The sequence below is a fragment of the Bartonella sp. B39 genome (assembly GCF_053795145.1).
Genome location: NZ_CP200036.1, coordinates 1630343 through 1688013, shown reverse-complemented (window position 1 = coordinate 1688013; position 57671 = coordinate 1630343). Strand labels below are relative to the sequence as shown.

48 protein-coding genes and 10 pseudogenes (1 of these 58 cut by a window edge) are annotated in these 57671 nt (G+C 40.6%); 38 read left to right on the top strand and 20 right to left on the bottom strand.

The features are described from left to right. The 8 genes from V4P57_RS07735 to V4P57_RS07700 form a co-directional block, all read left to right on the top strand. On the top strand, window positions 1-1235 hold the 3' portion of the coding sequence (locus V4P57_RS07735; protein ID WP_455465956.1) for a primosomal protein N'. The gene continues 1003 nt to the left of window position 1, outside the view; 1235 of the gene's 2238 nt are visible here — the last part of the coding sequence; its start codon lies off the left edge, out of view; the stop codon is at window positions 1233-1235. A gap of 573 nt (window positions 1236-1808) precedes the next feature. Beyond that, window positions 1809-2393: an ATP synthase F1 subunit delta gene (atpH, locus tag V4P57_RS07730; RefSeq protein ID WP_455465955.1), complete on the top strand. Its 585-nt coding sequence runs from the start codon at window positions 1809-1811 to the stop codon at window positions 2391-2393. Next, window positions 2393-3928, top strand: a complete 1536-nt coding sequence (gene atpA, locus V4P57_RS07725) for a F0F1 ATP synthase subunit alpha (protein WP_455465954.1) — start codon at window positions 2393-2395, stop codon at window positions 3926-3928. Before atpH ends, atpA begins: the two co-directional genes overlap by 1 nt. Before the next feature lie 20 nt (window positions 3929-3948). Continuing rightward, entirely contained in the window at window positions 3949-4860 is a 912-nt protein-coding gene (locus V4P57_RS07720) for a F0F1 ATP synthase subunit gamma (protein WP_455465953.1), read from the top strand. Window positions 4861-4879: 19 nt separating this feature from the next. Beyond that, window positions 4880-6472: a F0F1 ATP synthase subunit beta gene (gene atpD / locus V4P57_RS07715; RefSeq protein ID WP_455465952.1), complete on the top strand. Its 1593-nt coding sequence runs from the start codon at window positions 4880-4882 to the stop codon at window positions 6470-6472. A gap of 72 nt (window positions 6473-6544) precedes the next feature. Beyond that, window positions 6545-6958: an ATP synthase F1 subunit epsilon gene (gene atpC, locus V4P57_RS07710; protein WP_455465951.1), complete on the top strand. Its 414-nt coding sequence runs from the start codon at window positions 6545-6547 to the stop codon at window positions 6956-6958. 23 nt (window positions 6959-6981) lie between these two features. Beyond that, entirely contained in the window at window positions 6982-8643 is a 1662-nt protein-coding gene (locus V4P57_RS07705; RefSeq protein ID WP_455465950.1) for an MFS transporter, read from the top strand. Further along, window positions 8640-9647, top strand: coding sequence for an HlyD family secretion protein (locus V4P57_RS07700; RefSeq protein ID WP_455465949.1), 1008 nt, complete (start codon window positions 8640-8642; stop codon window positions 9645-9647). Before V4P57_RS07705 ends, V4P57_RS07700 begins: the two co-directional genes overlap by 4 nt. 273 nt (window positions 9648-9920) lie before the next feature. Here V4P57_RS07700 and V4P57_RS07695 read toward each other — a convergent pair. Beyond that, window positions 9921-10157, bottom strand: a pseudogene (locus V4P57_RS07695) (hypothetical protein). Window positions 10158-10413: 256 nt separating this feature from the next. Between V4P57_RS07695 and ispG the strand changes: the two are divergent. Next, window positions 10414-11673 (top strand): flavodoxin-dependent (E)-4-hydroxy-3-methylbut-2-enyl-diphosphate synthase, encoded by a 1260-nt coding sequence (gene ispG, locus V4P57_RS07690; RefSeq protein WP_455465948.1) that lies wholly within the window; start codon window positions 10414-10416, stop codon window positions 11671-11673. A 75-nt stretch (window positions 11674-11748) separates the two neighbouring features. Here the strand turns inward: ispG and V4P57_RS07685 are convergent, their stop codons facing one another. Then, window positions 11749-12651: a polyprenyl synthetase family protein gene (locus V4P57_RS07685; RefSeq protein ID WP_455465947.1), complete on the bottom strand. Its 903-nt coding sequence runs from the start codon at window positions 12649-12651 to the stop codon at window positions 11749-11751. A 298-nt stretch (window positions 12652-12949) separates the two neighbouring features. Here V4P57_RS07685 and rpmF point away from each other — a divergent pair, with 298 nt between their 5' ends. Then, window positions 12950-13129 (top strand): 50S ribosomal protein L32, encoded by a 180-nt coding sequence (gene rpmF / locus V4P57_RS07680; RefSeq protein ID WP_011181291.1) that lies wholly within the window; start codon window positions 12950-12952, stop codon window positions 13127-13129. A gap of 474 nt (window positions 13130-13603) precedes the next feature. On the opposite strand, the gene V4P57_RS07675 is transcribed toward rpmF, so the two are convergent. The 3 genes from V4P57_RS07675 to V4P57_RS07665 all read right to left on the bottom strand — a co-directional run bounded on the left by V4P57_RS07675 (window position 13604) and on the right by V4P57_RS07665 (window position 16419). Next, the gene (locus V4P57_RS07675; RefSeq protein ID WP_455465946.1) at window positions 13604-14188 is read right to left on the bottom strand and encodes a CarD family transcriptional regulator; all 585 of its coding nucleotides are present in this window, start codon (window positions 14186-14188) and stop codon (window positions 13604-13606) included. A gap of 305 nt (window positions 14189-14493) precedes the next feature. Beyond that, window positions 14494-14832, bottom strand: a complete 339-nt coding sequence (gene fdxA, locus V4P57_RS07670; protein WP_019221118.1) for a ferredoxin FdxA — start codon at window positions 14830-14832, stop codon at window positions 14494-14496. Between the two features lie 21 nt (window positions 14833-14853). After that, the gene (locus V4P57_RS07665) at window positions 14854-16419 is read right to left on the bottom strand and encodes a hypothetical protein (RefSeq protein WP_455466986.1); all 1566 of its coding nucleotides are present in this window, start codon (window positions 16417-16419) and stop codon (window positions 14854-14856) included. 543 nt (window positions 16420-16962) lie between these two features. Here V4P57_RS07665 and V4P57_RS07660 point away from each other — a divergent pair. Next, window positions 16963-17874, top strand: coding sequence for an RNA polymerase factor sigma-32 (locus V4P57_RS07660; RefSeq protein WP_455465945.1), 912 nt, complete (start codon window positions 16963-16965; stop codon window positions 17872-17874). A 218-nt stretch (window positions 17875-18092) separates the two neighbouring features. Here the strand turns inward: V4P57_RS07660 and V4P57_RS07655 are convergent. Then, window positions 18093-19593: pseudogene (locus V4P57_RS07655) on the bottom strand (M48 family metalloprotease). A gap of 148 nt (window positions 19594-19741) precedes the next feature. On the opposite strand from V4P57_RS07655, the gene V4P57_RS07650 reads away from it, so the two are divergent. The 3 genes from V4P57_RS07650 (at window position 19742) to V4P57_RS07640 (ending at window position 22727) form a co-directional block, all read left to right on the top strand. Beyond that, window positions 19742-20401, top strand: coding sequence for a thiamine diphosphokinase (locus V4P57_RS07650; RefSeq protein ID WP_455465944.1), 660 nt, complete (start codon window positions 19742-19744; stop codon window positions 20399-20401). Between the two features lie 74 nt (window positions 20402-20475). Continuing rightward, window positions 20476-20865, top strand: a complete 390-nt coding sequence (locus V4P57_RS07645; RefSeq protein WP_455465943.1) for a hypothetical protein — start codon at window positions 20476-20478, stop codon at window positions 20863-20865. Beyond that, a complete protein-coding gene (locus V4P57_RS07640) occupies window positions 20865-22727 on the top strand; it encodes an ABC-F family ATP-binding cassette domain-containing protein (protein ID WP_455466985.1) in 1863 nt (620 codons plus the stop codon). The genes V4P57_RS07645 and V4P57_RS07640 overlap by 1 nt, the downstream gene beginning before the upstream one ends. A 248-nt stretch (window positions 22728-22975) precedes the next feature. Here V4P57_RS07640 and V4P57_RS07635 read toward each other — a convergent pair. Further along, window positions 22976-23522, bottom strand: a pseudogene (locus V4P57_RS07635) (GNAT family N-acetyltransferase). Window positions 23523-24759: 1237 nt separating this feature from the next. Then, window positions 24760-25017 (bottom strand): DUF2312 domain-containing protein, encoded by a 258-nt coding sequence (locus tag V4P57_RS07630; protein ID WP_409362171.1) that lies wholly within the window; start codon window positions 25015-25017, stop codon window positions 24760-24762. A 234-nt stretch (window positions 25018-25251) separates the two neighbouring features. On the opposite strand from V4P57_RS07630, the gene V4P57_RS07625 reads away from it, so the two are divergent. The 5 genes and pseudogenes from V4P57_RS07625 to V4P57_RS07605 form a co-directional block, all read left to right on the top strand. Then, window positions 25252-25785, top strand: coding sequence for a DUF1036 domain-containing protein (locus tag V4P57_RS07625; protein WP_455465942.1), 534 nt, complete (start codon window positions 25252-25254; stop codon window positions 25783-25785). Then, entirely contained in the window at window positions 25782-27218 is a 1437-nt protein-coding gene (pyk, locus tag V4P57_RS07620; RefSeq protein WP_455465941.1) for a pyruvate kinase, read from the top strand. Before V4P57_RS07625 ends, pyk begins: the two co-directional genes overlap by 4 nt. 40 nt (window positions 27219-27258) lie before the next feature. Beyond that, window positions 27259-27524 (top strand): annotated as a pseudogene (locus V4P57_RS07615) (pyruvate kinase alpha/beta domain-containing protein); the annotation flags it as partial. A 40-nt stretch (window positions 27525-27564) separates the two neighbouring features. Then, a pseudogene (locus tag V4P57_RS07610) lies at window positions 27565-27830 on the top strand (pyruvate kinase alpha/beta domain-containing protein); the annotation flags it as partial. 40 nt (window positions 27831-27870) lie between these two features. Then, window positions 27871-28136, top strand: a pseudogene (locus V4P57_RS07605) (pyruvate kinase alpha/beta domain-containing protein); the annotation flags it as partial. Between the two features lie 665 nt (window positions 28137-28801). Here V4P57_RS07605 and V4P57_RS07600 read toward each other — a convergent pair. Further along, window positions 28802-29179, bottom strand: coding sequence for a cell division protein ZapA (locus V4P57_RS07600; protein WP_455465940.1), 378 nt, complete (start codon window positions 29177-29179; stop codon window positions 28802-28804). Window positions 29180-29191: 12 nt separating this feature from the next. After that, complete coding sequence (locus tag V4P57_RS07595; protein ID WP_455465939.1) at window positions 29192-29467, bottom strand: DUF4164 domain-containing protein; 276 nt, start codon at window positions 29465-29467, stop codon at window positions 29192-29194. 330 nt (window positions 29468-29797) lie between these two features. Between V4P57_RS07595 and tkt the strand changes: the two genes are divergently transcribed. From tkt to V4P57_RS07575, 4 genes are all read left to right on the top strand, one after another. Continuing rightward, window positions 29798-31804: a transketolase gene (gene tkt, locus V4P57_RS07590; protein WP_455465938.1), complete on the top strand. Its 2007-nt coding sequence runs from the start codon at window positions 29798-29800 to the stop codon at window positions 31802-31804. A 381-nt stretch (window positions 31805-32185) separates the two neighbouring features. Next, window positions 32186-33193 (top strand): type I glyceraldehyde-3-phosphate dehydrogenase, encoded by a 1008-nt coding sequence (gene gap, locus V4P57_RS07585; protein WP_455465937.1) that lies wholly within the window; start codon window positions 32186-32188, stop codon window positions 33191-33193. Between the two features lie 498 nt (window positions 33194-33691). After that, window positions 33692-34897, top strand: a complete 1206-nt coding sequence (locus V4P57_RS07580) for a phosphoglycerate kinase (RefSeq protein WP_455465936.1) — start codon at window positions 33692-33694, stop codon at window positions 34895-34897. A gap of 94 nt (window positions 34898-34991) precedes the next feature. Further along, complete coding sequence (locus V4P57_RS07575) at window positions 34992-36023, top strand: class I fructose-bisphosphate aldolase (RefSeq protein WP_455465935.1); 1032 nt, start codon at window positions 34992-34994, stop codon at window positions 36021-36023. A 534-nt stretch (window positions 36024-36557) separates the two neighbouring features. On the opposite strand, the gene rpmE is transcribed toward V4P57_RS07575, so the two are convergent. Continuing rightward, complete coding sequence (gene rpmE / locus V4P57_RS07570) at window positions 36558-36803, bottom strand: 50S ribosomal protein L31 (protein ID WP_455465934.1); 246 nt, start codon at window positions 36801-36803, stop codon at window positions 36558-36560. A 187-nt stretch (window positions 36804-36990) separates the two neighbouring features. Between rpmE and V4P57_RS07565 the strand changes: the two genes are divergently transcribed. Further along, window positions 36991-38781, top strand: coding sequence for an ABC transporter transmembrane domain-containing protein (locus V4P57_RS07565; protein ID WP_455465933.1), 1791 nt, complete (start codon window positions 36991-36993; stop codon window positions 38779-38781). Between the two features lie 99 nt (window positions 38782-38880). Here the strand turns inward: V4P57_RS07565 and V4P57_RS07560 are convergent, their stop codons facing one another. The 9 genes and pseudogenes from V4P57_RS07560 to V4P57_RS07520 all read right to left on the bottom strand — a co-directional run bounded on the left by V4P57_RS07560 (window position 38881) and on the right by V4P57_RS07520 (window position 47320). Then, window positions 38881-39672, bottom strand: coding sequence for an inositol monophosphatase family protein (locus tag V4P57_RS07560; RefSeq protein WP_455465932.1), 792 nt, complete (start codon window positions 39670-39672; stop codon window positions 38881-38883). A 15-nt stretch (window positions 39673-39687) separates the two neighbouring features. Beyond that, a complete protein-coding gene (gene efp / locus V4P57_RS07555; RefSeq protein ID WP_455465931.1) occupies window positions 39688-40260 on the bottom strand; it encodes an elongation factor P in 573 nt (190 codons plus the stop codon). A 286-nt stretch (window positions 40261-40546) separates the two neighbouring features. Then, window positions 40547-41596: a tetratricopeptide repeat protein gene (locus V4P57_RS07550; protein WP_455465930.1), complete on the bottom strand. Its 1050-nt coding sequence runs from the start codon at window positions 41594-41596 to the stop codon at window positions 40547-40549. 781 nt (window positions 41597-42377) lie between these two features. Continuing rightward, a pseudogene (locus V4P57_RS07545) lies at window positions 42378-42782 on the bottom strand (hypothetical protein). Window positions 42783-43225: 443 nt separating this feature from the next. After that, window positions 43226-43348 carry a hypothetical protein gene (locus V4P57_RS07540; protein WP_455465929.1) on the bottom strand — a complete coding sequence of 41 codons (123 nt, stop codon included), beginning with the start codon at window positions 43346-43348 and terminating at the stop codon, window positions 43226-43228. 492 nt (window positions 43349-43840) lie between these two features. Continuing rightward, a pseudogene (locus tag V4P57_RS07535) lies at window positions 43841-44246 on the bottom strand (helix-turn-helix domain-containing protein). Between the two features lie 922 nt (window positions 44247-45168). Next, window positions 45169-45291 (bottom strand): antitoxin PaaA2 family protein, encoded by a 123-nt coding sequence (locus V4P57_RS07530; protein ID WP_455465928.1) that lies wholly within the window; start codon window positions 45289-45291, stop codon window positions 45169-45171. Between the two features lie 289 nt (window positions 45292-45580). Next, window positions 45581-46021 carry a TIR domain-containing protein gene (locus V4P57_RS07525; protein ID WP_455466984.1) on the bottom strand — a complete coding sequence of 147 codons (441 nt, stop codon included), beginning with the start codon at window positions 46019-46021 and terminating at the stop codon, window positions 45581-45583. 645 nt (window positions 46022-46666) lie between these two features. After that, window positions 46667-47320 carry a thiamine phosphate synthase gene (locus V4P57_RS07520; protein ID WP_455465927.1) on the bottom strand — a complete coding sequence of 218 codons (654 nt, stop codon included), beginning with the start codon at window positions 47318-47320 and terminating at the stop codon, window positions 46667-46669. Between the two features lie 117 nt (window positions 47321-47437). On the opposite strand from V4P57_RS07520, the gene V4P57_RS07515 reads away from it, so the two are divergent. From V4P57_RS07515 to tolB, 14 genes and pseudogenes are all read left to right on the top strand, one after another. Continuing rightward, window positions 47438-48535, top strand: a complete 1098-nt coding sequence (locus V4P57_RS07515) for an OpgC family protein (protein WP_455465926.1) — start codon at window positions 47438-47440, stop codon at window positions 48533-48535. A gap of 207 nt (window positions 48536-48742) precedes the next feature. Continuing rightward, window positions 48743-49261: a DUF1465 family protein gene (locus V4P57_RS07510; RefSeq protein WP_455465925.1), complete on the top strand. Its 519-nt coding sequence runs from the start codon at window positions 48743-48745 to the stop codon at window positions 49259-49261. A 165-nt stretch (window positions 49262-49426) separates the two neighbouring features. After that, window positions 49427-49936 (top strand): crossover junction endodeoxyribonuclease RuvC, encoded by a 510-nt coding sequence (gene ruvC / locus V4P57_RS07505; RefSeq protein WP_455465924.1) that lies wholly within the window; start codon window positions 49427-49429, stop codon window positions 49934-49936. Further along, window positions 49933-50100, top strand: coding sequence for a hypothetical protein (locus tag V4P57_RS07500; protein ID WP_455465923.1), 168 nt, complete (start codon window positions 49933-49935; stop codon window positions 50098-50100). Before ruvC ends, V4P57_RS07500 begins: the two co-directional genes overlap by 4 nt. Before the next feature lie 35 nt (window positions 50101-50135). After that, window positions 50136-50264: pseudogene (locus V4P57_RS07495) on the top strand (crossover junction endodeoxyribonuclease RuvC); the annotation flags it as partial. 35 nt (window positions 50265-50299) lie between these two features. After that, a pseudogene (locus tag V4P57_RS07490) lies at window positions 50300-50428 on the top strand (crossover junction endodeoxyribonuclease RuvC); the annotation flags it as partial. Beyond that, window positions 50425-50598 (top strand): hypothetical protein, encoded by a 174-nt coding sequence (locus V4P57_RS07485; protein WP_455465922.1) that lies wholly within the window; start codon window positions 50425-50427, stop codon window positions 50596-50598. The pseudogene V4P57_RS07490 and the gene V4P57_RS07485, both read left to right, overlap by 4 nt. A 12-nt stretch (window positions 50599-50610) precedes the next feature. Next, window positions 50611-51228 carry a Holliday junction branch migration protein RuvA gene (gene ruvA / locus V4P57_RS07480; RefSeq protein WP_455465921.1) on the top strand — a complete coding sequence of 206 codons (618 nt, stop codon included), beginning with the start codon at window positions 50611-50613 and terminating at the stop codon, window positions 51226-51228. A gap of 13 nt (window positions 51229-51241) precedes the next feature. Continuing rightward, window positions 51242-52336, top strand: a complete 1095-nt coding sequence (ruvB, locus tag V4P57_RS07475) for a Holliday junction branch migration DNA helicase RuvB (protein WP_455465920.1) — start codon at window positions 51242-51244, stop codon at window positions 52334-52336. Window positions 52337-52548: 212 nt separating this feature from the next. Next, window positions 52549-52989 (top strand): tol-pal system-associated acyl-CoA thioesterase, encoded by a 441-nt coding sequence (gene ybgC / locus V4P57_RS07470; RefSeq protein ID WP_455465919.1) that lies wholly within the window; start codon window positions 52549-52551, stop codon window positions 52987-52989. A gap of 144 nt (window positions 52990-53133) precedes the next feature. After that, complete coding sequence (tolQ, locus tag V4P57_RS07465) at window positions 53134-53847, top strand: protein TolQ (RefSeq protein ID WP_455465918.1); 714 nt, start codon at window positions 53134-53136, stop codon at window positions 53845-53847. A 12-nt stretch (window positions 53848-53859) separates the two neighbouring features. Continuing rightward, entirely contained in the window at window positions 53860-54312 is a 453-nt protein-coding gene (gene tolR, locus V4P57_RS07460) for a protein TolR (RefSeq protein WP_455465917.1), read from the top strand. 92 nt (window positions 54313-54404) lie between these two features. After that, the gene (locus V4P57_RS07455; protein ID WP_455465916.1) at window positions 54405-56018 is read left to right on the top strand and encodes a cell envelope biogenesis protein TolA; all 1614 of its coding nucleotides are present in this window, start codon (window positions 54405-54407) and stop codon (window positions 56016-56018) included. A gap of 43 nt (window positions 56019-56061) precedes the next feature. Beyond that, a complete protein-coding gene (gene tolB / locus V4P57_RS07450; RefSeq protein WP_455466983.1) occupies window positions 56062-57384 on the top strand; it encodes a Tol-Pal system beta propeller repeat protein TolB in 1323 nt (440 codons plus the stop codon). Window positions 57385-57671 lie beyond the last annotated feature (287 nt).

Here is a 57671-nt window from a genome sequence, read left to right as displayed (position 1 = left end):
ATGAAGAACATGATGGTGCTTATAAACAGGAGGAGCGCATTTTTTATCATGCACGTGATATGGCGGTTGCACGAGGCTCTTTTGAGCATTTTCCCGTTATTTTATCTTCAGCAACACCGTCGATTGAAAGTCAGGCAAATGTCTTGGCAGGGCGTTATCAGCGGGTAAATTTGCCATCGCGTTTTAAAGCAGCAGCACTTCCGCAGTTGCAGGTGGTTGATATGCGTCAGGGCGGTGTGCAAAAGGGGCGTTTTATTTCTTCTGCTCTTGAGCATGCTTTGACACAAACTCTCGAGAAGGGTGAGCAAGCACTGCTTTTTCTCAATCGGCGTGGTTATGCACCTTTAACATTGTGCCGCGTTTGTGGACATCGTTTTCATTGTACGGACTGCTCAAGTTGGCTGGTGGAGCATCGTTCGCAAGGACAGCTCAAATGCCATCATTGCGGTTATCATCAGCCGCTTCCAGAAGCGTGCCCTGAATGTGGCACTTTAGATCATCTTGTGGCTTGCGGACCAGGCGTGGAAAGAATCGCCGAAGAAACACAGGGACTTTTTCCACAGGCGCAGTTGTTGATTTTGTCAACCGATCTCAAAGGTGGGATTGGCCAGTTACGACGTGAATTAGAAGCTGTTGCAAATGGTGATGTTGACATTATTATTGGGACGCAGCTTGTCGCTAAGGGGCACCATTTTCCTGGTCTTTCCCTGGTTGGAGTAATCGATGCTGATCTTGGTCTTGCTAATGGTGATTTACGTGCGGCTGAGCGCACCTTTCAACTTTTGTCTCAAGTGACAGGGCGGGCAGGGCGTATAGGGTTGGAAAGTTTAGGGTTATTGCAAACCTATCAACCTGATCATCCAGTGATACAAGCTTTGCTTTCGCAACAATGTGAGGACTTTTATACACACGAAATTGCTATGCGGAAGCAGCATCATTTGCCGCCTTATGGGCGGCTTGCTGCTTTGATTGTGTCTGCAGAAAAACGCCAAATTGCGGAACAGTATGCGCGTGCATTACGCCAAACGGCACCAAGAGAGAAAAATGTCTCAGTCATGGGACCGGCAGAAGCCCCACTGGCTCTTGTGCGGGGGCGTTATCGTTTTCGGCTTTTGCTCCAGGGACAACGTTCTTTTGATATGCAAGGGTTTATTCGTACCATGCTTGCAAATGCACCAAAAATGCCTTCTACGGTTCGGGTCCAAATTGATATTGATCCGCAAAGTTTTCTCTGAAGACAAAGAAGTATAATATGGAGGTTCATTTGCCCAAAAAATGCTCTTAAAAAGAGTCTTTTAAAAAGAATCTGTGGGGATATTCTCTTGCTTGGCGATGCCCTCTTAAAAGAGAGGTAATTTTAAGCAAAAAGATTGGTTGCTTATTTTTTAAGGGAACTCCGTTTTATTGCTTGTTTATCATCTTGAAATGATACATTTTTTCGGTGGAAAGGCATTTTAGGGAAAATGTTCCATTTCCAGATCGAAGAAGATCGTTTTGCTTCTGGTTTCATACCGTTTATGGAACGATAAGAAAAGAGACTTGAAAAAACTGTCAGAGGATGCCAAAAAGAGATATAGAAAAACGGATGACTCTTTGAAAAATCGTTTTCAAAATTATTTTGAATATTTTATTTAAAAATTTTAAGAAAGCGTCGATTTGGAGTGTTGCGAGTCGGTTATCTCTATGCTAGAAATCAAGAAGATTTTTATTTTGGGTTTTAAGAAAGAGATTCTTAAAATTTAGAATGTCTGTTTCATTATCATCTGATAATTATCAGAGAGTCGCTCAAGGGAAAGAGGCGGTATTTCGTGTCAGATTCATTTTCTCTTATACCGCTGCCATTGGTGGATCAACGTTATGCGCAGGCGCTTTTTGATTTCGTTCAAGAAGCAGAGGCTGTTGAAAAAGTTGAGAAGGCAGTGGCATCTTTTTTGCTTGTATTGGATCAAAATGAAGACTTAAAACGCTTTGTGGAGAGTCCATTCTTTTCAGTAAAAGAACAAGTTGAAGTTATGCATTCTGTTTGTAAGAGCATCAAATTTGCTGATGAGCGCGCTGGTAAGATTGTTGGTAATTTTTTACGCGTTATTGCGCTAAACCGTCGGCTTGGTGCTTTGTCTGGTATTTTGCATGCTTTTCAACGTCGTGTTGCTCTTTTTCGTAGAGAAATTTCGGTGCAGATTGTTTCTGCTTATCCATTGAGTTCTCAACAAGAACAAGAGTTGCGTGTGGCTTTGGAAGGTGTCGTTAGGGGAAAAATTTTGCTACATATCTTTGTTGATCCAACAATCCTTGGTGGATTGATCATTCGTGTGGGGTCGTCTCAGATTGATACGTCTCTTGTAACAAAATTATCTTCGCTTAAGCTTGTGTTGAAAAAAGAGGTCAGTTGATGGATATTAGACCATCTGAAATTTCAAAAATTCTCAAAGAACAAATCAGGAACTTTGACCAAAAGGCTGAAGTTTCAGAAATTGGTTGGGTTCTCTCTGTGGGTGATGGTATCGCCCGTGTGTATGGTTTGGATAATGTCCAAGCAGGAGAAATGGTTTCCTTTTCAAATGGTGTACGTGGTATGGCTTTGAATTTGGAAGTCGATAATGTTGGGGTCGTGATCTTCGGATCAGATCGTGATATTCGTGAAGGTGATTGTGTCAAGCGGTTAGGCGCTATCGTCGATGTTCCTGTTGGAACAGCTTTGCTCGGGCGTGTCGTTGATGCACTCGGAAACCCTATAGATGGTAAGGGGGCTATTAAAGCAACAGAGCGTCGTCGTGTCGATGTTAAAGCTCCTGGGATTATTCCGCGTCAGTCAGTGCATGAGCCAATGTCGACTGGATTGAAAGCCATTGATGCACTCATCCCTATTGGACGTGGACAGCGTGAATTGGTAATTGGAGACCGTCAAACGGGAAAAACAGCGATTTTGCTCGATACATTTTTAAATCAAAAGCCTTTTCATGAAAAAAATGCTGGAAAAGACCAAGAAAAAGTGTATTGTATCTATGTTGCCATTGGTCAAAAACGTTCAACAGTTGCACAATTCGTTAAGGTTTTAGAAGAGCGCGGGGCCCTTGAGTATTCCATTATTATAGCGGCTACAGCTTCTGATCCTGCTCCGTTGCAATTTATTGCACCTCTTGCTGGTTGCGCAATGGGGGAATATTTTCGTGATAATGGTCAACATGCTTTGATCGGTTATGATGATCTTTCAAAACAGGCTGTTGCTTATCGCCAAATGTCTCTTTTGCTTCGTCGCCCTCCTGGTCGTGAAGCTTACCCTGGTGATGTGTTCTATCTCCACTCGCGTCTTTTAGAGCGTGCTGCAAAATTAAATGCTGAGAATGGTTCCGGGTCTTTGACGGCTTTACCAGTGATTGAAACGCAGGCAAATGATGTTTCTGCTTACATTCCGACAAACGTGATTTCTATCACCGATGGGCAGATTTTTCTTGAAACAAATTTGTTTTATCAGGGAATTCGTCCTGCTGTAAATGTTGGTCTTTCTGTATCGCGTGTTGGTTCTGCCGCGCAAATTAAGGCAATGAAGCAAGTTGCAGGTTCGATCAAGGGTGAATTAGCACAATATCGGGAAATGGCAGCTTTTGCACAGTTTGGTTCAGATTTGGATGCATCAACGCAGCGTCTTTTGAACCGTGGTGCGCGTTTGACAGAATTGTTGAAGCAGCCGCAATTTTCTCCACTTAAAACCGAAGAACAGGTGGTTGTTATATTTGCTGGTGTGAATGGTTATCTTGATTCCTTGGCTGTTTCTGATGTTAGTCGATTTGAGCAGGGTCTTTTGACTCTCTTCCGTAGTGATCATCAAGATATTTTGAAGGCAATTGCTGATCAAAAACAAATAACCGATGAACTTAAGGATAGATTGATTACTGTTCTTAATACTTACGCGAAGAATTTTTCGTGATGAATTGATGGAATGCTCGAATGGCGTCACTAAAGGATCTTAGAGACCGTATCGCCTCGGTTAAGGCAACACAAAAAATTACCAAAGCTATGCAAATGGTTGCGGCGGCAAGATTGCATCGTGCGCAAGAAATGGCTCAGTCCGCGCGTCCTTATGCTCAGAGGATGGCTGCTATTTTAGCCAATGTTGCTGCTGATGTTGATGTGCTTGATGCGCCACCTCTCATGCGTGGCACAGGTCGAGATGATGTGCATCTTTTGGTGGTGTGTACCGCAGAGCGTGGATTGTGTGGTGCTTTTAATGTGCAGATTGCGCGTCGTGCACGCGAACAGATTAAGGCACTGCTTTCTGCCGGTAAAATCGTTAAAATTTTAACCGTGGGCAAAAAGGGAGCAGATATTTTATCGCGCGATTACAAAGCTTTGATGATTGATCACATCGATTTGCATTCTGTTAAGCGGATTGGTTTTGCAGAGGCGGCAATGATTAGTCAGCGGGTTGTTGATTTGTTCAATAAGGGCGCTTTTGATGTGTGTACGCTGTTTTATTCTGAATTTGTTTCAGTAATTAATCAACGTCCAACGGCTTTTGGCTTAATTCCAATGGTTTCTCCAAAAGGGGATGTTGAGGCAATAGACGTTGTTGAAAAAACGAATAAAAGCGCAGAGCTACAATCGATTGTTTATGATTATGAGCCCGATGCGGCATCCCTTTTGGATGCGCTTGTGCCACGCAATCTTTCAGTGCAAATCTTTCAGGCTTTGCTTGAAAATGTCGCTGGTGAAATGGGAGCAAAGATGACTGCTATGGATAATGCATCGCGCAATGCCGGTGAAATGATTAATAAATTGACGGTGGCTTATAATCGTCAGCGTCAGGCACAAATCACGACAGAGTTAATCGAAATTATTGCGGGCGCTGAGGCGCTTTAAATTGAAAAGGTAAGGATTGATGGTAAAAGCAGTGACGTCAAGCAAGGAAGCCGCAAAAGTTGAGAAAAAGAAATCAGCTGCTCGTTCAGGGGTGAAAAAATCCGCCTCGAAGTCTCAAACTGGCATAAAGAGTTCTTCTGATCCTGTGCGCGCTTCTCTTAAAGATACGCGTGAAAAAAGGGCAGTCGGTGAGATCAAACAAGTGATTGGCGCTGTCGTTGATGTGCAGTTTGAGGGTGCGTTGCCAAATATTCTTAATGCATTGGAAACAGAGAATTTAGGCAGTCGACTGGTTTTAGAAGTTGCTCAACATTTGGGTGAAAATACGGTGCGCACAATTGCCATGGATACAACAGATGGTCTTGTCCGTGGTCAGAAGGTTGTTGATACAGGAACACAGATCAGCGTGCCTGTTGGAGAAGCAACTCTTGGTCGTATTATGAATGTGATTGGAGAGCCAGTAGATAATGTTGGACCAATTGCAACGACAAAAACGCGCTCTATTCATCAGGACGCTCCTGAATATGTGGAGCAGTCAACAGTGTCAGAAATTCTTGTCACTGGTATTAAGGTTGTTGATTTGTTAGCACCTTATTCTAAAGGTGGAAAAATTGGTTTGTTTGGTGGTGCTGGGGTTGGTAAAACCGTTCTCATTATGGAGCTTATAAACAATATTGCAAAGGCCCATGGAGGATATTCAGTGTTTGCTGGCGTTGGAGAGCGTACACGTGAGGGAAATGATCTTTATTATGAAATGATCGAAAGCCGTGTGAATGTGAATCCAAAAGAAAATAATGGGTCAACGGAAGGATCAAAATGCGCGCTCGTTTATGGGCAAATGAATGAACCACCAGGAGCGCGTGCTCGTGTGGCTCTTTCAGGGTTAACTATTGCGGAAAGTTTTCGTGATGAAGGTCAAGATGTTCTTTTCTTCGTGGATAATATTTTCCGCTTTACGCAAGCAGGGGCTGAAGTGTCAGCGCTTTTAGGACGTATCCCTTCTGCTGTGGGTTATCAACCAACTTTGGCAACAGATATGGGGGCTTTGCAAGAACGTATTACAAGTACAAAAACAGGGTCTATTACCTCTGTGCAGGCTATTTATGTTCCAGCAGATGATTTAACAGATCCGGCACCCGCAACATCTTTTGCCCATTTGGATGCAACAACGGTTCTTTCGCGTTCGATTGCTGAAAAGGGAATCTATCCAGCAGTTGATCCGCTTGATTCTTTCTCACGCATGTTGGATCCATTGATTGTAGGTGAAGAGCATTATTCTGTTGCAAATCAGGTTCAAACCATTTTGCAACGTTATAGATCGCTGCAGGATATTATTGCTATTCTTGGAATGGATGAACTTTCTGAAGATGATAAATTGTTGGTAGGGCGGGCACGTAAAATTGAACGTTTCCTTTCGCAACCTTTCCATGTGGCTGAAGCCTTTACTGGATCGCCTGGAAAACTCGTGCCTTTAGAAGACACAATCAAAGGATTCAAAGGTCTTTGCGCTGGTGATTATGATGATCTCCCAGAAGCGGCTTTTTATATGGTTGGTGCGATTGATGAAGCCATTGAGAAAGGAAAGCGTCTCATTGCAGAAGCTTCTTCATAAGAAGAAATCTGTAACGAATGCTTGTTGTAAAAAGGACAAGAGGTCTTTGGATCGAGCTTCGTGGAGGTTATTGTGGAAAACAATAGAGTAGAATGTTTTTTGTTTGAGCTTGTGTCACCTGAAAAACTCGTATTTTCAGGACAAGTGGTGTCTGTTGTTCTTCCTTCGGCTTCAGGTGCTCTCACAGTCATGGCGCATCATGCGCCTTTGGTAGCAAGTATTGTCTTGGGCAGTGTTCGTATTCTCACTTCTTCGGGTGAAAAGCTCTTTGCTGTTTGTGGGGGTGTTGCGAATGTTACTTTTTCGGTGTGTTCTCTTTTGGTAGAAAAAGTTGTTGCTATTGAGCATCTTTCTTTTGATGTGTTGGAACGGCAGATTTTGCAAGTTCGAGCAACGTTAGAAGGGCTTTCAAGTGATGAGAAAAACCGCAAAATAGAGGAGTTTTTTCATCAACTGGCAGCTGGTGCTGAGTTGGTAGAGGTGTAAAGGATTATACAGGAAAAGGCGACATGGGCGGAAAAAGGAGTACGGTTGTGTCTGCTAAAAGGGGAGGAAAACCTTTTCCACATCCAGGTCGTGTTTTCGCTGGGCCTTTGCCAAAATGTTTTGTTTATATTTTTGCTTCTTTTATTTTACAATGGGCTTATGGTTTAGGCGCAAATGTTGTTCAGTCTAACATTGTCCATCTTACGGGAGATTTCCACGCAACTCTGACGGAAACCACATGGTTGGTTGCGGCTTATATGGCACCAAATGTCAGTGTTGCGATTATGTTGATCAAGATACGCTACCAGTTTGGGCTTCGGGCTTTTGCCGAATTATCAATTCTTGGCTTCGTTTTGGTTTGCATTTTACAACTTTTTGTGACGGATTTACGTTCCGCGCTGATTATTCGCTTTTTTGCTGGTATTGCTGCGGCGCCTTTGGCTTCCTTAGCACTCCTTTATATGATGGAAGCTTTTGCGCCAGCAAAGAAGTTTACTGTTGGTCTTAGCTTGAATTATATGAATGCAGCTTTAGCAGCACCTTTATCGCGTTTAATTTCGCCTGATTTGTTGGAACATGGTGGATTTTCTAGTCTTTCAGCAATGGAAATGGGGTTGGTTCTCATAAGTTTGGGGTGTATTTATGCTCTTCCACTGACCCCTGTTGTACGCAACAAGGTTATTCAGAAGTTGGACTGGGTGAGTTATGGTTTGATTGCGCTTGGTCTTGGACTCAATGCAGTGATCATGTCTGTTGGCATATTGTATTGGTGGTATGAAGCACCATGGATTGGTTGGGGGCTTGCACTTGCTATTTCCTTTTTGGTTATTGCGATTATTATTGAACTTAATAGAGAAAATCCGTTGATTGATTTACGCTGGCTTTTCAGTAAAGAAATGGTGCAATCTGTTCTCATTTTATTAGTCTTTCACGTTTTCTTGTTAGAACGGTCAACTTTAGCAGTAGGATTTTTTAATCTTTTTGGTTTATTAAATCGTGAGATGGCACCTATGTATCTTGCGGTTATATTGGGTAGCCTTTTAGGGGGTGGTGTTTGTGTCTTTTTTTTACGCACTGGGCGGGAGGATTATTTTTATCTTTTATCTTTGGCTTGTTTGGCAATTGGAGCTTATTTAGATAGTCATGTGAACTACTTAACGCGTCCCCAAGATATGATGTTGAGCCAAGGGTTGGTGAGTTTTAGTTATGCACTCTTTTTGCCTGCTGTTCTTTTTAGGGGGTTTGTTATTGCTGGTGAGAGAGGACCACGTTACGTTTTGAGTTTTATTGCTGTTTTTCTGCTCACGCAAGTGACGGGCGGATTGATGGGGTCAGCGCTTTTTGGTAGTCTGCAGTTTTTTTTCGCCCATAAGAACTTTGAGTCTTTAACACAAAATATTGTTGTGACAGATCCACGTATTTCGGTTGAGTTGAATGCCTTATTTTCGCCTTCTTACGGTGTTCCTATTTCAAATGTTTTAGCAGATGGACAAGGGGCAACTAGGCTGATTGAAGATTTTAAGTTAACAGCAAATATTTTTGCTTATGATGATGTCTTTCGGCTTTATTTTTATATTGCAATGGTTGTTTTTACTATTTTTCTTGTCAAAATATTTGTCAAGTCATGCTCTTTTTCTACATTCTTGAAGCAGGATAATATCAGTGAAGAGGGGTACAAAAAGTGATAAAAGCATTACGGTCAAGAGCGACGCTTATTGCATTCCTCTCAGGTGTTTTGGGTGTTTTGTTGATTTTATGGGCTTGGAGGTTCCCTCCTTTTGTCAGTACCATTCAAATAACCGATAATGCTTCCATTAAAGGTAATGTTACCTTGGTGAGTTCACAGATCTCAGGGGTGATTTCGCGCATTTATGTTCAAGATTATCAACGCGTTGAAAAGGGAATGCTGTTATTTGAACTCGATGATTCTCTTTTTCGCCAGCAGCTTGCAAGAGCACAGGCTGTTTTGGATTCAAAAAATGCAAAACTTGCAAGTATTATGTTGCAGGCGCAGTTTTTGCAGGGAGAAATTAATACAGCAGAAGCGGAATTGGCACGTTCTCGCGCATTCTCTAATGTTCTTCATGAACACAAGAAGTTGGATTTTGGTGATACTGCAAATTCTGTGTCTCGTCCTCTTTCGCAATTGTTGGAAGCACTTGACACAAAACGTCAATTGCAAAAACAATTAGACCTTGAACGAAAAAATTTAGAGTCAGAAGTTACAGAAGCAAAGGTTGGTGTTGAATTGGCTAAGCTCAATCTGGGTCATACTAAGATTTTATCTCCTAGAACGGGGTATATTGGGTTGGTTGGCGCGCGCGTGGGACAATATGTTTTGCCTGGTACGCAATTGGTGTCGGTCATTTCTGATGATATTTGGATTATTGCAAATTATAAGGAAACACAGCTTTTTCAAATGCGTGTAGGACAACCGGTTATTTTTTCTGTTGATGCATTGAACAATAAAAAATTAACAGGACGTGTGGTCCGTTTTGCGCCTGCGACAGGCTCAGAATTTTCACTGTTAAAAACGGACACTACAATTGGTAATTTTATTAAGATTGCACAGCGTATTTCGGTACGTATTGCCTTAGATCCTGGACAGGAAGGGGCTGAAAAGCTCATCCCTGGAATGTCTGTGGTTACTTATGTGGATACTGCACCGCGAGCCAATTCTGGAGGTTAAGATTTTGGATTCCCTTAGTTTTATGTCTGTATCTTTTACTTATAGCAAGTGGGCATTTACCCTAGGAGATTTGATTTGGTTTGTTATATTTGAGCTTTTTAGATTCCTAAAGTTCTTGCTTTCCTACAAAAGTAATCCTGATATTCTGTACGTTATTTTTTCGGGTATGTAGAAAAATGCCTACTTTGAGGTGGGTATTGAAAAGTTTTACTGTTGGTTTTGTCTTTAATTTTTACGTACCAGTAAGAAGATCGTTAAAATTATCCCTGCGGCTCATGCGATGGTTGTTTTAGGGTTTGCTTTAGCTTTTTTCTTCAATTGCGTAGCGTGCTCATTGAGATGGTAAAGCGCATAACGGCCTTTTTGTTTCTATGTGTCAAGCATATCGGAGATGTTCTCAAAGCTGCTGCTATTGGAATGTGAAGGGCTTACAGCTACGAGTTCATTTTTTAATTGTACAATATGTTCTTTAATTTTAGCATTTTTGAAATGTGTTGAGAATAGGCACATCTGCTGGTTCCTTCATATTTTATAGTGTTTTATAACAGTTAAAATTGTGGCGGGGATTTTTATATAACTACTTGAAAATAGAACAGTTGCATTGATTGCGCTGCTTGTTGGTGTGTGGTGAAAGTTAATAATTGTGGTTCAAAGAGGAAATTTTTGCCTTCTTTTTTTTAATTATCCTATTTTTAAAATTGTACTTTAACACATATTGTTGTAAATGGTGCTTGATAGATGCGAAGTTTCACAATTTGAGGATATAATGAGCAAAACATATTATTTTTCTAAACCTTTTGAGCGCCGTCAGTCTGTTCCTGTTGCGGTGGACGGTGTAGTTGTTGGTGGTAACAGCCCAATCGTCGTTCAATCAATGACAAATACTGATACTGCTGATGTTGATGCAACAGTCGAGCAAACTGCTGCTCTTTGGCGGGCTGGTTCGGAATTGGTTCGGATAACAGTTGATCGTGACGAAGCTGCTGCTGCTGTACCTAAAATACGGGAAAAATTGGAAAAGTTGGGTGTTGTCGTACCATTGGTGGGGGATTTCCATTATATTGGTCATAAACTTTTAGCAGAACATCCTGCATGTGCTGAGGCTCTTGCAAAATATCGGATCAATCCTGGAAATGTTGGTTTTGGTGCAAAGAAAGATCGTCAATTTTCGGAAATTATCGAGATTGCTTGTCGGTATAATAAACCTATTCGAATTGGTGTGAATTGGGGATCACTGGACAATGTTTTGTTGACACGGCTTATGGATGAAAATGCTAAGCAGAAAAGTCCTTTACCTGTTGTTGAAGTGATGCGGGAAGCCGTCGTTCAGTCGGCTCTTCATTCGGCCATTTGGGCTGAAGAGCTAGGGTTGGGGCGTGATAAAATTATTCTTTCTGCTAAAGTGAGTGATGTGCAAGATCTCGTTGCTGTTTACATTGCCTTAGCGGAGCGTTGTGATTATGCGCTCCATTTGGGATTAACAGAAGCAGGTATGGGAACAAAAGGTATTGTTGCTTCCTCAGTGTCTATGGGTATTTTGTTACAGCAAGGGATTGGGGATACAATCCGTATTTCATTAACACCTGAACCTGGCGGAGATCGGACACGAGAAGTGAGAGTTTCTCAAGAGCTTTTGCAGGTGATGGGATTTCGGCAATTTTTACCTGTTGTTACTGCTTGCCCTGGATGTGGTCGCACGAGCTCGACAGTCTTTCAGGAATTAGCACAAAAAATTGAAGCGAATTTATGTAAGAATATGCCCGTTTGGCGTGAAAAATACCCTGGTGTTGAAGGGTTGAAGGTCGCGGTGATGGGTTGCATTGTCAATGGACCAGGGGAATCAAAGCATGCTGATATTGGGATTTCATTACCTGGAATGGGTGAAAATCCAGCGGCTCCTGTTTTTATTGAGGGTAAAAAGGTGAAGATTTTGCGTGGCAACAATATTGCTGAGGAATTTGAAACAATACTCGGTGACTACATTCATACACGCTTTGGGCAAACTGAAGAAAAATCCTTGAATTGAGCATAAAACAAAGAAAATCTTTTGTTGTGCATACCCTTCTCCTTGTGTTTTGTTGTTTGTGTAGCAAGTGAATTTTTAATTTTTGCGTGTTGCACTAAAGCGGGCTGCTTGTTGAAGGGGCTTTGCTTTGTCGCCAAAAGGGTGTAACAGTGCTTCTGCTTTAGCGACGAGTTCGTCCCGTTTTTTTTGTGTTTCTTCAATGCCGTAAAGACGAACAAAGGTGGCTTTATGTGCTGTTTCATCTTTACCGGCGGTTTTGCCTAGGACTTCACTTGTAGTGGTGACATCGAGAAGATCATCCGTCAATTGAAAAGCTAAACCAAGATATGTTCCAAAAGCAGCAAGTTCTTGGGTTAATTCTTTTGAAGCATTGCCGATGATTGCTCCTGCTTGGCACGCAAAGCTTATAAGGGCGGCTGTTTTCATGCGTTGGAGGGTGATAATGTTGTTGCACTCTTGTGGTTTTTTTTCCGCCGCAAGGTCAAGCATTTGACCGCCTACCATACCACCAACTCCTGATGCTTGTGCAAGAGTTGTGATCAGCTTTATTCTGGTGTCAGAAGAGAGGGCACAGGCTTTATCGGCAATGATTTCAAAAGCAAAAGTCAAAAGGGCGTTGCCTGCTAGAATCGCTGTTGCTTCATCAAATGCTACGTGGACGGTGGGTTGCCCGCGTCGAAGTGTGTCGTTATCCATGGCGGGAAGATCATCATGAATAAGCGAATAGCAGTGAACACATTCTAAGGCACAAGCGACATCAAGAGCGTGTTCAACAGGGATGTCAAAAAGAGCAGCACTTTGTATAATAAGAAAAGGACGCAAACGCTTACCGCCATTCAGCACACCATGACGCATGGCTTTGATAAGGACTTCAGGACGAGCAATTTCACCATTTTGAACTTTATCACTTAACAGCGTATCAAGTCGCTTTTCAATGGTATGACCATGTTTTGCAAGAAGGGTAGTAAATTCGTGCATTCTTTCTTCCTTGTGTTTTTGCAAAATAGAATCTTGGAATTTACAAGATAGAAGGTTGCTGCTTTTTCTTGCTTTAGTCAATCTGCATAGTCTTTTTTTATTAAAAAATCATTTTCTTGATACTTATGCCCACTGTATGCAGAAGTCTCTGTTAAAGCCAAACAAAAAATGCAATGAAAGTCTAGCCAAAAGCTTTTAATCAGTGTATAACTCCCCTAAATTTTATGGTGTTTTTGATAAAGGCTGTATCATTATTGATGCTGCCTGTTTTATTTTAACGGATTTGGAGTGTCTCTTTATGGCTGTACCTAAACGAAAAACCTCTCCATCGAAGCGGGGTATGCGCCGTTCGGCTGATGCCTTGAAGGCGCCAACTTATATCGAGGATAAAAATTCCGGTGAATTGCGTCGCCCTCATCATATTGATTTAAAAACAGGGATGTATCGCGGACGTTCAGTTTTGCCTGCTAAAGATTGAGCATTTTGTCTTTCTATAAAAGGGTTAATATCCATTTTATACACAAGTAGGTGTATGCACGGGTGGGATATGTTTTGCAGTTATTTTTCTTAATGAGGATAGTGAAGCACAAAATATTCCCCTCGTGCACTGGATTGAAGGCGTTTTATGTGGCCATGTGTCATGAACAAAATGATAAAAAAGATCTCTGTAAGTATTGATGAAATAAGTTTTATAATAAATTATTTTTCCTAAGCGATATTCTTAAAATATAGAGTATAAAAAGGGCTAAAGAAAGTTTAAATAGCAGTTTTATTATAATATGTGAAGTTGTGATGTTACTTCACATCTTTTTTAATTCCACTAATGTTATTTTTGAATAAAAGAACCTAATCTCCTATTCAATATTCTTTTTTCGATCAAGATTTAAAAATAAAAAACGAAACCATCGATATGCTGGTTTCGTTTTTTATCAAAATTTTTTAGCTTATTTTATTATGCAGCGTAGATAGCTTCACCGTTTGTGTTCGCTTCATTCCTCTCAGCTTTAAATTCATGCTTTGATTTTTTTGAAAGATGCTTCTCTATGAGATTGATAGCTTCTGTTTCAGAAAGATTATTGATAACAGCAATCTCACGGGCCATTCTTTCAAGTGCAGCAGTATAAAGCTGACGTTCAGAATAAGATTGCTCAGGCTGTAGATTTGAGCGAAAAAGATCGCGCACCACTTCAGCAATACAAATAAGATCCCCAGAATTGATTTTAGCATCATACTCTTGAGCACGCCGTGACCACATGGTCCGTTTAACACGTGCTTTTCCATGTAAAATCTTTAATGCGCGTTCGACGGAATCAACAGCTGATAATTTGCGCATTCCAACGGAAAGGGCCTTTGCAATGGGCACTTTGACATCCATTTTATCTTTTGCAAAATGAATGACAAAAAGTTTTAGTTTATGTCCTGCAACTTCTTGATCTTCAATCGCTATAATTTGCCCCACTCCATGGGTAGGATAAACAATATATTCAGAGGTTGAAAATTCTTTAACATTGGAGGACGTTCCTTGCTGGGATGCCATATTTTAGTTTACTCCCTTTATGACCAAAAAATGTATCGGAAAACAGGCTATAAACCTGATATTGAGTATTCTTAACCAAGTATATTACAATAATTAAGTGAGCATAAAAGTTGAGTACTTTTAAATCCAACAAAAAAACACATCGCTCTACAAAAAAAGCAAAAAACAATACTTAGAAAGATGATCACGTTAAAATAACATTAACATCAAAGTTCAAAAGAATCAATCATTTCACTCAGGAATTTTTATTTTTACAAGAGAATTTTCTTCACTTTTGAAGCTATATGACGTGTGTTGTATCATTATTATTCACCACTTCCTGGGTTTTCTGAAAAATACTTTTCTAATTTATCTGGAACGCCATCCATTTCTTTCGCTTGAGGAAGAGGGTCTTTGCGGGTAGTTAGATTAGGCCATTTGTTTGCATAATGAAGATTAAGCTCTAACCACTTTTCTAGCCCCGGTTCGGTATCAGGTTTAATGGCTTCTGCTGGACATTCTGGCTCGCACACACCACAATCTATACACTCATCAGGGTGAATGACAAGCATATTCTCACCTTCATAAAAGCAGTCGACAGGGCAAACGTCAACGCAATCAGTATATTTGCAATGAATGCAGTTGTCGGTCACTACATAAGCCAAGATCCAGCTCCATTTATTATTTTAGTGATCTTTGGAGGAAAGTGTATCTGTGTCTTTATTATTTATAAGTTTATTACGTAGCACAGCTAATTTTGCAAAAGGGGAATCAAGATTAAGGTGTTTTTCTTTTTGAAACGATTTATTATTCCCACGTTTAATACGAGGTTTATGAGATTTATAAGAATGCCTTGTATCTGATACAGCCTCCTGGGAGGTATTTTCATTCGCACTTTCCCCTTTTTTAAACGATTTTTTCGGTTTATTTTTCCACCTATAGCCAGATTTATCGCGTTTTTTTTGTGCGTAGTGGTGAAATTGGTGATTATATCGCCATAGTAAAACAACCTTATCTTCTGTTGCAAGGTGTTTTTGTTTGGCAAAATCACCAACAGGTTCGGCGGCTGGTAAACAATCTGTGGCGTTGGGGTGTGTTTCAACAGAAGCGGGCAAAACTTCTTTTTTTTCTTGTGTCGTTTCTGATGTGCATATTGTCTGCCAGTGATCACCAACGCATTCTGCCTCTGGAACAGTTTGTCTTGTTGTACATGCATCAGTAGGGACTTTGTCCGCAAGGAGATGTTGTTCAAAAACAATGTTGCTCACGGCATGCGATTGATAACCAAGCCCTTTTAGAATTTCTTCCATATCGGTTCCATTGGCTCCAAGAATCGACAGCATAGTTGGTGTGACAAAAAAACTTTTGCCATCATAGGCGCCTTCGGGTTTGGGGTCATTCCCTTGTTTCCAATGAACAGCAGAGCGGATAAGGTTTGCAAGACGCTCTAAAATATCAATGCGCACAGCACGTTGCCCTAGGATCTGGTAGCCGGCTAGCTGATAAAATTTCTGGTTATAGGTAGGATCAACAGCAAGTGAGGTTCGTCCCGCAGATAGCGCTGCAAAAATTTCCCCTAAGCCAGTTTGGTCATGACTCTCATTTTGAAGATTCCATAGCAATGTAGTGGCTTGGACTGGAGCTGGTTTAAGCATTCCAGCAACATAAATATGAAAAGCACCAAAACGCACACCTAGACGCCGCAACACAACACGCGATTCTTGGTCAAGGCTTTTGACAACTTCGGCTACTTCTCGACGTGGTAATATTCCTAAGGCATTGACAAGTTTTGAGGCAAGAATACTTGTGGAATCTGTTAAGCTATCGGCATCGCGCAAATCAAACAGAGGTTTTAAGGCCGTTTCAAAATGAAAAATTACAAAACGCTCTAGGCGCTTTACAACGTTATCACGCGCCTCTCCTGTCAATTGTGTATCTGCTAAAACAATCAGTTTGGGTTTTAAAAAATCTTCTGTGGCAACAAGTTGCCCTACCGGTTGACCAATCCAGCGCACAATTCCATCAGAACTGAGTGTAAAATCTTTGTTGGCACAAGCACAAAGGCGTGTTGCACGTTTGGAAAAAGCAAGAATCAAATTTTCATTCTCTATGAAGTTTTGCGGTTCAGTGCTTTGATCAACATCATTTTTGTTGGCATAAAAACGAAAACCTTCAAATTTACCACTTCCCTGTTTTTCAATAAGAATATCATCCTGAAAAATCTCATTCTGTTGAATAATCTTGCTATCCATGGTTATTTTCTTTCTCAGTGCTAGACTGGTAAAAAACTTAATTTCGACAATTCTATCATCGTGTTGCTCTTTTAACACGTTTGTTGTATTTTCTTCAATCATTCTTGTCGTTTTTTAATGCTTCCTTTTTTATTTACCTTGGATATTTCATAGATGTTCATTACACGCGTTGATTGTATTGTAAAGATGGAAGCACAAATAAACCCTTTGCTCAAAAGGCAAGTTAGCCAATAATTAAATAAAACAGCATTTATTTTTCTTATCTTTTTTATTTTTTTACAGGCTGTCACAAAAATATTACAAAACAAGCTTTTTCATATATTTTTCGCCGGTGAACAGCGTATACCATATCGTCGTTTTGTAGACAAAACTGTATTTTATGACGATAAGCTTTAAAATTGTAATAAAAAAACAATTGCGATTATAAAATTACACGCTAAAGTAGCGAGATTAAATCAAACAACTTATAAGTTCTTTTTTTGGGGAAGAACGATGATGTCATTACCAGATCAATTTTGATAATTTTAATCGCAAGGGGTTATTATGGGCAATCTTTCAAATGCTGTTTACAGAAAGAGCAAGGGTTATAGCGACGCAGATGAAAGCTTGGAACGTAATATGATGCGTTCTGCGATGCAAGCGCCTTATCTTGAACGACAAAAAGAGCATGATTTGGCTCTGCGGTGGAAAGATAAACACGATGATGAGGCTATGCACCAAATTGCAGCGGCTCATATGCGTTTGGTGATTGCGATTGCTAATCGTTTTAAACGGTTCAAAATGCCGCTGGGAGATCTGGTGCAAGAAGGTTATGTGGGGCTTTTGGAAGCCGCTGCGCGTTTCGAACCTGATCGGGAGGTGCGCTTTTCGACTTATGCAACATGGTGGATTCGCGCATCTATTCAAGATTATATTTTACGAAATTGGTCCATCGTTCGAGGAGGAACCAGTTCTTCGCAAAAAGCGCTTTTCTTTAATCTTCGGCGTTTGCGGGCAAAATTGGTGCAAGATGATAGGGCTCTCTCAAAACAAGATATATTTCGCGCAATCGCTGAAAAACTCGGCGTTTCAGTTCATGATGTTGAAACAATGGATTTTCGTTTTTCTAGTTCTGATAATTCTTTGAGCGTTTCTGTTTCTGAGAACAGTGATAATCCCATTGCTAAAATGGATGCTCTGGTAGATGACAGTCCGCTGCCCGATGCTTTAATTGAGCAAGCAATTGATAGTCAGCGGCGGACACAATGGCTTTATGATGCGTTGCAAATTCTCAATGAACGGGAACTTGAAATTATTCGCTTCCGTCGCCTCAATGAAGAGGGAGCGACTTTAGAAGTTTTAGGTGAAAAGCTCGGAATCTCGAAAGAGAGAGTGCGCCAAATTGAAGCACGGGCCTTGCAAAAGTTGCGTTCTGCTCTCCTTACCGTTCATCCAGAAGATGCCTATGAGATGTAAGTATTGAAAGTTTTATGAGAAGTAAATCTGAAGTGGATGTGGGAATGATTGTGTGCGTGCTGTGACTAGTTTTAAAGATCAGCTAAATGTATGCGGAAAATGTTTCAGAATGCAGAGGGTGATTAAAGAGGGTATGAGGGAATCAAAAATGCAAAAAATGATAAAGATAACCCGATCTATTCTGCAATAATTTTAGTGTCTGTACCGACACGTAAAATTTAGGTTGGTGAGAGTGCATGGAGAATGTAAAACAGTTTTTCTTTGTATCAATGTATTTTGCATTGTATTGGCAAGACTTGCGACACGTTCTCCCTCTTTAATGTGTACAACACGGATTCTCAGGGGTTTCAGCTTGTTGGATTATGATAATGAAAGAGAATGAAAACTGTGTAGTGTTTTTTGGCAATAGCTGCAAAATTTTGAGAATTATGATGGGCAGAGGTAAGGGAGCAGAAGATGTGTTTATTGAACAAGAAGATGTGTTTATTGAACAAAATGACAGCTATATCAAATTGCCATCTTGCGCTCCGGGTGGACCATGGATTGTGATTGGGCGGATAGAGAATGCATCTAGTCCTGTAATCCATCCGTTTTTTAAATAATTACTCGCAGATATTTCAGCAGAGTGCGGGATAGCATCAAAACGAATGGCAATTTTATCTGGGCTACTGGCTCAAACAGTGTGTCCTGAATTTTCTACGGTGAAAGTGTTTGGAATGGAAAAAGTTATGCGCAATTGCGAGTGAATAAATTGGTTTCCTCGAATAAAACCTGTATGAAGGTCGTCTCAAAAAAAGCATGCCATCAATGTTTTTGAGAAAAGAATGACAATCAGTCTTTCCACTGTTTGCTGTACTGATTTTATCGCAAGGCAAATGCGTTGCGGAGTGGGTGGATGCGTTGCTGGAAAATACAAGGAAGCATTCATGGCGTTTGAGAGATTGCGAAAGGCGCTATACGCTTCTAGTGTTTGGAAAAAGCGCGGTGAAGCAAATGGATTAAATCATGCTTGCTGAAGCATTTCCAATGCAACTGAATCGGCTTGTAATTCCTGATTGCGTGAAAATTGTGCAAGTTGTCGCTTGTTTTTAAGTGGGTGGTAGGATTTTTTTTGGCGTGAGAGAAAAAATTCGGTGATATGCACTCTGTCATCTTCAATTGTGCTTCTTTTTGCAGGCGTAAAATGCCATGATTAGCAGTGATATGAGTTATTACATGAGCTAAAATTGCCACAACTTCTAAAGAGTTATTGACTAATGCTAGCATATCGCGGGTTAAGTAAATATAGCCACCTGGTAGGGTAAATACGTTAATACTTTGCAAGTCTAAAATTATTATAGAATAGGTTTGTTGAGAATTTTGTGATACAGTCGCGAGTTTGTGCACAAAATTTGCTAACGAACGTTCAAGTTTTGCATCATAGTATGCAACGCCATATATTTGCAAAATACGCGGATGTTGTATAGCGCTTAATGTGACATAGATATTGTATTTGCTGGGATATTGTATTTGCTGGTACGTTTGATTGTTCCAGAAGAATCTAAAGAGGAAAGCATATCATGTTGGGGGAGATGCATGTGACAAGCAGAAAGGAGAAATATAAAGCTTACGAGAGTCGCTTTATATATTCTGCTGCGAAAAAGAAAATTTCGTTGAAAAAAACTGGTGTCGTTGATCAATGTACATCGCATTTTCGGAGTATATTGTGGCAAGCTCCATTTGTGTCTTGTATGTATTTTTTACAATAAAGAAACTTTCAGAATAAGGATTCTTTTGGCTATATCACATGATTACTATCTATTAAGAATAGATCTTTTTTATAAAAATGGCTTACCAGAGGGAAATATTGCGAAAGGCAAAATAGGGCATGACAACATTTACAATATTGTTAAATGGAGACGTCAGTATCACTGATCGTTTGCTCAATCAAATTCGCAAGAGTCGAGTGATTGCTGCAGATGGTGGGATGCGTCATGCAGCAGCGTTGAATGTTGTGCCTGAGTTATGGTTGGGGGATTTCGATTCATCTGATCAGGATTTAGTAAGTCAATATAGTGATATTCCGCGTGAGGTTTTTCCTTCTGATAAAGATATGACCGATAGTGCTCTGGCATGTGAAAGAGCTCTGCAAAAGGGGGCAAAACAGCTTATTTTGTGTGGTGCTTTTGGAGGTGAAAGAAGCGATCATACTCTTTCTCATATGATGCAAGCACTGGTGATGGCCGAGAAAGGCATTTCAGTGTTATTGACGAGTGGTCTTGAGGAAGGGTGGCCGATCTTGCCAATGCCTTTTTCATGTGATTTACCTGATGGGTGTTTGTTTAGTATTATCGGTTTTTCTGATTTACAAGGCTTAACACTCTCAGGTGTAAAATGGCCACTTTATGATAAAAATGTGTCTTTTGGGTCTTCTTTAACACTTTCTAACCGTATTTGTGGAACCTTTTCTTGCTATTTAGGTTCTGGGAAAGCTATATTGTTGGCGTCTGTACCTATTCCAGAAAGCTCTTTCGGTATATTGGAATAAGCCAGAGGGGAGGCGTGGTGGTGAAGTGCTAGCATCAATGACATATTTCTATATTGAGAAGGGAAGGTTTTTATATGTTAAAATCAATTTTAAAAGTGACAGTTGTTTCAGCTATTGGCTTCAGTACGGTGGCTTGTTCTGTTAATGATCAGCGTGTTGCACGTTATGGCGTGGGTGGAGCCGCAATAGGCGCCTTGGCAGGAACAGCAATTGCTGGCGCTAGTCCTGAAGCGGCACTGACCGGTGCTGCCTTTGGTGCTCTTGCAGGAACAATAACAGGTGCTGCTGCGAATCAGAAAAGACAACAACAGCCTCAGTCTGCACAATTGTGCACATATCGTGGTCATGGAGGATACATGTACCAAGCACCTTGTCCTCAGAGAGTGCAGGCGAAAAAGTTATGCACTTATCGTGATGGAAGAGGTATCATGCATCAGGTACCTTGTCCTCAACACGTTCGTTAATGGCGGCGCCGCTGCTGCGGCTTGAGCGTGTTTTCCTAACTTTTGGAAAAACTCCCTTGCTCAACCAAGCTGGTCTATCGGTAGAGCAAGGGGCACGTATCGCGTTGGTAGGACGTAATGGTTGCGGAAAGTCGACGCTGTTAAAAATTGCCGCTGGAATAAGTGAACCGAGTGGGGGGGAAATTTTTCGCCATCCGCGGGCGACGCTTCGTTATGTATCACAAAACCCTGAGTATTCAGGCTGTGGAGATATTCGCACTTGTGTAGAAGCGGGGCTGGGTGATACGCCGGATGTGCAATGGATAAATACACTTTTGACAAATCTTGGTTTTTTAGGAACCGAGACGTTGGCGACGCTTTCTGGCGGTGAAAAGCGGCGTGTTTCATTATTACAAGCGATTGCTGCAAAACCGGATATTCTTCTTTTAGATGAACCAACCAATCATCTTGATTTACAAACTATTGAATGGCTCGAAAGCGTTTTATGTTCTCTACGTTCAGCGGTTGTGGTGATTTCTCATGATCGGCGATTTTTAGAAAATGTTACGCGTTCAACGGTATGGCTTGATCGGGGCACGACCAAAAGACTGGAGAAGCGTTTTTCGGAGTTTGAAAATTGGCGTGATAAGGCGCTTGAAGAGGAAGCTCTAGAACAGCACAAATTGGGGCGACAGATTGCGCGTGAAGAACAATGGTTGCGCTATGGAGTAACGGCACGGCGTAAACGTAATGTGCGGCGTTTGGGGGTCTTAAAAGAACTAAGACAGCAACATAAAACTTATAAAGGGCCAACTGGAAGTGCGCTTTTAGCCGCTGCTAAAAATCACGATTCTGGTCAATTGGTGCTTGAAGCGAAGCGGATTTCAAAATCCTATGGTGAACGCGTTCTTGTGAAAGATTTCTCTTTGCGTATTCAGCGTGGGGATAGGATTGGTTTTGTTGGTCCCAATGGTATAGGAAAGACAACTTTACTTTCCGCTTTGATTGGGAAACTATCGGTTGATAGTGGAACGGTAAAGCATGGATATAATCTTTCTATGGCGTTTCTTGATCAACAACGTATTTTAAATGAAAAAGATACTTTAGCGCATTATCTAACCGGTGGGAGGGGAGATACTCTCCTGATTAATGGGAAAGAGCGGCACGTTGTTTCTTATATGAAAGACTTTTTGTTTTTACCCGAACAAGCACGGACACCAATCAAAGAATTATCCGGTGGAGAAAGAGCCCGCCTCATGCTTGCACGGCTCCTTTCACGACCTGCAAACTTTTTGATTCTTGATGAACCAACCAATGATTTGGATATGGAAACACTGGATTTGTTGCAAGAATTTATTGCCGATTTTGCTGGAACTGTGTTGTTGGTTAGCCATGACAGAGACTTTTTAGATCGCACTGTGACCCATATATTGGCACCCCAAGGAGAGGGTCGCTGGATTTTATATGCTGGCGGTTATAGTGATATGATGGCTCAACGAAAGCAAGACGCACTGTTAACGCGTAAAGATAATGAACTAACACAGCGTAAAGAGCTGTCAAAGTCTCGCGTACAGGAGAATGCAAAACATCTCTCATCGCCAAATCATGGCATTATGGAACGGGAGAAAATAAAATCACGCAAACTATCTTATAAGCAGGTTTATGCATTGGAAAAATTGCCTGAACAAATTGCTGCTTTGCAGGATGAAATCAAAAAAATTGAACAAGAACTCTCTGATCCAACACTATATTGCAACGATAAAGAGCGTTTTGAGCGTTTATCAAAAATACTGGAAGAAAAGAAAAATACTTGTGCAAAAAAGGAAGAGGAATGGTTGGAACTGGAATTATTGCGCGAAGATATAGAGGGTGTGAAGTCATAAAAACGCTATAGCATTAATCTATCTCAAGAGGATTTTTATAGATTTTGGTAATTGTTTCTTTTGTACGTTATATCTGTTTTTGAATCATTCTTTATGAGATGAGCGCATGTATTTAGAGAAGAAAAATTTCTATGCGTAAAAGAAAAATGCTGAGAGCTTGAATTGTTGTGGGAGGGCAGTGAAAGATAACAAGTGTGTAAAAACAGTGAAAAAGAAACGTTTTTTGAATTTCGTTAGGCATCATCCATTCAAGAGATGAGAATGTGATCTCTCCATTGGCCGGAAATTATCAGATAATCTCTGGCATGAGTCTCTGGCATGGCCTTCTTTCTCAAAATCAAAGGGCTCCAATAAAGTTCCACTGCTGATATTTTCAGGCATATAGTTTGCCATCACTCTATGGAGATGATAAAAATGGAGGATGTGAGGTATTAGAGCAGATAAAATCTCGAATATGAGGCCTTGTTTTTATTGTTTTTCATCAAGAGAAAAGCCAAGATTGTAGGCTTGAAAAACACCACGCACTACATTTGTGAAGTGAACAATGGCGATGATTGTGCTCTCATTTTTCAATCGTACGGTATAGCGATATGCTTGTCCTTGTGCATTTGTATAAGCGAATGGATTTGCACATGTTTCTAAGCTATTAGGGTATGATAATCATCAGATTTTATAGGTTCAAAAAGACAAAAAAAGTTTGTATCGCGCCGATACACGCCGATAATAGGAAGACAATTCACCAGCATCTTCCAAATTTATCAATGTGGAAATTGTTCGTTTTATTTCGATTGCCATAGTTTCCTCCCCTGAGATAATGACATGTGCGGATTCGTACAATTCTTATTCGATTTTTTCAAAGATCTCTTCCTTTCTTGATGAAATCCTCCTCAAAAAAGTGGGAAGTCAACAACAAACTTTATCAAAAACAATAACCTTTATACAGAAGCAGTAGAATGGGAGCAAAAATTATAAATCAAGCGGGTGTAATTTTGATAATGCATAGTCGCTTTTAATCGCACTTTGTTCGTGGTTCTTATATTTTTAAATCTCCTTCATCATTCGTAGAGAAAACCTCGCGAGTTCACATTAAAAATGGAACAATTCTCGCTTATTACTCACGCGATGTTTTATATGGATAAGTTTATTTTATGTGTATGGACGATGTGCGTATTGCTGCTTATGGCTTTTCTGTTGTCTCTGATTTATTTGTTAATCAGAGTATTTTGTAAATCATAGAGGTATAATTATCACCAATATTACTCAGGCGGGCAAATTTGAAATGCTCAACATGTTGTTTTTTTGATTCACGGTTGTGAATTTATTGTCTTGTGACAGTTTAGTCTTTAATCACCTGAATGATTGCGTAATTTATGTCGAATCATCACTCTGCTTTCTTTGTTATATTTTCAAATTGTTTGCGCTTGTGTGAGAATCTCTTAAGCAGCTTGCCAATCCGTTTCGGCGTCAATTTTTTTACAATTTGATATTCATCAGTGCGTTCATTTTTGAGAAATTTTTTATGTACAATACTGGTTCTTGCAGCGACTTTTGTCATTTAATTTGTGCAAAATATAGCGTGGGATCGCACAATGTTGTTACGCCAACCTGCCTCCTCATCTCACGTCTCAAGAACTGGATGAAAGAGAAGAATACTTCTTAGGGATAAGAGACCTTATGCGCTCTCAAGCGATCCTTTCCAAAATTAGGTGATATGGCGATATATCATCGTTACAAGTTACACAAATTGCTAAAATTTCTGGTAGCAATTTAAAGGTATTATTCGTTTTTTGCATTTCCTTTTCATTTTGAGAAAATGTTGCATGTTCTCAACGGTACTCATATACCACAAAGGTACTTCTAAAGAATTAGATGATATCTTCTTCTTCCATTTGTTTATGGTTTTCTCGTTCATACAACTCTTGACAGTATTGTCATCAATGCTGTTAAGAAAAGAAAAACTCTTGTGCGCAAAAACGCAAAAAGAAGAAGAAGGGTTGAGACTGGAACTTTTCCGTGAAAGAATACTGCAGCGTTAAGTCATGCCAAGCGCGTTTTTATAAAGTTGGATAACTGCTTCTTCTTCCATTCGTTCATGGTCTTCTTTTTTGCGTAATCGTATAATGCTGCGAACAGCTTTACTATCAAAACCAGAGCCTTTAAGTTCGGCATAAACCTCTTTAATATCATCAGAAATGGTTTTTTTCTCTTCTTCTAGTCGTTCAATACGTTCGATAAAAGCACGCAATTGATTGACGGATATAGCATGTGTTTGATCAGTGACTGTGTCCATTTGCATTTTTCTCCGGGGTCTTTGTTTTAAGTTGTTTTTCGACGAAAAAGTTGTGTTGAGGAAGCTTGAAAAACAAACAGTGAATCAAGCTGTAAACTTTTTTACAAGTTGACTTTAAATATTTTGTAAAAGTTTAAGCTTATACATTGACAAAAGGGTGATAAGAAGCAGAAAACAAATATATACCTCGATACATTTGGAAGATTCTTGAAAAAAGAGAAGATAAAGGGATGTATGTTTTGTTTTAAGGGCTTACAGCATAAAGGTGGTTTTGTGGTTGCCAAAAAACAGCAATGGGTGTTTCACAGAGGGCTGGGGGTTTTTCTTTTGAGCATTTTGCTCTCGTTCTCACTTGTTCATTTTGCAAAAGCTGATTTCCGCGTTTGTAATTCGACCCAACAGTCCGTTGGTGTTGCTCTTGGTTATCGTACTTTTTCAGGCTGGGTAAGTGAAGGGTGGTGGACAGTACCAGTGACGGAGTGTAAAACCTTGATCGAGGGGCCACTTTCTTCGCGATTTTATTATTTTTATGCAGAAGGTGCACAGAAAAAAGGCAGCTGGTCAGGTTCTATAACCATGTGTGTACAAGATAGCCAATTTACCATTCAGGGGGTGCATGACTGTTTCCCTCGCGGGTATCAAAAGGCAGAATTTAAGGAAATTGACACAGGCAACCAAACTAGTTGGATGGTGCAGCTGACCGATGAGTCTTTGTTCAATGATTCGGTTATACATTCTCCTCCTCTTTCGGGAGTTTCCCCACCGTGAAGCGTACACGTAAAGTAAAAATTATTGCTACTCTTGGTCCTTCTTCTTTTTCTATTTCGATGATTGAGAAGCTTTTTAGGGCAGGAGCCGATGTTTTTCGTCTAAATATGAGTCACACGGATCGTGAAACAATGGCTGATTTGGTCAAACGAATCCGAGAGGTTGAAAAAACTGTTGGTCGTCCAATTGGTATTTTAGTGGATTTACAGGGACCAAAATTGCGTGTCGGTCATTTTGCTAAAGGTCAAGAGAATTTGTGTGTTGGGCAAAACTTTACTTTAGATGATCGTGATATTCTTGGGGATGCACAGCGTGTTTATTTTCCGCATGCAGATGTACTCGCTGCCGTGAAACCCGGTGATCGACTGTTGGTTGATGATGGAAAACTGGAACTGCGTGCTGAGTTGTGTGATGGCCATTCTGTTCAGTGCCGTGTGGTTACTGGAACCCGTATTTCTGATCGAAAAGGGGTTAGTCTTCCCGATACAGTTTCGCCTTTTGGTCCAATGACGCCAAAGGATCAGGCTGATCTTGACGCCGTGTTGAAACAGCCTGTTGATTGGATTGCTCTTTCTTTTATTCAGCGTCCGGAAGATATACTAGAAGTGCGCCAGTTGACGAAAAACAAAGTGTCTTTGATGGCCAAGATCGAAAAACCTCAGGCCTTGGAGCAGATAGAGAAGATTATTGATGTGTCTGATGGTATTATGATTGCACGGGGAGATCTTGGTGTGGAAATGCCATTGGAGAGGATTCCTGCACTTCAGATGGAGCTCATAAAAGCCTGTCGTTTAGCTGGAAAGCCCGTTGTGGTGGCTACACAAATGCTTGAGTCTATGATCTCATCCTCTGTTCCAACGCGGGCAGAAGTTTCTGATGTGGCTACAGCCGTTTATGCGGGGAGTGATGCTGTGATGTTGTCTGCTGAATCAGCCTCTGGTCTTTATCCTGAGGAAGCAGTGCTTATGATGGATCGCATTGCTCGGCAAATCGAGCAAGATCCAACCTATGAGGCTCAAGTGGGTGCACAGCATCCTGCACCAGAGTCAACAGGAACAGATGCAATTTCTCTTGCGGCGCGACAGATCGCTGAAACCCTTCAATTAAAAGTAATTGTTGCTTATACCGCATCAGGAACAACAGGTGTGCGTGCCTCTCGTGAGCGCCCAAATACACCTATTATCGCATTATCGCCCATCGTGGAAACAGCACGGCGCTTGAGTTTAGTTTGGGGGATTCATTGTGTCGTGGTGCAAGATGCACGGGACTTGGAGGATATGGTTGATCGTGCGGCAGTACTTGCTTTTCAAGAGGGTTTTTGCCAAGGAGGAGATCGGTTTGTTGTGACAGCAGGCGTTCCCTTCGGTACGCCTGGTGCTACCAACCTCTTGCGTATTGCTTCTGTCTCTCAAGATGGAATAAAAGGGATTTGATAGAGACATTTATACGTGATGCTCTTTTTGTAACTGTCTGAACAGCTTCATTATCACATTATCGCCTATCGTGGAAACAGCACGGCGCTTGAGCTTAGTTTGGGGGATTCTATTCGTGTCGTGGTGCAAGATGCGCGGGACTTGGAGGATATGGTTGATCGTGCGGCAGTACTTGCTTTTCAAGAGGGTTTTTGCCAAGGAGGAGATCGGTTTGTTGTGACAGCAGGCGTTCCCTTCGGTACGCCTGGTGCTACCAACCTCTTGCGTATTGCTTCTGTCTCTCAAGATGGAATAAAAGGGATTTGATAGAGACATTTATACGTGATGCTCTTTTTGTAACTGTCTGAACAGCTTCATTATCACATTATCGCCTATCGTGGAAACAGCACGGCGCTTGAGCTTAGTTTGGGGGATTCTATTCGTGTCGTGGTGCAAGATGCGCGGGACTTGGAGGATATGGTTGATCGTGCGGCAGTACTTGCTTTTCAAGAGGGTTTTTGCCAAGGAGGAGATCGGTTTGTTGTGACAGCAGGCGTTCCCTTCGGTACGCCTGGTGCTACCAACCTCTTGCGTATTGCTTCTGTCTCTCAAGATGGAATAAAAGGGATTTGATAGAGACATTTATACGTGATGCTCTTTTTGTAACTGTCTGAACAGCTTCATTATCACATTATCGCCTATCGTGGAAACAGCACGGCGCTTGAGCTTAGTTTGGGGGATTCTATTCGTGTCGTGGTGCAAGATGCACGGGACTTGGAGGATATGGTTGATCGTGCGGCAGTACTTGCTTTTCAAGAGGGTTTTTGCCAAGGAGGAGATCGGTTTGTTGTGACAGCAGGCGTTCCTTTCGGTACGCCTGGTGCTACCAACCTCTTGCGTATTGCTTCTGTCTCTCAAGATGGAATAAAGAGCCTTTGAATATTTATGCGCAATATTCTCTCTGCTTTTTCGGTGCGAGCATACAGAGGTAGAGATATTTGATGTGCAGTTGTTTCTGCGGACGATAGCTATGGTTTTATCTGCTGAATTTGCCTCTGGTTTTTTCCTGAAAAAACCGTGCCTATAATGGATTTAGGCATTTAATCGGGATGTTTATACCCTATCGTCTTTTTAGACATTTTTTGCACAAGCTTTATCTATTATACGGTCAATATATTGATTTGTCATAATAATTCATAATTTTGCAGCTTAAATGAGAGGTTCGAATAGAGGACTATTTTTTATTTTAAATCCCCTTAATTCAACGGTAAAAAAATATTTGCTTACGTGACATAAGAGGAATTAGCACGGAAATAAAACTGTCTAAAAGAAGTTAGCAACTTTCTCATAAATCGTCTTAAATACAATGGTAATGCACATTGAAAAAAGATAAATATACTGGCAGCGGCTCAAGAAAATAATGGTGCTGGTTTATTTGTTATATTAAGTGTAAAGATGGCAGTATTCAATGGACTTCGCATGAATACCAGTCATGAAGAAATATTTTTGGTGTAGTGATAGCAGTGTAGGTGAAACGCGCGCACTGCTTTTTTCTTGTTTCTTGGAGGACATCTTTTTGTTTGTTGCTGTGGCAACATGCCCATTTATGAATTTTCTTGCTCCTGAAGCCCAACACTATTTTGGGCATCTTTAAGCAATTGATTGGTAAGCTTTTCAATGCGTTCCGTTGTGTCTCGTACAATTTTTCCCATGGTGCGATCTCTTTCATTGTGGAGCCGTAAAAGAGTCCCATAATCTTCTTGTAGTTTTTTATTTTCTCGTTTTATTTCTTCCATTTCATCGATAATCATAATGCCAGCCATAACCGATAAACGATGGTCACCAATTTCACCAAAATTTGCCTTCAGATGTGCGATATATTGGTCCAATCGAGCCGCAAGCTCAATAAGATGGCCCTCTTGCCCTTTATTACAAGCCATGCGATAAACTTTACCATCAATGGTGACGGAAACAGTTTCCATAGTTTCAAACCTTTATCTATCAATGACGACACGAATCGTTTCCATCGCTTTAATCAAACGTTTAGAAACTTCCTTATTTACTGCCTCTAGTCGTTCCACTTTGGCTTCAGCTTTATCAAGCGCCTGGGCAAGATGGCTACGATCAGCATTCATTCGTTGAATTTCTTCTTCCCATTCGTTATTTTTATCAATAATGGCATTACGGTTTATAATGGTAATCTCTAAGGTTCTGAGTGCTTTTTCCAATTGCTCTAAAGCGTGTGGCAGAACCGTCGTTTCTTGGCTCATGATGCTTCTATCCTTCGGGTGATTGTATCCTTTATCAGTTCTTTATGCAAAAACGAATCACTTTTTTTATTTTTTTATGTGAATTTTATTTTTAAGTATCTAGGATATTTTAGCAAGCAAAGCAGGGGATAGCTGTTAATTAAAAGCTGGATTTTTTGAGAGTATTGGCATAAATGATATGGCATGAAGGAAGCGTAAGAGGAATGTTATTTAAGTGATAACAAGAAATTTTACGTTGACGATTTAAAAAATTGAAGAGTGTTTCTTAAAAAATGAAAAGAATACGGAAGAAGCAACAAACAAACGTGTTAACGAAATGGTCTATCATTCATGACAAATACTGAACAACAAAATCAGATGGCCAACGCTATCCGTTTTCTTGCTATTGATGCGATTGAAAAAGCAAATTCTGGTCACCCTGGTTTGCCAATGGGGGCAGCCGATATTGTTACTGTTCTTTATACAAAATTCCTTGCCCATGATCCCAAAAATCCTCATTGGCCCAACCGTGATCGCTTTGTATTATCGGCTGGGCATGGGTCTATGTTGCTTTATGCCCTTTTATATCTTTCTGGTTATGAAGATGTCTCTCTTGAGGATCTCAAAAATTTTCGCCAAATAGAGTCCAAACTTGCTGGACATCCAGAGTATGGGCATGTTGCAGGAATCGAAACAACCACTGGGCCACTCGGACAAGGATTGGCGAATGCCGTGGGAATGGCGATTGGTGAGCGCTTGCAAAATGCACGTTTTGGCGATCTCATCAATCATTACATTTACGCGTTGGTTGGGGATGGATGCCTTATGGAAGGGATAGCTCAAGAAGCCATTTCCCTTGCTGGTCATTTAAAACTCAATAAATTGATTATATTGTGGGACGATAATAATATTTCCATCGATGGAGAAATTTCCCTTGCTGATAGTACAGATCAGATTGCACGTTTTAAAGCTTCTGGTTGGGAGACACATAAAGTCAATGGGCATGATCAAGCAGCAATTGCACGGGCTATTGAGGCGGCACAGAATTCCGATAAACCAACTTTGATTGCTTGTAAAACAATGATTGGTTTTGGATCGCCAAATAAAGCGGGTACCAATAAAGTTCATGGGTCCCCTTTGGGCGCACGAGAAATCGCTGAAACCCGTATCGCTTTAAGGTGGGATGCTGAACCTTTCGTTATTCCAGCCGATATTCTCGATAATTGGCGCTTGGCTAGTCTCAATGCCGCTAAAAAACGACAAAAATGGGAAGTAAAATTTGCTGATCTTCCTGTCTCAGAGCGTGTGGAGTTTGAAAGATTGATGCGAGGCGATCTCGTGGGCGGATTTGATGGCGCTATTGATACTTATAAACAGAAACTGGTTGAAGAGCACCCTGTTGTTGCTACGCGTAAAGCTTCAGAAATGGCTCTTGACGTTATAAATGAAGTCGTCACTGAGACCATCGGTGGTTCGGCTGATCTAACCGGATCTAATAATACCAAAAGCAGGCAGATGAAAAGTATTTCTGCTGAAGATTTTTCAGGGCGTTATCTGCATTATGGAATTCGCGAACATGTGATGGGAGCCGTGATGAATGGTCTTGCCCTTTATGGCGGCTTTATTCCTTATGGGGGAACCTTTTTATGCTTTTCTGACTATATGCGTCCTGCTATGCGGCTCTCTTCTTTGATGGGATTGCGGGTGATTTATGTCATGACCCATGATTCCATTGGTCTTGGTGAGGATGGACCTACGCATCAACCCGTGGAGCATTTGGCTTCTTTGCGTGCAATGCCTAATCATTTTGTTTTTCGCCCTGCTGACGCTATGGAGACAGTAGAGTGCTGGCAATTGGCTTTGAAAGCACGCAAAACGCCTTCTACTTTGGCTTTGAGCCGACAAAATTTACCGCTTTTGCGTCAAGAGTATGAAGAAGAAAATCTTTGTATGCTTGGTGCTTATGAATTGCTAACGGCTAGCGATGATGCACAAGTGACGCTGTTTGCTTCTGGTTCAGAATTGCAAATTGCGGTGGAGGCACATGCGGTGTTAGAAGAAAAGAGCATCCCAACGCGTGTGGTTTCTGTGCCTTGTTTTGAACTTTTTGCACAACAATCTCTCTCCTATCAGCATGCCCTCATTGGGGATGCACCGATTAAAATTGCTATTGAAGCTGCAATTCGGCAAGGATGGGATCGTTTTATTGGCAGTGATGGTGTGTTTATTGGTATGGAGGGGTTTGGTGCCAGTGGAACGATTGATGCCCTTTATGCGCATTTCGGCATTACTTGTGAGAATGTGGTCGATGCCGTTGAAAAAGAGCTTAGAAAGATCAATAAGGAAAATGTAAAATGAGTGTTCATGGTGCAATGAATGGGGTTGTTCGTATTAGGCAAAAGGCTTTTTATGCTATTGTGAAGAATGCCATTATGAGAAGTGCCATTATGGAAAGTGATAGATAAGATATTGAGATTGTGGTCGTTAATGATTTGGGGCGGTAGAAACAAGTGTCCATTTATTGCGCTATAAAGTTTGATGAGGAAAATGTAAAATGAGTGTTCATGGTGCAATGAATGGGGTTGTTCGTATTAGGCAAAAGGCTTTTTATGCTATTGTGAAGAATGCCATTATGGAGAGTGATAGATAAGATATTGAGATTGTGGTCGTTAATGATTTGGGGCGGTAGAAACAAGTGTCCATTTATTGCGCTATAAAATTTGATGAGGAAAATGTGAAATGAGTGTGCGCGTTGCAATTAACGGGTTTGGTCGTATTGGGCGTAATGTTTTACGTGCCATTGTGGAAAGTGGACGGCAAGATATTGAGGTTGTGGCAATTAATGATTTAGGGTCCGTGGAAACAAATGCCCATTTGTTGCGCTATGATTCTGTTCATGGGCGTTTTCCAGGTCATGTTCAGGTTGTTGGTGATGCGATTGATATTGGGCGCGGTTTGATAAAGGTATTGGCAGAGCGGGATCCAGCACAATTGCCTTGGAAGGCTTTGGATGTTGATGTTGCTTTGGAATGTACAGGACTTTTTACTGCGCGTGATAAAGCAAGTGCGCATTTAGATGCGGGGGCAAAGCGTGTTCTTGTTTCTGCACCTTCTGAAGGCGCTGATCTTACCGTGGTCTATGGGGTTAATCATCAGTCTTTGAGCAAGGAGCATCGCGTTGTTTCAAATGCTTCGTGTACAACTAATTGCTTAGCGCCTGTCGCACAAGTGTTGCACAACACGGTTGGTATTGAAAAGGGTTTTATGACAACAATCCATTCTTATACAGGTGATCAACCTGTGTTGGATACAATGCATCGTGACCTTTATCGTGCACGGGCTGCCGCACTCTCTATGATCCCTACATCAACAGGAGCGGCGAAAGCTGTAGGACTGGTCTTGCCAGAATTAAAGGGGTTGCTCGATGGGGTGTCGATTCGTGTTCCAACCTCCAATGTTTCTGTGGTTGATTTGACATTTACTGCTAAGCGTTCCACAACAGTTGAGGAAATTAATACGGCTATTTGTACTGCTGCACGGGGTTCGCTTAAAGGAATTTTGAATTATACAGAGGAAAAGCTGGTGAGTTGTGATTTTAACCATAATCCGCATTCAGGTATTTTCCACAATGATCAAACCAAGGTGATCGATGGTCAGCTTTGTCGTGTTCTGGTTTGGTACGATAATGAGTGGGGTTTTTCGAACCGTATGAGTGACACTGCTGTGGCTTTTGCCAAGACAATATAAAAGAGGGCCTTCGGGTCCTTTTTTGCAACAGAAGGTCATTTTTGTAATAGAAACGATAGAGTGTATTCTTTTTGAAAAAAACAGTAACGAAAAGTGTTCGTGGTGTGCTGGAGAAAAAATACTTATCGCATGATGGATGGTAAGTTTTGTTACGTTTCATTTGGGTATGAGAAGACGTATTTTTTTCCATCAAAGAGGCGGGATTTGAAAAAGTGAGTGTTGGAAAAGACCAAGATTGTAAAAAGATAAGAGAATTGAAAAAATATAAGGGGGAATAAAGGTTACAGAGATTGAGAGAATACATGCTGTAACAGATCTCTTTAACCGAAGATAAGAAAAGATTGTATGGGAAAGAACTTGAACGGGTACGTTTTTTTGAAACAAAAAAAGTGAAGAGGGAGCAGTGATGATAGTGAAGAAGGAGCAGTGATGATAGTGAAGAAGGAGCAGTGATGATAGTGAAGAAGGAGCAGTGATGATGGTGAAGAGGGAGCAGTGATGAGTTTTCGGACACTTGATGGTGTTGATGTAGCGGGGAAGCGTATTCTTGTGCGGGTGGATTTTAATGTGCCAATGGTGCAGGGCAAGGTCTGTGATACGACGCGCTTAGAGCGGCATAAAGAAACACTCGTTGAACTTCAAAGGCGTGGTGCTAAGCTTATCCTTCTTTCGCATTGCGGTCGCCCTAAGGGAAAAGTGGAACCAGAATTTTCACTGCATCCCGTTGTAGAGATGCTAGAAAAAACAATCAATCAACCGGTTACTTTTGCGCCAGATTGTATCGGCCCAGTAGCAGAGACAGCGGTTGAAGAATTGCAAAATGGAGGTGTGTTGCTGCTTGAAAATGTCCGTTTTCATTCAGGAGAAGAAAAAAATGATTGCTGTTTTGCTGAAGCTTTAGCTCATCATGGGGATCTCTATGTTAATGATGCTTTTTCAGTTTCTCATCGTGCCCATGCTTCCGTAGAGGGAATAACAAATTTATTGCCTTCTTATGCAGGGCGTTCTTTGCAGGCTGAATTGCAGGCGCTAGAAAAAGGGCTCGGAAATCCAAAGCATCCAGTGGTCGCCATTGTGGGGGGGGCGAAGGTTTCAAGTAAGCTTTTTGTGCTCAATCATTTGGTTGAAAAAGTTGATCATCTAGTGATTGGTGGGGGCATGGCTAACAGTTTTTTAGCGGCACAAGGTGTGTCTGTTGGCAAGTCACTATGTGAACATGCGCTGATGGACACGATAAAAAAAATCATTAAAAAAGCGCAAGAATACCACTGTGTTCTTATGCTCCCTCAGGATGCTATCGTTGCATTTCGTTTTGAAAAAGATGCGCCGCATCGTCTCTATGATATAGGAGATATTCCTGAGAAAGGCATGATTCTCGATATTGGGGCGCGTTCTATTGCGCATATAAATGCAGTGATTGAGGAAGCCGCTACCCTGGTATGGAATGGACCTCTTGGGGCTTTTGAAATGTCTCCATTTGATCAAGGAACAATTGCAGTTGCACGTCATGCAGCAGAGCTTAGTCAAAAAGGGAAAGTGGTCTCAATCGCTGGAGGAGGAGATACGGTTTTTGCACTCAATCATGCTGGTGTTGCTGATGATTTTACCTATCTTTCAACCGCTGGCGGTGCTTTTTTAGAATGGATGGAAGGTAAGACTCTTCCGGGTATTTTCGCCCTCATGCAGGATAAAAGACTTCTTTGAAGAAAGGTTAAAGAAAAACTATACAGTCGTTTAAGAGGGTTTTGATAGTGTTGTGCATTTTTAGAAATTAAAACAGAACAAAGAGGATTTTTTTATGAATGAACGTCTTGAAGATATTGCACTTGCTTTGGTTCATGCGGGTAAAGGTATTTTGGCAGCAGATGAAAGTACTGCGACGATTGGAAAGCGTTTTGAAACTATTGGGGTTGAATGCAACGAAGATAATCGCCGTGCTTATCGTGAAATGCTTTTTAGTGCAAAAGAAGCTATGGAAAGCGCCATCTCTGGTGTCATCTTATTTGATGAAACCATTCGTCAAAAAGCATCTACCGGGAGAATGTTGACAGATCTTATTCGTGATGCGGGTGCTTTGCCAGGTATTAAAGTGGATAGTGGTGCTAAACCATTGGCGGCTTTTCCTCAGGAAACAATTACAGAAGGATTGGATGGACTTCGTGAGCGTTTAAAAGATTATTATGCTTTAGGAGCGCGTTTTGCTAAATGGCGTGCCGTCATTGCAATTGATGCACATGCTCTGCCAACAAGAGGGGCAATAAGACAAAATGCACAAGCGCTTGCTCGCTATGCCGCTTTGTGTCAGGAAGAAGGTCTTGTGCCGATTGTTGAGCCTGAAGTGCTGATGGATGGGGCGTCGCGGCAGCATTCAATTGTGCGCTGCTTTGAGGTGACAAAGGCCGTCTTACATACGGTGTTTAAAGAACTTTTTGAAGCCCGTGTTGTTTTGGAGGGTATGATTTTAAAACCTAATATGGTGATTGATGGTAAAAATGCGCGCAATGCTTCTGTTGAAGAAGTGGCCGAAAAGACGATTTGCGTGCTTAAACAGACTGTTCCCGCTGCTGTGCCAGGAATTGCTTTTCTTTCTGGAGGGCAGTCTGATCAGGAAGCAACGGCGCATTTATCTACCATGAATTCTTTGGGCGCATTGCCTTGGAAGTTGACCTTTTCTTATGGGAGGGCATTGCAAGCAGCAGCCTTGAAGGCGTGGGGTGGCAGGCATGAAAATATTGCTGTTGCGCAAAAGGCTTTTGGTCATCGTGCACGGATGAACCATCTTGCTGCTTTGGGACAATGGACAAAAGACAAAGAACAATCGTGTGCTTGAAGAACAACAGGCTTTGTAAAAGATGCAATATATTGATTATTTATTTCAATGGTAAATTTCATGCTGCTTGAAAGAGTTTCAGATTGCTATTTGGTTCATTTTTATGCATTTTTTTGTCATGTGTAAAAGGAATTCAATCGTAGCATAAAGGATGATGGGTGCGAAGATTCAATATGCGATCTGTGGACTATGTGTGCAAGGTACGGGTTAACACTGGAGAAAAAGATATCTCAAAACAATTTTTGAATTTAGGGACACAACCATTCCAATTTCTCGGTATGTGAAATCTGTCTAGGGGATGCGTTTTTTGTTCAATATTTCGACGGAGGCCCTTCTTCTCTCTTGTATAATCGTTTTTTATACAATTGTTGAGCAGTTTTCATTTATCTCTCAATATGCAAAAAAATCCCGCTTTAAAGCGGGGAGTTTTGCATTCGCTAGAGAGCCTTTAACAAAAACTTTAACTATAAAAGTTCTAAAAGCACATTCTTTTCAAGATTTATAATGGATACATCCCTCAGATAATTACGCGCCCTACGAGAGTTTTTTAGTTGTTTGCAATAAACCGAGGTTACCAAAACGATTTTTAAATTTAGAAACACGACCGCCACGGTCTACGAGGGTTTGAGACCCGCCTGTCCATGCTGGATGGGTTCTTGGGTCGATATCCAAATTAAGGATGTCTCCTTCTTTTCCCCAAGTGGAGCGCGTTGTGTATTGGCTACCATCCGTCATAACGACGGTAATTTTGTGATAGTCGGGATGAATATTCGCTTTCATGGGACAAACCTTTTGTGTTTATAAAATTAAATAGAACTTTTTCACTTTTTTAAGTGCGTTTCCATTGTCTTTTTGATAACTCGATCAAAATACTACTCCTATAACTGAGCACGCAGCAAAAAACAAGTGTTCAAGATAGGTTACTGCATCAAGAGTTATAGACAACCTCGTAAGTGAGCAAAATCCTATGTATCTCTCTAATCATTCAGAAAAAATTGTGAAACCTACCAATACGAAGCCTGCATTGTCTTCGCTTAAAACTTTTGGTCCTTATCTTATACGCTATCGCTGGTTGTTTATCTTTGCCTTTTTTGCTTTGACTGTTGCTGCTCTTGTCACGTTGGCTTTGCCCATTGCTATCGGCAAAATGTTTGATCATGGTTTTTCCACTTCAAGCCACGGTCATATCAATTTTTATTTTTTTATTTTATTTGTCTTGGCTTTGCTTCTCGCACTTGCTTCGGCTTGTCGTTATTATTGTGTTATAACCGTCGGAGAACGGATTGTTGCTGATTTACGGTATGATGTTTTTGTCCATATTATGAAGCTTTCACCTGCTTTTTTTGATAAGTCTCATTCTGGTGAAATTGTCTCGCGGCTCCTAACAGATACAACGCAAATAAAATTAGCCGTTGGCTCAACCGCTTCTACCGCTTTACGTCATCTGATTGTAGTGATTGGTGCAATCGTGATGATGGTTATCACTAATGCTAAATTATCTGCGCTTGTTTTGCTTGCTATTCCCTTTGTTGCTATTCCGTTAGTTGTCTTTGGGCGCAGGGTTCGTACACGTACACGTGCAGCACAAGATCGTCTCGCAGATGCTAATGCTTTGGCGACCGAACAGATAAGTGCTATTCGAACTGTGCAAGCTTTTACTGCTGAAAAACGCGTTGCGACACGTTTTTTAAAGTTGATTGAGCGGGCTTTTCAGACAGCACGTGCTTCTGTGATCTTGCGTTCCTTTTTTACTGGCTTTGCAATTTTCCTGGTTTTTAGCAGTGTGGTTGCTGTTTTGTGGATTGGATCCCGGGATGTTTTGAATGGCACTATGACGGTGGGAACTTTAGGCCAATTTGTTCTCTATGCAATTTTTGGAGCTTCAACCTTTGCACAATTATCGGAACTTGGTGCAGAATTAATCCAAGCAGTAGGCGCTGCTGAACGGCTTGCCGAATTGTTGCAAGAACAACCTACGGTTTTAACACCTAAAGTTCCTTTACCATTGGCTAAACCTGTGCAGGGTGCAATTGTTTTTGATAAAGTTGATTTTATTTATCCTTCCAGACCAGAAGAAAAGATTTTGCATTCTCTTTCTTTTTCTATTAAAGCAGGTGAAACGGTTGCTTTTGTTGGCGCATCAGGCGCAGGTAAAAGCACACTTTTTTCTTTGATCCTTCGTTTTTATGATCCGACAAGTGGTCGGATTCTCTTTGATGGAGTGGAAACTAATCGCCTTTCTTTACAAGATTTACGCAGTACAATCTCTTATGTTCTACAAGACGTTGCCATTTTTGATGGCACGTTACGCGATAATATTGTTTTTGGGGCAGAAAATATCGATGAAGAAGAAATTATTGCTGCAGCTAAAGCAGCAAATGCACTTGAATTTATTAGAGCTTTACCAGACGGTTTTGATACGCAAGTGGGAGAACGTGGTACTATGCTTTCTGGTGGGCAAAAACAACGCATTGGTATTGCACGTGCGATTTTGAGAAATGCGCCTTTGTTACTGCTTGATGAAGCAACTTCAGCCTTAGATGCAAACAGTGAAAAATTGGTGCAAGAAGCCTTAGAAGGACTGATGCAAAATCGAACGACACTGGTGATTGCACACCGTTTAGCAACAATTTTAAAAGCTGATCGTATTCTTGTGATGGATAAAGGAACTCTTGTTGAAGAGGGAACACACGCAGAACTCGTCGCACAGAACGGAGTTTATGCCTATTTGGCTAAATTGCAATTTTCACATCAATAAGCAGTTATCATAACATATCATACACCATCATTGTTGATATTAAGAAAATTGAAGGTAGTGTCTTGCAGCCTTGCCTTCTTTCTCGAACGTCTCTTTTTCTCAAATGCCTTTTTTGAGGGTTACTTCTAATTTAGTGCGAATGCGTTCATTGCCGGCGATGATATTTTTTTTGCGAAATATAGCGTCGCCTCCGTCTTTGTCAGTTACAAAACCCCCAGCTTCGCGAACCATCAGTATTCCAGCAGCCATATCCCAAATTTGAAGATTATCTTCCCAAAAGCCATCGATTCTGCCCGCAGCGACATAGGCTAAATCAAGAGCAGCAGCTCCAAAACGGCGAAGCCCAGCAACTTCCATCATTACATTGCGCAGTTCAATAAGATATGCTCCATGAGCTGGGCGACCAAAATGCGGCATGCCCGTTGCAATGACACAATCTTCTAATTTTCGTCGGGCCGAAACGCGACAGCGACGGTCATTAAAGAAAGCGCCACCACCGCGTTCAGCGGTGAAAAGTTCATCACTCACGGGATTATAAATCACAGCAGCAACAAGCTGTCCTTGACTTTCCAAGGCAATGGAAACAGCAAAAAAAGGAATGCCATGAAGAAAATTCGTTGTACCATCCAAAGGGTCAACAATGAAACGATGTTGTGAATCTTCTCCAATGATTTCCTCAGACTCTTCCATCAAAAAACCAAATTTTGGGCGTGCTTTGCTTAATTCATTGAAAATAATTTTTTCAGCTTTGCGATCTGCTTGGCTTACATAATCTGCTGGTCCTTTCAAAGATACTTGCAAATTTTGTACTTCACCATAATCACGCACAAGCGAGCGCCCAGCTTTCATTGCGGCTTGCACCATGACATTCATGATTGCAGAATGGGCCATCTTTTATTCCTTTACTTATCCTTTTTCATTTGCACGACGCAAATAAATCAACTCATTGGTATCAACAATGACACGTTCACCGGCATTAATAAAGGGTGGTACAAGAATGCGCATACCATTTTCAAGAATTGCAGGCTTATAAGAGGAGGTGACCGTTTGCCCTTTTATGGCAGGATCAGCTGCTGCAATTGTCACTGTGACTTGATCGGGAAGTGATATGCCAATGGGCTTTTCTTGATAAAGTTCAACGGTGACAGTCATCCCATCTTGCAAAAAAGCTGCGCGCTCACCAACAAAATCTTTTTGTAATTCAAGTTGTTCATAGGATTGTGAATCCATAAAAATCAGAGAATCACCTTGTTGATAGAGGAAAGTAAAATCCTTTTGTTCAAGGCGTACTCGTTCTACCGTTTCGGCAGCACGAAAGCGTTCATTGAGCTTTGTACCATCAATCAAATTTTTCATTTCAACTTGATTAAATGCACCACCTTTTCCTGGTTTTACAGCATTGCATTTAACAGCTACCCATAAGCTTCCTTGATGCTCGATTACATTGCCAGGGCGAATTTCATTACCATTAATTTTCATTGTTCACGTCCAATTTTGTCTTTACGGTTATCCCCCCTTGTAATTTTTGTAGCGAGCCTTTTTGGTCATTATTGTGGTAGAATTTCTTATCATTTTTACAGAGAAAAAAGCCTAGAAAGTACTCCAAAATAAAGAACTTTTATGTATTCTTGCTTTTCAATTCTTTGCAAGACCATAAAAAGTACTCAGACGCAAGCCTTTTAACAATTTGCACAAAGTTTTTTATGGGAATTTATTTTTTTAACTTCTTTTTTTGAAATAAAGAGCATCCTTTTAAAGGCGTTGCTTAAAAAATAGGAAGGAGCTTTATTGCTTCTTTGCGCGCTTTTTCCAATTGTGAATCGTCCATTCCTTCAAGCATTATTTCAAGATCAGGTGCTTGTAGGTTTGCATGCTTTGCAAGCATATACCACGCCGCGGCCATTACCGTATCGCCTTTTGTGCCTATGCCATCTCGATAAAGTCTTGCAAGAGAAACCTGTGCCGGCGGGACCATGTTGGTGGCGTTGCTTAGAAGCAAATGAAAAGCACGTTGAAAATCAGTTTCTCCTCCGCGACCTTCTACAAGCCATTGCGCCAAAAGAATTTGTGCTGGGGTATGTTTGTTTTGAGCTGCAACTTCCATGAGTTTGCGTGCATTACGATCATCTTTTGGTCGCGTTAAAGTTCCTAGAGAAAGAATTTTCGCTGCAGAAAAAGCGGCTTCAGAATCACCAAGTTTGGCACCTTTTAAGAACCATTTAAGTGCCTGTTCTACGGATTTATTTTCGCGACTTTGTGAAGTAACACCAGGAAGATTTTTCTTTTCATCCGAAGCTTTATAAAGCAGCAATTCTCCATAATAAAAATAGGCTTCTTTTACTCCAGATTCTGCAGCTTTTCGAATTAATTCTTCACCAAGTTCTTTATTTTGTGTAATAAAATTACCATCAAATAACATAATACCGTAGCGTAATTGTGCTTGTGGTTCACCCTGTTTTGCTGCACGTTCAAACCACAAAGCGGCACGCGCACCATCACGAGGAACGGCGTATCCTTCCATATAAATTTGGGCAAGAAGAGTTTGTGCAAAAGGATCATTTTGTTCAGCTCGTCTGAGTGCTTCACGAAAGGCATTCAAATAATAGCCCTGGATATAATAGTCATAGGCTTGATCGTATTGTCCAGCTTGTAAGGGTTGGAAAGGTTTGTCTGTGTTTGAAGCATTTTGAACAGTATTCAAAGAGTTTTCAAGATTTGAGGATATTGCAGCGGTTTTAGCAGAATTTGCAACAGTGATAGCACTTGAAAGCCAAACAACTCCCACGATAAGCAATTGGATGCTTTTTTTAATCATGGATGTTCCCTTCTCGTAACGGTTTAGGAATTTTCACATTTTTCTTTTATTATTTCAAGCAGGTTAAAAGGATTATCATATGAAAAATGCTGGCTTTTACGGTAATAAATGTACATGCGGTTTTCACAACCTCATAAAAGGTTGTTTGCTTCTTACTTGAATAACTGTGTGTGGCGTAATCCCTGTTGGCTACCATACTTATTGGATGTACGGCTGATGCTTATGGGAGTCTTATCAACAGCTTATCATGGATGTTTTGCTATAAACCCCCTTTGTAAAATCTACCCAAAAGGACGAATTGCTTTCGTGTAAGATTTCATTTTGTTGAAAAAGAAAATAATTTCAGAAGAGTGAAAAGAGCATTTTTTTCTACTACTCTTTACAGATGATGTGCGTTGAGAATACAATATATTTTCCATTGAAAACAAAATTTTGATTAATGAAAGATCACCATTTGCCGATATATTGAGCAACTATCTTGGTTTCTCCCAATTCTAACAAATCGCGTAAAAATGTTGATGATGATATCGGCGGGTGTGTTTGGTTGTTGAGAAAATCATGCAAAACACAATTCTCTAAAGGTACTGGATTTTTATCAATTCCCTTATGTTTAAATCATAAAGCTATCATTTTTGATATCGTGTATCGTTACAAGATATAAAAATTTGCTCATTCTGGCTAAAAACAAGGATTTTTACAGAGGTGCAAATCTCTTTTCTTGAGTAAGACCTTCTAGGTCTTTACATCTAAAATATAAAAAATGTCTACTTTAAATAGGGGGCTATCTATTCTGAAAAATACCTGTATACGCAGTTGGTTCTCCAGACCAATCATACTCAATAACAGACGTTACACAACCATTATCCCTTGGTGTTAGTGTGTAAACCAAATTTACGCCCATGTTCTGCTGTTTTTTGGGTTGATCTGTATAGATCACGTGATATCCATTCTACCGTAACAGGTCGATAAATAGAGGAGTAAAGTTGTCTACTATATTATTTTTCTTTATAATAAGCGCGGTTGTAGCTGGCGGCAAACGTCTCTTGGTATTGCTAACATAATCATTGGCAATGGATTTTGCAGCATTCTTTGTAAGACATGGGCCAACGTAACTTGATGAATTACTATTTATGGATGCACAACCTGCTGCTAACACAAGTGGTGGCAACAATAAATATTTTAATATCTTAAAATCCCCCTGAATAATTATTACACTCTCCTGCGAAGCTCTTACATCGAAATAAAAGCAACTTTGCTCATGACTGCATTAACAACATATTTATTTCCAATAAATCGGTAATTTTTTCATTCGTTTCTTTAGAAAAATACTACCATCTCTAAGAGCGCTTAAAGCTTATACTTAACATACAGTATATATATGTTAAAAGTACATAAAAACTCTGTAAACATACTATATGTACAGCTCTTTTCGTGGTGTTTTGTAGCCATAGTACTTTTAAGATGGACTTATCAGATAAGGAAGTGCGGCCATTGGATGATCTTGTCAAGCCAAGTAAAATGATATCTTTTGTTTCTATCACATTGAAATTATAACTGGGACGAATAGTAAATATTGGTTGAATGTTTAGTGTTACGGGTTATTTCAATCCTAATCTCGCTCCATAGGAATTAAAACTTTTTGTCTCGTTCTGGATCGTAAACGCTTTCTTTTTCCTGAGCTATGATTTGTCTGGGAAAGTCACCTTTCAAACCAATTATCATAATACTAGGAATAATGGTTCCAGCCTTCATTGCAAGGCTTCTTTGAAGTGCTTCTTGTCGCGTATATTTTAAATAAATTTTTGCTTTTGGTGATTGCGATAAAAAAGCAATCTTTTGCCATTGTATGTTAAGATCAATCCTTCCATCACCATTATAAAATGATGCGTTAGGCGCTGTTCCAGATCAACCAAATAAATTTTCAAGCGTTGCTTTTTGAGGGATGTCCTTTAAAAAATAGGTATGAATATTTATTCTGTCGTGCTGTAAAATGCTATCGTTTAGGGGGGCTGTAAGGCATAAACTTTACCCATGGGGTATTTTAATTGAGAGAGTATGGTGAATATTCAGGGTAGGGATTGCCCGTATAATCTTATGGAATGAACCACGTAACATGGGAATCTAAATGAACCCCGCTCTGAGAAAACGGATTGTTTACAAACAAGATCGGGAAGGGATTTGCGTCCTTTGAGGTGTGTGTGAGGCAAGTCAATAATAGGGCCTGTGGTGGCCTAGACCATGATGTTAAAAACTTTCATTCTGATCAGAGATTAATTGTAGAATTGCCTTTCGTTTTACAGATGTTAGAACTCTAAATCTTTTTAAAAGCAGATATTCCTCTTCGCTTGATATGATTTCATCGTGATGGCATGGGATCTCTTGTTTTGTTAAGAGATCAGGGTAAAAAAAGGAAAGTGGGACACTCAGTATATCGGCAATATCTTTCAAACGCCCCGCACTTACACGATTCAATCCCTTTTCATATTTTTGAATTTGTTGAAAGGTTACACCTAAGCAGTGGCCTAGTTCTCTTTGAGACATTTTTAGCATTTTTCTCCTAAAGCGAATTTTTTTGCCTATAAAATATCGTTAAAAAGATTTTTAGCCCGCATTTTAAAGCCCTACCCACCGGGTGCGAGCGCCCTCGCATTGGTATTCCGGGAGCTTGAAAATACTGAGTTCTAGTCAGCCTTTTTGCTTTTAGTGCTGAGAGCACCTGGACATAGCAAAAACTCCCGGAACCCCGGGATACCCATAGAGTGGGTTCATTTTTACGCTAGAACTTAGGGTTTTCAAGGCCCCTTTGGTCGTTGCGTATGCGACCAAAACATCTTTTAAAGAATAAAGTAATTTCAGAGGATTTACAATAAAAATTACAACGGCGTTTTTAAATGAACAGAGCGTGTAACGGCCTAAACCATGATGTTAAAAATTTTCATTCTACAAAGCTTGCCCCATTGGGTGCGAGCGCCATTGCATTGATATTCCAGGAGCTTGAAAATACTGAGTTCCAGCCAGCCTTTTTGCTTTTAATGCTGAGAGCAGCTGGACATAGCAAAATCTCTCGGAATTCTGAAGGTACTCATAGTATGGGATCATTTATAACGGGTTAATCTTTGCGCTCGAACTTTAGGGGTTTTAGTCCTTTGTTGATTATTGCGTATACGGCAAAAAACATTTGCTCAGTGATAAAGTGATTTTAGGGGTGCTATAAAAATGAAAAAGCTTTTGTGGCATCTTATTTTTTAATGAGAGGTACTGCGTTTTTGTAAAATCAAATGGAGTTAGGAAATTCACGGCGGGTGTTTATGCCGGTAATAATCTCAATTTTCTTTGCAGTGACTTGGTACAATATAAGATAGTTCGGATGCGCTTGGATGTGCCATGATTTCCCGTAATCTGAGCCACTCTTTTACTTTGATGACAGAGGTATGGATGCTCGGATAATGGTACTATACAAGCTTTCAGAAGTCTTTTCAAATGCCCCCGCAGCAGGTGGATTTTTTTGGCAATGTAAGTTAAAATCTGATGTAAATCATTGCGAGCTGAAGGTAACCAGATAACTGGTAGCATTAGAACTTCTTCTGTTCGGCTTCAAGTTGCTCTATTATAGTTTCCATTTCAGCCATAACTTCACCATGTGGAAGTGTAGGATGCGGATTTGCAAGGCTTTTTGCTACTTTGTCACGTAGCATAGTTGATTTCCTGTTCAATGGTCTCAAACTTTGAAACAAGAGGAGAAAGGGCGGTATTTATAGTGGCCGTTCCTTTCCATTGTCCTATATTCTAGGATTATGATTACTAATACATCAACCCTATATTTGTCCATAAACCTTTAAATATTCTCTTGGCTTAAACGATAAATTAGCAAGTAAGTTGCTCTCTAGAGGTTCAATGTTCTCCACAGGAATATCCCAATATAACTTCTTTCTTCATTTTTAAAATTGAAGAAATCTCTCCCATTTTAATATTCAAGAAGTTATTTCAAATCTTTCTTGGTCGTTGTTTAGGCTTAATCTGATGCATGGAAATTGCTGATGGACCTAAATTGAATCCAGATTCTGATAATCGACCGATAAGTTTTGAAGCTATTTCTTTTACGTGGTTCTTAAAAGGAAGGTATATAATTCCATAAACATCGGAAGGGATTTCAGTGTCTTGTTTTACAAGAATAACAACATTTTTTCGAGAAAGCGCGGATACTAACATGCCCATTTCGAGAATAATATTTTGTCGCGCACGAGATTTTACTTTTGTTTCACCTTCAGATTTGGCATAGCCCATGTCATTGGGAGTGAGTAGTACAATACCAAATTTTATAAAACGGGTTGGCGTACAAATTTCTCTTTCTAAAGATTCAATAATGGTTAAACTACCACTGTCAGTACCTTTTAAGATGTAAGGATAAATCCCAAGTCTGCGAATAATAAGTTCAAGCTGCTCTAGGGCATCATGATCATGACAGTGTACGATAAATATTTCTTGAGAAGGAGATTTTGAGATATTAGAAGAAGTCTTTTGAGAAAAAGCTTTTTATTTTTCTGTATGTTTAGCCAAATCTTTTTTTAGATTCTCTTGTAAGGGGCCACTGCTTTGAAAGACAATTTTTCTTAAGCTTCATCCATACCAGTTAATTGATCCTCTATCATAAGATTATGATCTGATATGCTCCAGGGGATTTATGTGCTAGAGGTTTAGCTTCTATGATTTCATATCCATACCCGTAAATTATCTCTTTAAGACCCTCAAACGTTCCTTTGTATTTGGATTCTATTTTTTATGCCCCGCCCATATTTCTATCATCAGTTGCCGGTATTCATTATCAATATCAACAATGATGATTATCCCCAATCATGATGGTTTCTTTTTATAATATAAAGTTTGATGATCTTTTTCTTATACTACGTAAAAAAAGAAACGCTAGCTTTTTCACTCAATTTTATTGAATTTTGAGACAAGAGGAATGCACTTTTATCCTCTTGATTTGCTGTTGTGTACTCCACATGGATAATATGGAGGTGAGTGTGCGCGGATTTTTATCAGCGCCTTATGTATGAATGTTTTCCCACATCACAAGGGTGTGGTTTCACATTTTCCTTTCATCATTTCAATTATCATCAAGGGATTGTCATTCCTAAAAATGATTTCTTCGACAGCGATGAATTCACAGGCAGTTTTTAATACTTCGTCAAAAGTTGCAACATCGCTTCCCGCTTGCACAACGGCAGGGATTTCCATAATTTCTGCCCACCATCCTGCTAATTGGAGATTGCGGGGGTGAGGTTGTGGTTTTTTATCAGCACCCAGTTTTCCAAAGAAAAGGTAATTAACCCCTGCTTCTCCAGAAAGCATGGCACTATGGCGATCACGTATATTTCCATAACCAATGATTTTTTGTTCCCTTTTCGGATTTTTTAAGTGTTCAAGAGCGTTAAGATCACCCTCTATATGAAAACCATCGGCCTTTATCCGTTCAGCTATTCTGCTCTCACCAGCAACGAGAAGGGCGATATCCTTATTTTGAATATCTTGTGCGTAAAGTTGCGCTTGTTTTTGTAAAAAAACGTCATCATTTCGAGAGTCATAGAGAATTACGCATGCAAAAAACTTTTTTTGCAAGATTTTTTGCAAAAAATCCGGAGAGATAGAACGCCGAATATCGAATGTCAAAATTAATTGAGGAAAAGAATGAGGATCAATTATTTTATTTTTTTGTTTTATCATACAAAATCCTTGTTTCTTTAAATATTAAGTAATTTAACACTTAAAAATTAAAACTTCATCTTATAAATTTTCTTTGTTATACTAAAGAATTACTTTTATAACTTGTGGGGATCCTTTATGGGATATCAAGGTATTTTTCATCATACGCATCCTGTTTATCGCGATACACGCATTGATGTTTTTCGTTCTTTAGCCTTATTGACGATTTTCATCAACCATATTCCTGGAACTCTCTATGAGTCTCTAACACATAGAAACTTCGGCTTTTCTGACTCAGCAGAAGCATTTGTTTTAATTTCAGGGATTTCTCTTGGGTTAAGCTTTCATGCGCATTTACAGAACAAGCCTTTTATTTTCATTATGCGCAAACTTTGGCAGAGAGCTTTTCAGCTTTATGGGGCATATCTTTTTACAACTTTTGCAACGTTAAGCCTCTTTTTAGCAGGCTTTTTATTGTGGCGTGTGGAAAAACTTTTATCGATGAATAATCTGGGTCTCTTTTTTACACAGCCTTTTGTCGCATTTTTTAGCACTTTAAGTTTTGGGCATCAATTAGGCTATAATAATATTCTGCCGCTTTATATTGTTCTTATGCTTTTTGCACCTTTTGCCCTTTATTTGAGTTGTAAACATAAAAGGTTGCTGCTTTTGGGCTCCTTCATGCTTTATCTCATCTGCGGATTTTATGAAATTGCTCCACCTTCTTACCCCCTACAAGGACAGTGGTTCTTAAACCCTTTGTCTTGGCAATTCTTGTTTGTTATAGGGCTGACCGCTACTTTATCTCTCAAACAAGGAAAAACCATCACCTTTAAACCTTTTTTAGTTGTTTTGGCAGCCGTGTATCTTTTGCTCTCATTGCTATGTGTTCGCTTAAACTGGTGGGGCGTTGTTGGGTGGTTTGGATGGTCTTCTCCATTGTTTAATTTTAATAAAACTTTTTTAAGTTTGCCACGCCTGCTCCATATCATTGCATTGTCAACACTCATACTTTGTTTACCGCGCTTGAATAAGTGGTTTCATGTCTCCAAGAAAAACCCCTTGGCAATTTTGGGAAAACACAGTTTACCCGTCTTTGTGATTGGCACCGTTTTTGCGATGATTGGACAAATTTTAAAAACAGTGATGACGGGAACGTTTTTTTCCGATAGTCTCTTGATTATCAGTGGCATTGCGGTGCAGTTTGGGGTGGCTTATTATTATGAAAAACGTTAATCTTTTCAAAAATCTTTTTCAGGGAAATCAATAAGTCTGTAACGCCGTCCTATGTGCGTTAACCTTAGAGTGAGAAGCACATTGCGTAAAATTTTTAAAAGAGGTACTCAATAAAAAAAGCATTCTATACGGCAATATAAAGAAACTTTTCAGTTCTCATTTCGTTGAGTAGCAAAATTGTTGTGCTGATATTTGGAGTAGAAAAGCGTGAGCGCACATAAACGTCCCTATGATGAGCCCATTATTATGATCGAGCATAGTGCTTTTGAAAATGCTTTCAATCGTCTCTATGAAGAGACGATGATTTTGATTGAAAAAACAGCAACTTATATTGATACAGAAGGTAAATTGGCGGCACGTTCCTTTTCTACGGAAATTTCTGCAATTTATGCGAAAGAAGCTATGTATTTAAGTACAAGACTCATGCAAATTGCCTCTCAACTTCTCCTTCTTCGCGCAGAACGTGAGGGAGAAATGACACCAGAACAAATACAAAAAGAAATCGCAAAGGTATCGCTGCATACACCAACGCTAAAATTCGAAACGGATCATTGGCAAGAGTTGCCAGAAGTTTTCCGCCACTTCGTTGCTTGTTCACTGCGACTAGAAGCACGTATGCACTATATGCGTTCTGGAAAAGAAGATGGATTTTCTCATGTATTGGAAGAAGACAATCCGGTGGGTAAACAAATGGAATTGCTTAAAAAAGCATTTAGGAGTTCCTAGAAAATTTTGAGTCTTCTTTCTTTTTCTTTTTTATTTTGCTGTGTGCTTGTGCTCTCAAAACGCTTTTTGATCAATTGCTTTGTTTAAGCGTTTTCTCTGTTGCTTTTGTTTTATTTCCCCTCTAATCTCTTTCGAAACGCGGAGAAAGTATATAGACTGGGGTTTATGGCAGAGACGATTCGTATTGTAGGTATTGATCCCGGACTACGGCGTACAGGATGGGGTATTGTCGATCTCTCCGGTAATCGCTTTCAATTTGTTGCGGCAGGGACAGTTTCTTCCGATGTACGCTGTGATCTTGCTTCTAGGCTATGTCAGCTTTACAAAGGGCTTTCAGAGGTTGTGCATCAATTTATGCCTTATGAAGCCGCCGTGGAACATGTGTTTGTCAACAAAGATGCTACGGCAACTTTAAAACTTGGTCAAGCGCGTGCCGTTGCTCTGCTTGTGCCAGCGCAAGCAAATATTCCTGTTTTTGAATATGCCCCAAATAAAGTCAAAAAATCAGTTATTGGTGTTGGTCATGGCGCTAAAGAACAAATTCATATGATGGTAAAAGTTTTGCTTCCTCGTGCTGAATTTGACAGCAGTGATGCCGCTGATGCGCTTGCGCTTGCACTTTGCCTACGTGCGCATCGTAGCAGTCTCTCTCATCGTTCAAGGGTTAGAGCATGATCAGCTTTTTTAAATGTATCTTTGATGTTTATGTTATGATGGTAAAAGTTTTGCTTCCTCGTGCTGAATTTGACAGCAGTGATGCCGCTGATGCGCTTGCGCTTGCACTTTGCCTACGTGCGCATCGTAGCAGTCTCTCTCATCGTTCAAGGGTTAGAGCATGATCAGCTTTTTTAAATGTATCTTTGATGTTTATGTTATGATGGTAAAAGTTTTGCTTCCTCGTGCTGAATTTGACAGCAGTGATGCCGCTGATGCGCTTGCGCTTGCACTTTGCCTACGTGCGCATCGTAGCAGTCTCTCTCATCGTTCAAGGGTTAGAGCATGATCAGCTTTTTTAAATGTATCTTTGATGTTTATGTTATGATGGTAAAAGTTTTGCTTCCTCGTGCTGAATTTGACAGCAGTGATGCCGCTGATGCGCTTGCGCTTGCACTTTGCCTACGTGCGCATCGTAGCAGTCTCTCTCATCGTTCAAGGGTTAGAGCATGATCAGCTTTTTTAAATGTATCTTTGATGTTTATGTTATGATGGTAAAAGTTTTGCTTCCTCGTGCTGAATTTGACAGCAGTGATGCCGCTGATGCGCTTGCGCTTGCACCTTGCCTACGTGCGCATCGTAGGAACGTCAACGAATCTTATTATGCAAAGGTTGCGATGTAATGGGAGCTATGAATGATTGGAAAATTAAAAGGTATCCTTGAACATATCTTTGATGATCATGTCCTTGTGGATGTTCAAGGGGTGAGCTATGTTGTTTTTGTGTCAAATCGGTTGCGCCCTTCTTTACCGGCGCTTGGTGAGAGTATAAGTCTCTTTATTGAAACACATGTTCGGGAAGAAGCTATTCGCCTTTTTGGTTTTTCGACAAGAGCGGAACAAGAGTGGTTTTGTCTTTTGCAAAATGTTCCTGGTGTGGGAGCAAAAGTTGCTTTGGCAATTTTGGGTACTTTATCGCCAGATGAACTCGCACAAGCAATTGCCTTAAATGATGTTGCAATGATGAGCCGTGCTCCAGGAATTGGTAAAAAAGTCAGTGAAAGAATTGTCCGCGAATTGAAAAGCAAGACACTCCCCTTCTACGAGAATGCGGTTCATAGCCCTTCACTCCCTCATATGGACGAAACCAATCAACCAACAAATGAGGCTCTTTCTGCTTTAATAAAGCTCGGTTTTGAGCGCGACCAAGCAGCCCGTGCTCTTGCTTTAGCAATGAACGCTCTTGAAGGGGAAACCGTTTCCTCTGCTCTGCTTATTCGCCATAGTCTTAAATTGCTTTCTCCTCCCGCTTAAGTAAAAGGTAACAATGCATAAAGATGAAGACAAACGCCTTTTGGGTGCCATTCCTCTCCCTAACGATCCAGATCGTTCCTTAAGACCACAAGTGCTTGATGACTTTATTGGTCAAGAAGCGGCGCGGGCAAATTTGAAAATATTTATTGAAGCAGCGAAGGCACGCCAAGAAGCACTCGACCATGTTCTGTTCGTTGGGCCACCTGGTTTGGGCAAAACAACGCTCTCGCAAATTATGGCCAAAGAATTAGGGGTTAATTTTCGCTCCACTTCAGGGCCAGTTATTGCTAAAGCAGGAGATCTGGCGGCCCTTTTGACTAATCTAGAAGAACGCGATGTCCTTTTTATTGATGAAATTCATCGCTTAAGTCCAGCAATTGAAGAAATTCTTTATCCGGCTATGGAAGATTATCAGCTTGATCTTATCATTGGTGAAGGGCCTGCTGCGCGCTCAGTTAAAATTGATCTTGCTAAATTTACTTTGGTTGCTGCAACGACACGTTTGGGGCTGTTGACCACACCGTTACGGGACCGTTTTGGTATCCCAATCCGTCTCAATTTTTATACTATAGAAGAATTGGAGTATATCGTTCAACGCAATGCTCGGCTTTTTTCGGTAAAGATTAGTGATGATGGTGCCCATGAAATTGCACGTAGAGCGCGCGGTACGCCACGAATTGCCGGACGGCTTTTACGACGGGTTTGTGACTTTGCTCTGGTCAAACGGGCAGAAAAAATTGATCGTAAGGTTGCAGATGAAGCGCTTTCACGCCTTGAAGTTGATCATCTTGGTCTCGATCCGCTTGATCATCGCTATTTGCGGTTGATTGCAGAAACTTTTTTAGGAGGGCCAGTGGGAATTGAAACGATCGCTGCTGCTCTCTCAGAACCGCGTGATGCTATTGAAGATATTGTGGAGCCCTATCTTCTCCAACAAGGTTTTATGCAACGAACTGCTCGCGGGCGTATTCTTACAGAAAAAGCTTGGAGCCATTGTGGACTTTGCCCTCCTCCTGCTCAGATTTCACCACAAAGGCGGGCTCAACTGCTTGATGCACAAGATAATTCATCACCCCAAACAACTTTGTGGGATGGAGAAGATGATTAAAACACCTTATTTTAAGTGCAAATACAAAATAATTTTCTCTCACAAATGCACTGCTTGGAGAACATTTTTACGAAAAAAAACTTTACGAAAAAAAGTTTGGGGGTATTTAAAATTTTGTGCTCTGATTTCCACGACTTCAACACAAAAATGCATTCAACTGCTACATATACAAGATAATTCACCACAACAAACAATTTTATGGGATGGAGCAGATGGCTGAAACAAAATCTTTTAAAGACGATTCTACAAATGGTTTTCATGATTTTAAGGTGCGCGTGTATGTTGCTGATACAGATTTTTCTGGTGTGGTTTACCATGCACGCTATCTAGAGTTTTTTGAACGTGGACGTTCAGAATTTTTACGGGATACAGGTCTTAACAACAAGATGTTGGCAGCGGGTGTTAAGGGTGAGAAACTGTTTTTTGTTGTTCGACATATGGAAATCAATTTTTCACGACCAGCGCAAATCGATAATCTTTTAACACTCAAAACACGAATTAATCGCATTCAAGGGGCACGCTTTTTTATGGAGCAACACATCCTTCATGAGGATATCATGTTGGTAACAGCAAAAGTTGAAATTGCTCTTATTAATGAGACAGGAAAACCGCGCCGTTTACCAAAAGGGCTTTTTTCGACAATTGTTGTTTAAAAATATGCTCAGTTAAAATTGTGATGTTATACTGGTTCTTTGATGGAAGAGATAATGAAATTGCTTTCTTAAATTTAGAAACTGTAAAACAATCTGCTTTATGAAATTTAACAAATGAATTTTTCATTTAGAGGGACAGAAATTATGCCGCATGTAGAACTCACGAATCCAGAAGTGATTGGAATCTTGCATTTGTTTATGCAAGCAGGTTCCGTTGTTAAAGCTGTTATGATTGGCTTACTGCTGGCTTCCATATGGAGTTGGGCAATTATTTTTGATAAAATCTTGACCTATCGGAGAATACGGCGTGAAATAAAAAAATTTGAACGCATATTTTGGTCAGGAAAGGCGCTAGAAGATCTTTACGCAGAATGTAAAAGTCAGCGCACCAATAGTATAACTGCGGTTTTTATGGCAGCAATGGTGGAGTGGAAAAAATCCTTGGAAAAGGGTATTCATACATCAACAAGCCTGCAAAGCAGGATTGATAAAGCTATGGATCTTACTTTGGGGCGCGAAAGCGCAAAAATAGAATCAAAATTAGGTTTTCTTGCAACACTTGGTTCAGCAGGACCCTTTATTGGTCTTTTTGGTACAGTTGTTGGTATTATGAGTTCCTTTCTTTCTATTTCAGCATCTCAAAATACATCGCTTGCAATTGTCGCACCAGGTATTGCCGAAGCACTTTTGGCAACCGCTATTGGTTTGTTTGCAGCAATTCCAGCTGTTATTGCCTATAACAAATTGATCAATGAAAGTGTATGGATCATTACACAAATAGAAAATTTTGCTGATGAATTTTCAACAATTGTGTCACGGCGTATCGATGAAACACGTACAACGAATTCATCATTCTAAAGAGGATTATTTATGGGTGTTTCTATTGCTTCTTCTTCTCGGAAAAAGACACGTAGGCGGAGCCATTCACGCAGCCAATTGATGAGCGAGATCAATGTTACACCGTTTGTTGATGTCATGCTGGTGTTGTTGATTATTTTTATGGTTTCTGCTCCACTCTTGGTCAATGGTGTTCCTCTTGATTTGCCGCGTAGTCAAGCTGGGCCTGTGCAAATGCAGCACACTCCACTTACGGTTTCACTCGATGCACAAGGGCGCTTGGCAATTAATCAAGATTATTATGACACAGTTGAAGCTCTTATTACACAACTCAAACTTCAATTGGAAAATGATCATACACAAAAAAACCAGCGTATTTTTGTGCGTGCTGAAAAAACTGTTGAATATCAGCAGGTGTTAAAACTGCTCGCTAAACTTCAAAAAGCAGGGTTTTCACAAGTTGCTTTAGCAAGTTTGGCACAATAAGAGTATGATAAACTGTCATATAAAGCAGGTTTTTCAGCTGTATGCAAAATGATATCAAGCGTGCTCAAAAATAAAAAATGCAAGGCGTGGAGATGAACAAAGACTCTTATCATAGCATGAAACGAGGCTTAGCTTTGTCCCTTGTAGCACATGTGATCCTTCTTAGCTTTGGAGCTGTTTACTTCATCAGTCCCGTCTCTTTACCACAACAACTAGAAGCAATTCCGATTACCCTTGCTCCTCTGAGCCAAGAGCTTTCCTCTCAACAGGGTGCAGTGAATGCGCCTGTGCGTGCAATTCCCGCTGTGAAGCCAACGGTTAGACCACAAGAAAAAGAAGATGCGCTCCACGTAGGAGAAGGGAAGATAGATAGTCTTGTGCCTTTTAGACCAAAAGAAAAACTCCGAACCGTTGAGACAGCACCTTCACCATCAGGAGAAGAGAAAACGCTAGAAAAATATTCACCAGAGCTTACAGAACAAGAATTATCAGTGGAAAAAATAGATGAGCCTTTAGAGAAGACACCAGAAGAAGCTTCAGAGGTTATGGCGAAGGCGCCTTTAGGGAAGATACCAGAAGAATCTTCAGAAGTTATGGCGAAGGCGCCTTTAGGGAAGACACCAGAAGAATCTTCAGAGGTTATGGCGAAGGCGCCTTTAGAGAAGACACCAGAAGAATCTTCAGAGGTTATGGCGAAGGCGCCTTTAGAGAAGACACCAGAAGAAGCTCCAGAGGTTATGGCGAAGGCGCCTTTGGAGAAGACACCAGAAGAAGCTTCAGAGGTTATGGCGAAGGCGCCTTTAGAGAAGACACCAGAAGAAGCTCCAGAGGTTATGGCGAAGGCGCCTTTAGAGAAGACACCAGAAGAAGCTCCAGAGGTTATGGCGAAGGCACCTCTAGAGAAGACACCAGAAGAAGCTCCAGAGGTTATGGCGAAGGCACCTCTAGAGAAGACACCAGAAGAAGCTTCAGAGGTTATGGCGAAGGCGCCTTTAGAGAAGGCACCAGAAGAGGCTTCAGAGGTTATGGCGAAGGCGCCTTTAGAAACGCATAAAAATGAGGAATTTATATTGCCACAAAAATTGATTCCCAGGGTAGGAAAAATGCCTGTAGAGGAAACACCAGAACGTCAACAAGCTCCTCAAATTATGTTACCAGGGAAATCTCCTTTTCCGCAGTTTAAACCAAAATCTGCTAAAAAATCCGCCTTACAAACTATGCAAGATGAGAAAAAGAAAAAGCATCAAAGGATTGACAAGTCCATTGAAGATATTTTGGCATTGGAAGAAAATAATCTGCTTAATCGTGTCCGCACGCAAGGAGGTGGAGCAAAACGCTCTAATACACCAGAAGCTTTAGGAGCAAGAAAAAATATTGATGATACCACAAAAATGGCACAAACATTGGTTAATCTCGTAGGAGGATGTATCCAACAAAAGCTTAAACTCGTGGCGCTTGGTGGTGATTTAAAAAACCGTCCCGTTGTGCGTTTACGATTTTACCTAAACCGTGAAGGAATGGTTATAGGAGATCCGGTCATCGATCCATTAGGGGGTGTGCAGAATCAACAAGCTATTATGATAAGACAGGTGTATGCGGCCGTTTTTTCATGCCAACCTTATGCCGATCTTCCACGCGATCAGTATGATTTGTGGGGGCAGGGTTTCGATTTTAATGTTGACCCCCTCCAAGAAATAACACGATGAAATATGGAGATATTTTTCTCTCAACGAAAGGATACATTCCATGATGACTATAACGAGGCATAATTTTTTCTCTTGGCTTATTATCACTTGCGGTTTGTGGCTTTCTGGTTTTTCATCGGTTCATGCACAACTCAAAGGCACTATTTCTAGTGCCGACTTTAACCCCATTCCCATTGCAATTACAGATTTTATTTCCCATGATTCTATTGGATTAAAAATAACGGCCGTGGTGACAGCTGATCTTGAACGGTCAGGACTTTTTTTACCCCTTGATAAAACAACTTTTTTTGAAAAAATCTCCGATTCTAACAAACAACCGTATTTTTCTCATTGGGAAAAAATAAAAGCACAAGGTTTGGTTACCGGACAAGTTATCAGAGAGTCCGATGGGCGATTGAGAGTCGATTTTCGTTTATGGGATGTCTTTGGAAAACGTCAACTCAAAGGGCGGCGTTTTTATACTGCAACAGAACATTGGCGGCGGGTCGCACATATGATCGCCGATGAGATCTATGGAGAGATGACAGGCGAAAGCGGGTATTTTGATACGCGGATTGTTTTTATCGATGAAACAGGTCCCCAAAATGCACGTGTTAAACGCTTAGCGATGATGGATCAAGATGGAGCAAATTTGATCTATATGTCTGATGGCAGTGAGTTGGTTCTAACCCCTCGATTTTCGCCCAAACGGCAAGAAATTACCTATATGGCCTACGAGCATAAGCAAGTGCCCCACGTTTATCTTCAACAAATTGAAATGGGACAAAGGGAGTTGATAGGAACTTTTAACAATATGACAATTGCACCACGTTTTTCTTCTGATGGACAAAAAGTCATCATGAGTTTATTGCAAAATGATGGAAGTGCAAATCTTTACACCATGGATCTACGCACTCGCACAATGACTAGGCTTACAACAACTGAAGCCATTGATACATCAGCTTCTTATTCGCCCGATGGAACACGGATCGTCTTTTCATCAGATCGTAGTGGGAAGCCGCAAATTTATACAATGGATGCGGATGGAGGTAATATCCAGCGTATTTCTTCAAATGAAGGAAGTTATTCTACACCTATTTGGTCACCACGGGGGGATTATATCGCCTTTACCAAACAATCAGAAGGACAATTTTCTATCGGTGTTATGCACCCCGATGGACAAGGAGAGCGGATTCTAACCACAGGTTTTCACAATGAAGGACCAACGTGGGCTCCTAATGGTCGCGTACTGATGTTCTTTCGCAAAAATCCGGGCATGGGTCCCAAAATTTATACGATTGATATTACTGGACGCAATGAACGCCAGCTACCCACACCAAATGATGCCTCTGATCCAGCATGGTCGCCCTTGCTCTCTCCACAGTAAAACGAGTGGCTGGATAAAAATAAATCATGCGAAAGTCTATGAGATCCGCAAAACAAAAATTGTCTTTATCAGTTGCAAAGGGGAATCCATTTACATTCAATTTTTTTGAATGTGTTTTAAGGTATTATACCACATCTTTTGGAGTCTGTGGGCGGTAAAACTTCTTTGGGGGATCATATCTTTGTGGAAAGAATCCTTTGAAAAAAATTACCAGAAAGCTTTTGTGCTTTTTGTTGAAAATGTTTTAGAGTTTGTACGAGACGCCCCGCTCTTGAAGCGGGACTTTG

Coding starts and splice junctions, on each gene's coding strand:
- atpA (WP_455465954.1), top strand. CDS start 2,393: ATGGATATTAGACCATCTGAAATTTCAAAAATTCTCAAAGAACAAATC.
- V4P57_RS07720 (WP_455465953.1), top strand. CDS start 3,949: ATGGCGTCACTAAAGGATCTTAGAGACCGTATCGCCTCGGTTAAGGCA.
- atpD (WP_455465952.1), top strand. CDS start 4,880: ATGGTAAAAGCAGTGACGTCAAGCAAGGAAGCCGCAAAAGTTGAGAAA.
- V4P57_RS07705 (WP_455465950.1), top strand. CDS start 6,982: ATGGGCGGAAAAAGGAGTACGGTTGTGTCTGCTAAAAGGGGAGGAAAA.
- ispG (WP_455465948.1), top strand. CDS start 10,414: ATGAGCAAAACATATTATTTTTCTAAACCTTTTGAGCGCCGTCAGTCT.
- V4P57_RS07685 (WP_455465947.1), bottom strand. CDS start 12,651: ATGCACGAATTTACTACCCTTCTTGCAAAACATGGTCATACCATTGAA.
- rpmF (WP_011181291.1), top strand. CDS start 12,950: ATGGCTGTACCTAAACGAAAAACCTCTCCATCGAAGCGGGGTATGCGC.
- V4P57_RS07675 (WP_455465946.1), bottom strand. CDS start 14,188: ATGGCATCCCAGCAAGGAACGTCCTCCAATGTTAAAGAATTTTCAACC.
- V4P57_RS07665 (WP_455466986.1), bottom strand. CDS start 16,419: ATGGATAGCAAGATTATTCAACAGAATGAGATTTTTCAGGATGATATT.
- V4P57_RS07660 (WP_455465945.1), top strand. CDS start 16,963: ATGGGCAATCTTTCAAATGCTGTTTACAGAAAGAGCAAGGGTTATAGC.
- V4P57_RS07650 (WP_455465944.1), top strand. CDS start 19,742: ATGACAACATTTACAATATTGTTAAATGGAGACGTCAGTATCACTGAT.
- V4P57_RS07645 (WP_455465943.1), top strand. CDS start 20,476: ATGTTAAAATCAATTTTAAAAGTGACAGTTGTTTCAGCTATTGGCTTC.
- V4P57_RS07640 (WP_455466985.1), top strand. CDS start 20,865: ATGGCGGCGCCGCTGCTGCGGCTTGAGCGTGTTTTCCTAACTTTTGGA.
- V4P57_RS07630 (WP_409362171.1), bottom strand. CDS start 25,017: ATGGACACAGTCACTGATCAAACACATGCTATATCCGTCAATCAATTG.
- V4P57_RS07625 (WP_455465942.1), top strand. CDS start 25,252: ATGTTTTGTTTTAAGGGCTTACAGCATAAAGGTGGTTTTGTGGTTGCC.
- V4P57_RS07600 (WP_455465940.1), bottom strand. CDS start 29,179: ATGGAAACTGTTTCCGTCACCATTGATGGTAAAGTTTATCGCATGGCT.
- V4P57_RS07595 (WP_455465939.1), bottom strand. CDS start 29,467: ATGAGCCAAGAAACGACGGTTCTGCCACACGCTTTAGAGCAATTGGAA.
- tkt (WP_455465938.1), top strand. CDS start 29,798: ATGACAAATACTGAACAACAAAATCAGATGGCCAACGCTATCCGTTTT.
- gap (WP_455465937.1), top strand. CDS start 32,186: ATGAGTGTGCGCGTTGCAATTAACGGGTTTGGTCGTATTGGGCGTAAT.
- V4P57_RS07580 (WP_455465936.1), top strand. CDS start 33,692: ATGAGTTTTCGGACACTTGATGGTGTTGATGTAGCGGGGAAGCGTATT.
- V4P57_RS07575 (WP_455465935.1), top strand. CDS start 34,992: ATGAATGAACGTCTTGAAGATATTGCACTTGCTTTGGTTCATGCGGGT.
- rpmE (WP_455465934.1), bottom strand. CDS start 36,803: ATGAAAGCGAATATTCATCCCGACTATCACAAAATTACCGTCGTTATG.
- V4P57_RS07565 (WP_455465933.1), top strand. CDS start 36,991: ATGTATCTCTCTAATCATTCAGAAAAAATTGTGAAACCTACCAATACG.
- V4P57_RS07560 (WP_455465932.1), bottom strand. CDS start 39,672: ATGGCCCATTCTGCAATCATGAATGTCATGGTGCAAGCCGCAATGAAA.
- efp (WP_455465931.1), bottom strand. CDS start 40,260: ATGAAAATTAATGGTAATGAAATTCGCCCTGGCAATGTAATCGAGCAT.
- V4P57_RS07550 (WP_455465930.1), bottom strand. CDS start 41,596: ATGATTAAAAAAAGCATCCAATTGCTTATCGTGGGAGTTGTTTGGCTT.
- V4P57_RS07540 (WP_455465929.1), bottom strand. CDS start 43,348: ATGAAGGCTGGAACCATTATTCCTAGTATTATGATAATTGGTTTGAAA.
- V4P57_RS07530 (WP_455465928.1), bottom strand. CDS start 45,291: ATGCTACGTGACAAAGTAGCAAAAAGCCTTGCAAATCCGCATCCTACA.
- V4P57_RS07520 (WP_455465927.1), bottom strand. CDS start 47,320: ATGATAAAACAAAAAAATAAAATAATTGATCCTCATTCTTTTCCTCAA.
- V4P57_RS07515 (WP_455465926.1), top strand. CDS start 47,438: ATGGGATATCAAGGTATTTTTCATCATACGCATCCTGTTTATCGCGAT.
- ruvC (WP_455465924.1), top strand. CDS start 49,427: ATGGCAGAGACGATTCGTATTGTAGGTATTGATCCCGGACTACGGCGT.
- V4P57_RS07500 (WP_455465923.1), top strand. CDS start 49,933: ATGATCAGCTTTTTTAAATGTATCTTTGATGTTTATGTTATGATGGTA.
- V4P57_RS07485 (WP_455465922.1), top strand. CDS start 50,425: ATGATCAGCTTTTTTAAATGTATCTTTGATGTTTATGTTATGATGGTA.
- ruvA (WP_455465921.1), top strand. CDS start 50,611: ATGATTGGAAAATTAAAAGGTATCCTTGAACATATCTTTGATGATCAT.
- ruvB (WP_455465920.1), top strand. CDS start 51,242: ATGCATAAAGATGAAGACAAACGCCTTTTGGGTGCCATTCCTCTCCCT.
- ybgC (WP_455465919.1), top strand. CDS start 52,549: ATGGCTGAAACAAAATCTTTTAAAGACGATTCTACAAATGGTTTTCAT.
- tolQ (WP_455465918.1), top strand. CDS start 53,134: ATGCCGCATGTAGAACTCACGAATCCAGAAGTGATTGGAATCTTGCAT.
- tolR (WP_455465917.1), top strand. CDS start 53,860: ATGGGTGTTTCTATTGCTTCTTCTTCTCGGAAAAAGACACGTAGGCGG.
- V4P57_RS07455 (WP_455465916.1), top strand. CDS start 54,405: ATGAACAAAGACTCTTATCATAGCATGAAACGAGGCTTAGCTTTGTCC.
- tolB (WP_455466983.1), top strand. CDS start 56,062: ATGACTATAACGAGGCATAATTTTTTCTCTTGGCTTATTATCACTTGC.